Here is a 57,530-nt window from a genome sequence, read left to right as displayed (position 1 = left end):
TACGGCCGAAGGTGTGGAAACGGACGAGCAGCATCGGCTGCTCGTCAGGATGGGATGCGATGAGGTCCAGGGCTATCTGTTCGCCCGGCCCCGGCCGGTGGAAGATATTCTGCCGAGTCTGCGGGCCTGTGCCTGATCAGCGGGACTGGCAGCAAGGGGCGGCTCGGTGCATCGTCTTCATGGTTAAAATGAAATTTTCTTTCATGATTTGATCGCGTTGTCGTGCGATTTTGCAACACATTCTTATGATGCTATGGCGTGTGCCTCTACACGCTCGCGATGCGCGGGGCTGCAACTGTGCGGTGGGGGAGGCGTTCCCATGCCGTTATGGCCGACCGGATATTATGCATAAGACAATCAAGAACATTCTGACCTATCCTGTCTGGGCGCTTCAGCTTTTCACCGGGGCGAAATCCTTTCGCGACAATCCGCTGATCGGCAGCCGTCGGCTGAACGAGACGGGGCTGCATGTTCTGCGCCAGAGCCTGGCCCATCGGGCCGCATCCTGGCGGCGGCGGCGGCTGAAACGTGCGATTCCGCCGCATCTCGTGACCGAGTTCGACCGTGACGGGTTTGTCGTCATCCGCGACTTTCTGCCGGCCGCGACGTTCAGCCGGCTTCTCGATGATGTTCGGCAATATCGGGGAGAGGCGCGCGAGACCATTCAGGGCGATACGGTGACCCGCCGTATCGCGCTGGAGCCCCGGCTTCTGGCTCGCATGCCCGGTGTCCGGCAGTTGCTGGCCGTGCCTCTTCTGGGCCGGTTGATCCGGCTGGCCGGCAGCCGCGACTGCGAACCGCTTTATTATATCCAGACGATCCTGCCGCACGCCGTCACCGGCGTTCCCGATCCGCAGCTTCAGCTTCATGCCGATACGTTTCATCCTACCGTCAAGGCCTGGTTCACGCTGACCGAGACGGCGGAGAATAGCGGCCCGTTCGTGTACGTTCCCGGTTCGCACAGGCTGAATCCGGCACGGCAGACATGGGAAAAGCGGATGAGCCTGGAGGCGGCCGGTTCCGCCGATCGTCTGAGCGGACGTGGGTCCTTCCGTGTCGACGAGGAGGCGCTTGCCGCCATGGGCTATCCGGCGCCGCGCGCCGTTGCCGTGCCCGCCAATACGCTGATCGTCGCCGACACCGGCGGCTTTCATGCGCGCGGGGTCAGCGAGCAGCCTGGTATCCGGGTGGAAATCTGGGCGTACGAACGGGGCAATCCGTTCTTTGCGCCCCTGGTCGATCTGTGGCGCATCCATGCGGTCGGACGGCGCCGCGCGCCCGCCTTATGGGCATTCCACGACTGGCTGGAGGAAGGCGGGGTGGGTGTCCATGTCTGGCGGAAGCGCGGAGATGTCGGCGCCTTCGACCAGGATGTCGGTGGACATGCCAGCGTGCATGTTCCCCCCGGCCTGTCCGGCCGGTTCGGGCAGATGACCTCTCGCATGCTTCGGCGGTTCATGCGTCGGTAGGCTGGTCACCCCGGCAGGCTCTTCCAGGTCGGGCCGCCCATGCCTGGGGGGAGGGTTGCCTCGTAGACGCCGCGCGCCACGGCGCGGGCCAGCACGTCGGCCGCCAGTGCGCCCAGCCGTGCGACATGGAGCGGGGGCGGCCCGGCGGGCAGGGGGCGGCGGCCCGTGGACAGGGCGAAGATGACGTCTCCGTCGAAGGGCGAGTGAACCGGGCGAATGGCGCGGGCAAGCCCGTCCTGCGCCATCATCGCCACGCGCTTGAGGTCGTCGGCGTCGATATCGGCATCGGTGGCGATGCAGGCGATGGTGGTGTTGGCGCGGGCCGCCGGGTTGAATTTCGCCCGGCCCCAATCCTCGGGATCGACATGGGCGGCGCTGGCGCCCAGCCCGCCGAATTCGCGGCCCATTTCGAAGGCGCCGGCCCAGAAATGGCGCGTGCCCGGCACGACCACCGAGCCGAGGCTGTTGACCGCCACCAGCGCGCCGACGGTCAGCCCGTCGGCGGTGACGAAGGAGGCCGAGCCAAGCCCGCCCTTGAGGGCGCCGGCCTGGGCCCCGTAGCCCGCGCCCGCCGTGCCGAGATCGACAGTGCGGGAGGGATGGTCCATGGCCCGCAATGCCAGGTCGCGATAGGGCGGGTTGAGGCCCCAGTTCTTGTCGCCGCCATTGGCCAGGTCGAACAGGATCGCGGTGGGCACGATGGGCGAGGGCGGGACGCCGGGCTGCTTCGTCATGGAAAAGCCGCGCCCGCGCGCGCCCAGCCACGCGGCGACGCCGTCGGCCGAGCCAAGCCCGTAAACCGAGCCGCCGGACAGCACGATGGCGTCGACACTGCGCACGAGATTGCCGGCCGTGAGGGCATCGGTCTCGCGCGTGCCGGGGCCGCCGCCGCGCACATCGACCGCGCAGGCCGCCCGCTGGTCGGGCAGGATGACCGTGACCCCGGTGCGGGCCTTCGCGTCATGCGCCTCGCCGATGGTGAGGCCCGCGACATCGGTGATGAGGTTGGTGGGGCCCACATGGCCGGGGCCGGGATGCAGCGGATCGCCCTCTGCCGCGCGGGCCTGCGTCGCGCGGGCCGCCAGCATCGGCAGGGCGGCCGTGAGGCCGAGAAGCATGCGTCTTTTCATCGGGAAAGCGGACCTTGTGCGACGGAGCGTTTGGGGGAGGAGGGCGTTCAGGGGAAGGGCGGGGGCTGGGGGGATTCGCCCGGCCAGTGGGGCACGCGTCCATATTCCCGTTCGAACCACCGGCCCAGGCGGATGGCCTGGAGGTCGGCGAAACGCCTTGTGACGATCTGCAACCCGATGGGCGTGCCGGCGTGCGAGAAGCCGCAATTGAGGGTGAGGGCCGGCTGTTCGGACATGTTCCACGGCAGGGTGAAGGCGCAATGTTCGAACGGGAGGGCCGGATCGTTGGTGGGCGAGGCCCAGTCGGCCGGGAAGGAGAGGTTGGGCGTGGTGGGGGACAGGACCACATCCACCGTGTCGAACAGGGTGGCGCACGCCTGGCGCAGGGTGAAGGTGCCGCCGAAGCCGCGTGCGGCCTCCACGCCCGTGACATGTGCGCCCGCGCTGACCCATTCCAGGATATAGGGCAGGATGCGCGCGCGCCGCGCTTGTGGCAGCCGGCTGACCTCGTCCCAGAATTTGGCGCGCCAGAACAGGTCGATGCCGTCGAGGATGTCCCGCGTGAGGACGGGCGGCGCGGCGACTATGGTGGCGCCCGCGCGCGCGAACAGGCTGGCGGCGTTTTCGATGGCGGCGGCGATTTCCGCGTCGACCGCGAGGCCGCAGCCGGCATCCAGCATCACGCCCACGCGCAGCCCGGCCGGGGAAAGGGGAGCGGACGACCAGGCGATGGCCTCGTAGGGCAGGGAGGTGGCATCGCGCGAGTCGGGCAGGGTGAGCGGCCCCATGGCCAGGGCGGCGTCTTCCATGCCGCGTGTCATGGGGCCGGCGCAGCGGCCGGTATAGTACGGGTCGATGGGGATGCGGCCCAGCGTGGGCTTGAAGCCCACCGTGCCGCACCATGCGGCGGGCAGGCGTACCGAGCCGCCGATATCGGTGCCGACATGGATGGGCCCGTAGCAGGAAGCCGCCGCCGCCGAGGCGCCGGCGGACGAGCCGCCCGGATTGGTGGCGAGGTTCCACGGGTTGCGCGCCAGCGTATGGAAGCTGGAGAGGCCGGAGGAGAGCATGCCGTAATCGGGGATGGTCGTCTTGGCGAAGATGATGGCGCCGGCCTCGCGCAGGCGGGCGGCGCAGGGGGCGTCGGCCGGGGCGGGGGACAGGTCCACCGCCGCCGTGCCCAGGGGTACGGGGTCGCCGGCCGTGGCGATCAGTTCCTTGACCGTGACGGGCACGCCGTCCAGCGCGCCCATGGGCTGGCCCTGCTGCCAGCGCGCGGTGGCGGCGGCGGCCTGGGCCTCGGCCTGTTCGGGCCGCCAGAGATAGAGCGCGCCGAGTGTCGGTTCCCAACGGGCGATATGGGCGTTGAGCGCGCGCATTACCTCGGTGGGCGTGAACGCGCCCGTGGCATAGCCGGCGAGCATTTCCGTCGCGTCGAGCGCGAAGAGGGGTTTCGTCATGACTGGCGCCCTGCCTGTATCAATAGGAAATGGCGGCACGGACGCCCCAGGTCGCGGGCATGCCCGCAAGGGCCACCGTATCGCCGTTGACGAAATAATTGCGCTCAACGTCGTAGCGTTTGTTGAAGATATTGTTGCCGAAAGCCGCGACCGTCCAGCGGTTGTTCTTCGGCCCGAAGGAGAGGTTGGCCCCCCAGAGCGTGTAGCCCGCCACATTGTAGAGCGGCCCGAACAGCGAGCGGTAGGTGGAGCGCAGCGAATAGTTCATGCTCGTGGTCAGCGTATAATCGCCCATGGACCAGCGATAGGCGGCCGAACCGTTGAGCGTGAGCTTGGGGGCCGGCAGGCTGTCGCCCTTGCGGCTGGCATAGACGCCGACATAGGTGCCGTTGATGCGGTCGGCCCGCAGGACGGAGTAGAAATTGTCGAACTGGCCGATGGCCCAGCCGCCGGACTGGGTGAGGGTCAGGCCCGGCAGCGGCGACCACTCGGCCTCGAACTCCAGCCCGTAGAGATGGGAGTGGGGGGCGTTGACGATGGAGCCCACCAGGCCGGTCTGCGGGTTGACCACGGCGGACTGAATCTGCTGGCCGTGATAATCGTAATAGAAGGAGGAGAGGTTCAGCCGCAGGTTCAGCCGCGGCAGGTCGAGCTTGTTGCCCAGTTCCCACGCATCGATGGTCTCGGCCTTGAAGGGTTTGGTGGAGATCTGCGGTGCGGCGGTGTTGTAGGTGGTGAAGCCGCCCGACTTGATGCCGTGGCTGTAGGAGGCATAGAGCATGTCGTTGCGGACGGGGGTATACTGGATCGCGAATTTCGCCGAGGGCTTGGTGTAGTCGTAATGCTGGCGCGGGCCGAACGGCGCGTTGCCGGGGTCGGACCCGGAGAGCATGTAGGACTGGAAACCATAGAGGCTGCGGGCCTCGTGCTCGATCCGCAGGCCGCCGGTGATGGAGAGTCTGTCCAGCAGCCTGTAGGTGGCCTGGCCGAAGCCGCTGATGGTGTTGACCATCTGCGAATATTTCACCACGCGGTCGAAATGGTAGGAATCCATGAAGCCGGAATGGTACTGATCGGACAGGTACTGGTTGGAATAATAGATGCCGCCCACCCAGGACAGGCGTGACGGGCCGCGCGAGGTGAGGCGCAACTCGTTGGAGAACACGTTGGCGCGGGACTGGTAATAGACGTCGGCGATGGCGAGCGACGAGGCATCGTAATTATCGTATTCCTGGCGGGCGGCGGCATCGTAGCTGGCCAGCTCGGTCAGGCGGAAGGCGGCGAAATCCTGGTCGATGCGCAGGGACAGGCCGCCGGTGTCGATATGCGAGAACGGCTTGGCGCTGGGGCTGATGCCGATCTCGCGCGCGAATTGCGGGGAGGTGCCCCAATGCGCGATGTCGCGGTCGGTATCCGCCGGATAGATGGGATAGGCGCTGCCATACAGGATGTTGAGCGACCGGAGCGGCGAATAGAGATGCAGGCCGTTGGCATCCGAGCGGTCGCGGCTGCCATGGATGTTCAGCGTCACCTTCATGCTGTCGGTCGGGGTGGCCTCGACGAGCAGGCGGGCGGCGCCGCGATCCACATTGCCCAGATGCGCGCCCTGGTCGTCATGCTGCCAGGCGCCGCCCTGCTGGGTCTGCCCCGACAGGCGGACCTTGACGTATCGCCCCAGCGGGCCGGAGAGATAGCCCTCGACCTTGCCGGCATCGAAGCGGCCGTACTGGCCGCTCAGCCCGGCGTGGAAACTGTCGGTCGGGTGGTTGAGGATATAGTTGATGGCGCCGCCGGTGGTGTTGCGGCCGTAGAGCGTGCCCTGCGGGCCGCGCAGCACCTCGACCCGGCTGATGTCGAACATCATGCCGTTGCTGGCGAAGGGCACCGGGTTGGCGACTTCGTCGAGATAGATGCCCACGGTGGGCGCGTTGTTGCTGGCATAATCGTTGAAGCCCACGCCGCGAATGGTGAAGGCCGGCTGGCCGCTGCCGAACTGGGGCGTCACCTGCAGGGACGGCGTGAGATATTGCAGGTCGAACACGGTGTTGACGTTGCGGGCCGCGAGGTCCCTGCCGGTGATGACGGCGATGGAGCTTGGCACGTTCTGCGCGTTCTGGCTGCGGCGGTCGGCGGTGACGGTGATGGCCTCCAGCCGGCTGGTGCTTTCGGCGGGCCGGGGCGGCGTCGCCGCCGGTGGATGGATGGTGGCCGTGTTGGGCGCCTTGGCGGGATGGGCGGGCCGGGAGGCAGCCGTTCCATCGGGCGCGGGGGTGGTGGCGGCAGCGGCCACGCCGGGCGCGCCCATGCAGAGGATGGTGGACAGGGCGGCACGCAACGGCAGGCGGACAGTGCGGGCGGGCAGGGCGCCGCCGGGTGCGATCAGGTTCACGGGAGGCATGCGCGGTGTCTCCGGGCTGAGCCATGTCAGCATATGGGTGAGGCGATGGGGCATGGTTGCATGGTCGAAATAAAATGCGTGAGTTCGAAAAGCGGAGCAGAGTAGAACGGTTTCCGTAACACCCCGGCGACGTGCGGTGGTGTATGGTCTGGCGTGCCGACGGTGGCGTATATGACGGGATGCGGGGCGGGGTGCAATAACGGTTGCCTCGGCGGGCGGTCTGCTTCACATTGTTGTTGAATCATAATGATATGTGGCGCGCCACGCGTCAGACTGTTTCCGGGTGGCTGTCATGGATCTGAAAGCCCTGCGTGTTTTCATCGAGGTTTCGCGGACAGGCTCGTTGCGGCAGGCAGCACAGCTTCTGGGCATGTCGCCGGCTGCCGTGGCGCGGAAGCTGGATCATCTGGAATATCATTTTCGCACCCCGTTGCTCGACCGCTCGCCCAGCGGCATGGCCCTGACCGAAGCGGGCGAATTGCTGGCCGCGCGCGCGCGCCTGACCCTGGGCGACATGGATACCACGCGCCAGCTGATCGACGATCTGCGCGGCCTGCGGCGCGGCAGCGTGTGCATCTACGCGGGCGGTGCGCTGGTTTCCGAACTTCTGGTGCCGATCCTGACCGAGATTCATGACCGCTATCCCGGCCTGCGTTTCCGGGTGAGCGAGGGGCGTACCAAGGAGCTGTTCGAGGCCCTGCGCCATGGCGAGGCGGATCTGGGCGTGGCCATTTTCTCGCCCGCGAGCGCCAGGCCCTATGTGCAGGCGAGCACATCGCTGGAGCATGCCGCGATCGTGGGGGCGGACCATCCGCTGGCGACGATGCGGGGCGTTACCCTGCGCGATGTCGTGCGCCATCCGCTGGCGGTGCCCGATGCATCCTATTCGGTGCGGCAGGAGGTGGAGCGGGTGGCCCGGAGCAACGGCCTGAGCATCGACCCCGTTTTCGTCACCGGATCGTTGATCGTGCAGAAGGAACTCGCCCTGCGGGGGCGGGCGGTGCTGATCCTGCCGCCGGAATGTTTTCGCCGCGAGATCGAAGCCGGGTCGCTCAGGAGCGTGCCCCTGCTGGGCGAGGACCGCATCGGCACCAGTCTGGACGTATGCCGCCATCCCGACCGCGCCCTGACCTATGCCGCGCGTGCCCTCAATACGGCCCTGCTGGAGCATATGCGCCGGCGTGAGAAGGGGGTGGGCGGCCCGGATGCATGCTGGCAGACTATGGGCGTCTCCGACCCGACCGGTGGGGGCGGGACCGATATGGCCGGGCTGCGGTATCGGGCATGAACCCGCATGATACAGCCGCAATCCGAACGGGAACGGCACGGACCAGCATGGTGGCCGGATCTTCGTCCGGCACAATTCCGCATGGGAGGGCAGCGCACTGAAGCCGCGATCGACAGAGGGACGCATGAGAGACGTGTGGCGTGTCGGCCTGGGGGTTGGCGTGCCGCTCGGCGCGATCGTGCTGTTGCTGCCCATCCTGAGTTCAAGCCGCCTGCTGGTCTTCGGGGTGCCGCTGGTGGTGTGCTGGCTGTTCGGCTGGTTCTTCCTGACGTCGCTGTGCATGGTCGTCGTCTGGCTGGCGTTCGATCGCGGAGGGGATGATGGCTAGCATCGTCTTTTTCCTGGTCATTCTGCTGTCGATCCTGGTGGCGCTGTTCTCGCGGCGTGGCCATGGCCACCAGGACAGCCGCGATTTCTTCGTGGCGTCGGGGCAGTTCGGCGGCATCCTGGTCTTCATGCTGGCGGTGGGGGAAACCTACAGTATCGGCAGCATCATGGGGTTTCCGTCGGCGGCCTACAGCACCGGAACGTCCTTCATCATCTGGTTCCTGGGCTATATCGTGCTGGCCTATCCGGTCGGTTATTTCATCAATCCGCTGATCTGGCGGGCGGGGCGGGACTATCAGGCCCTGACCATGGCCGATCTGTTCCGTGCCCGTTTCGGCAGCATCGGGCTGGAACGGCTGGTGGTGCTGACGGCGATCCTGTGTCTGCTGCCGATGGGCGAATTGCAGATCGTCGGCCTGCTGCGCGTCATCGACCAGTTCCATTGGGCGTTGCCCCAGCAATGGACGACCAGCGCCGCTGCCGCCCTGACCTTTGCCTGGATCATGCTCTCGGGCATCCGTGCGCCGGCCTATGTCTCGGTGATCAAGGACAGTCTGGTGCTGATCGCGGTGACGGTGGTGGGGCTGGCCGCGTTGCGGGCGGGGGGCATGGCGCACCTGCCGCCCGTGGACTGGAGCGGGCAGCCGGTGGCGCTGCGGGACCAGATCTATGCGCTTTCCACCATTCCGCTCCAGGCCGTGGCGTTCTGTGTGGCGCCGCAGACGGTCGCCTTCGTGTTCACCGCGCGCTCGGCGCGGACGGTGCGCCGCAACCAGATCGTCATGCCGCTCTATATGGTGATGTTTCCGTTTCTCTATCTGGTGGCGCTGTATGCGCGCTCGGCGGCGCTGCCGGTGCCGTCGCCCAATGCGGTGTTCATGGTGGCGGCCGGGGCGCTGCTGCCGGACTGGATGGTGGGGTTGGCCGCCGGTGCCTGTGCGTTGTCGGGGTTGGTGATCCTGGCCGGTACCTGTCTGGCCATCGGCCCGCTGGTGTCGCGCAACCTGCTGCATGGGCTTTCCGACGCCGGGCAGCGGCGGGGGGCGCAGGCGGTGATCGCGTTCTATCTGCTGTTCTCGATCCTCGCGGCGGGGCATCTGTCCGGCCTGATGGTCACGCTGACCAGCTTCTATTATCTGGGTGTGTCGCAATTCATTCCCGGCATTGCCGCGATCATCTGGCGCTGGCCGCTCTCGGCCCGGGCGCTGGGCGCCGGGCTGGTCGTCGGCGATGTCGTGGCCATGGGCGGTGCGCTTGCGGGCTTGCAGCCGGCCGGGCTCAATACCGGCATGATCGGGCTGGTGGCCAATCTGCTGGTCGCGGGCGCGATCTGGTGGATGGAACGCCGGAAGCGTATCGCGGGACCGGTTTCGGAGACCGTCTGACGAAGGGAGACGCGCATGTATACCAGCCGCGAAGAGGTCACCGAGGCGATCGTGATCGCCCGGGTTCGCAAGGGCCTGAACTGGGCCGATATCGCCCGGCAGGTGGGGCGCAGCAAGGAATGGACGACCTGCGCCTGTCTGGGCCAGATGGTGTTTTCGGAGGATGAGGCGCGGACGGTGATCGGCCTGTTCGACCTGGACCAGACGGCGCTGCCCTGGCTGTGCGCGGTGCCGTACAAGGGGAGTTTTGACGGTGGGGCGCCCGGCGATCCTCTCCTGTATCGCTGGTATGAGATGCTCAGCGTCTACGGGCCGGCGCTGAAGGAACTGATCCATGAGGAATTCGGCGACGGAATCATGAGCGCGATCGATTTTCGCATGCAGGTCGGGCGCGAGGCCGATCCGGCGGGCGATCGGGTTCGGGTCACGATTTCCGGCAAGTTCCTGCCCTACAGGCCGTACTGAGGCCGAGGCGCGCTGGACTTTTTGGTGGCGGCCCGCGGGCCGTGCCGGGGCGCTGAGGGCACGCGTCCGCCATGGCCATCCTGATGACAGATAAAAGAAATTTGTGACGTTTGACTTCGGTCAAACGGCTCCCAGCCTGTTCGATGTTATGACAAATCCGGCGAATCCTTGAGCGGGTGTCCGATCCTGGGGCGAGGGTTTATCTGGATCGGTATCGAAACGATGATCTCGTGATATCGATCGTGCGGCAGGAGGCCTGTCACGCGCTCATAATGCGCGGGCGGCCCCGACGGGCTGGGGGTGGGGATGGCTTTGAAACGCGATGACATGACGCAGGTGCTGCAGGAGACGACGCGGCGCGGGGTCGGCAGCCGACGCTGGCAGAAGCCCGTCTACAGGCATTTCCTGCCGCCCTGTAACCATGCCTGCCCGGCCGGCGAGGACATTCAGGGCTGGCTGGCCCTGGCCCAGGCGGGCGAGTACGAAAAGGCCTGGCGGGCGCTGGTGGCCAACAACCCGATGCCCGCCATCCATGGCCGGGCCTGCTATCATCCGTGCGAAGGCGGGTGCAATCGGGGTGAGCTGGATTCGCCGGTTGCCATCCATGCGGTCGAGCGGTTTCTGGGCGATCTGGCGGCCGAGAAGGGCTGGCAGGTGTCGGTGGCGCCCGCCACCGGCAAGAAGGTTCTGGTCGTGGGCGCGGGGCCGGCCGGTCTGTCCTGTGCGTGGCATCTGGCCCGGATGGGGCATCAGGTGGAAATCCGGGACGCGGCCGAGCAGCCGGGTGGGATGATGATGTATGGCATCCCGGCCTATCGCCTGCCGCGCGACCCGATGAACAAGGACATTGCGCGCATCACCGGCCTGCCGGGTGTGACGCTGCGCTGCGGGCAGCGGGTGGATGACGTGGTGCGGGCGAAGCAGGAGGGGGGCTTCGACGCGGTGTTCGTGGGGGTTGGCGCGCAACTGGCCAACCGACTGAACATCCCGGCCATGGATGGCCGGAAGATGACCGATGCGATCGGCCTGCTGGGCGATGTCAGTCGTGGCGGGCGGCCGGCGCTGGGGCGCGTGGTGGCCGTGGTCGGCGGCGGCAATGTGGCGATGGATGCCGCGCGCACCGCGCGGCGGCTGGGTGCCACCGATACGGTCATCATCTTCCGCTATGATCCGCAGCATATGGAGGCCCTGCCGGCCGAGGCGGCCGAGGCCGTCGCCGAGGGGGCGAAGGTGCGCTGGCTGAGCGTGGTCGATCATTTCGGCGCCGATGGGCTGGTGGTCGAGAAGGTGACCATGAACCCTGACGGCAGCGTGACGCCGACCGGCGAGACGGAGCGGCTGGCGGCCGATGCGGTGGTGCTGGCGGTGGGGCAGCATAGCGACCTCGGCCTGCTGGCCGATGCCGTGGGGGTGAAGGTGCAGAAGGACGGCACCGTTGCCGTGGATGCCGGGCTGATGACCGGGCAGGCGGGCATCTTTGCCGGTGGCGACTGTATTGGCGGTGCGCGGACCATGACCACGGCGACGGGACATGGCAAGCTGGCGGCGCGGGCGATCGATGCGTGGCTGGGCGGCGGGACGTATGAGCATCCGGCGTCGCATCCGCTGGTCCGTTTCGACATGCTGCATCTGCCGGATTATCGCGATGCGCCGCGCAGCGTGCAGGCCGAGCGACCGGTGGCCGAGCGCATGGGCTTCGACGAGGTCGATGCCGGGCTGGACGCGCGCCATGCCCGCTATGAGGCGCAGCGCTGTCTTTCGTGTGGCAATTGCTTCGAATGCGACAATTGCTATGCCGCCTGTCCTGAACAGGCGATTACCCGGTTGGGGCCGGGGCAGGGCTATGCGGTGTCGATGGATCTATGCACCGGCTGTGCCACCTGTTTCGAGCAATGTCCCTGCCATGCGATCGAAATGGAGCCGGAGCCGGCCGGCCAGGATGCCGCCCCGGCGCCGTCGGGATTCAAGGTGCGGGCATGAGCGACATGACAGGAACGGAGAAGGTCGGCATGACCGAACAGACCGCCACGATGGACGGCAATACGGCCGTTGCGCATGTGGCCTATCGGGTCAACGAGATCTGCGCCATCTATCCCATCACGCCGTCCTCGCCGATGGCGGAACTGGCCGATGCCTGGTCGGACCAGGGGCTGCGCAATATCTGGGGCGATATCCCCGAAGTGCAGGAAATGCAGGCCGAGGGCGGTGCCGCGGGCTGCGTGCATGGGTCGTTGCAGAGCGGCGCGCTGACGACGACCTTTACGGCGTCGCAGGGGCTGATGCTGATGCTGCCCAACATGTACAAGATCGCGGGCGAGCTGACGGCGACGGTCTTCCATGTCGCGGCGCGGGCGCTGGCGGCGGGCGGGTCGTCGATCTTCGGCGACCATCAGGATATCATGGCGGCGCGGCCGACGGGTTTCGCGATCCTGGGCGCGGCCTCGGTGCAGGAAGGGCATGATCTGGCGCTGATCGCGCAGGCGGCGACGCTGGCGGCGCGGGTGCCCTTTATCCATTTTACCGACGGGTTCCGTACGTCGCACGAATACAACATGCTGAAGATCATGCCCGACAGTGTGATCCGGGCCATGATCGACGACGATCTGGTGCATGCCCATCGCGGCCGCGCGCTGACGCCGAACAATCCGTTCATTCGCGGTACCTGGCAGAATCCCGATACCTATTTCCAGACGCGCGAGGCGGTGAACCCGTACTATGCGAAGGTGCCGGGTATCGTGCAGGAGGTGATGGACAGGTTCGCTGCCCAGACCGGCCGTGACTATCGCCTGTTCCGCTATGACGGGCCGGCGGATGCCGAGCGTGTGATCATCAGCATGGGATCGGGCGCGGAAGTGGTGCGGGAAACCGCGCTGTGGATGAACCGCCAAGGAGCGAACCGGCCCGGCGAGAAGGTGGGGGCGTTGCAGGTGCTGCTCTATCGCCCGTTCTCGGCCGAGCATTTCCTGGCAGCCCTGCCGCCGGGCGTGAAGTCGATCGCGGTACTGGACCGCACCAAGGAGCCGGGCGCGCCGATGGAGCCGCTTTATGCCGACGTGCTGGGGGTGTTGGCGCAGGCGTTCGGCACCGGGCGGATTGCCGCGATGCCGCGCGTGATCGGGGGACGCTACGGCTTGTCGTCGCGCGATTTCAATCCGGGCATGGTCAAGGCGGTCTTCGACGAGCTGGCGAAGGCGACGCCGAAGAACAATTTCACGCTCGGCATCGATGACGACGTGACGCATACCAATCTGGAGTATGACCAGAACCTGGATATCGAGCCGAAGGACACCGTGCGCTGCCTGTTCTACGGGCTGGGTGCCGACGGCACGGTGGGCGCGAACAAGAACAGCGTGAAGATCCTCAGCGAACAGCCGGGACGGTTCGCGCAGGCCTATTTCGACTATGATTCGCACAAATCGGGCGGCGAGACGATTTCGCACCTGCGGTTCGGCACGGCGCAGATCGCAGCACCCTATCTGATCCGGCATGCGGATTTCGTGGCCTGTCACAAGTTCGAATTCCTGTTCAAGCGCGATATCCTCGGGCCGGCCATCGATGGCGCGACGTTCCTGCTGAACAGCCCCTATGGGCCGGACGCGGTGTGGGACAAGCTGCCGCGCCGGGTGCAGGACCAGATCGTGGCCAAGAAGCTGCGTTTCTTCGTGATCGATGCCTCCGACGTGGCCTTGAAGATCGGGCTGGGGCCGCGTGTGAACACGGTGTTGCAGACCTGCTTCTTCCATCTGTCCAAGGTGCTGCCGCCCGAGGAGGCGGTGGCGCAGATCAAGCATTTCATCACCAAGAGCTATGGCGCCAAGGGCGACGCGGTGGTGAAGCTGAATTTTGCCGCCGTGGACGCGGCGGTGGCGGCACTGCATGAAGTGACGGTGCCGCAGGTGGCTGCCGGCACCGTGGCCATGCCGCCGATCGTGCCTGCCTCGGCACCGCTGTTCGTGCGCGAGGTCACGGGTGAGATCATGGCCAGCCGGGGCGAGGCGATTCCGGTCAGCAAGATCCCGGCCGATGGGACGTTTCCCGGTGGGACCACGCAATATGAAAAGCGCAATATCGCGGTCGAGGTGCCGATCTGGGACCAGGATGCGTGCATCCAGTGCGGCCAGTGCAGCATCGTCTGTCCGCATAGCGTGATCCGCGCCAAGATCTATGACGAGGATGCGCTGGAGGGGGCGCCGGAGCATTTCCGCTCGGCGCCGGTCAATGCGCGTGGCTATCCGGATTCCCGTTTCTCGCTGCAATTCTATGTCGAGGATTGCACCGGTTGCGGCGTGTGCGTGGAAAACTGCCCCGCCATCGCCGAGGATGGCGTGCATCGGGCGATCAATATGGGCGAGAAGCTGCCGATCCTGGAGCAGGAGCGGAAGAATATCAGCTTCTTCGAAACTCTGCCGACGCCGGACCGGACCTTTGTGAACCAGGCCAATGTGCGGGGCGTGCAGTTGCTGGAACCGCTGTTCGAGTTCAGCGGGGCCTGCGCGGGCTGTGGCGAGACGCCGTATCTGAAGCTGATCTCGCAGCTTTTCGGCGACCGGATGCAGATCGCCAACGCCACGGGCTGTTCGGCGATCTATGCCGCCAATATGCCGGCCCATGCGTGGAAGGCGAACGCCGAAGGGCGCGGGGTGGCGTGGGCGAATTCGCTGTTCGAGGATAATGCCGAATTCGGACTGGGTTTCCGCCTGGCGGTGGACAAGCAGACCGGGCTGGCGCGCGACCTGCTGACCCGGCTGGCGCCGAAGGTGGGGCAGGATCTGGCGAATGAGATTCTGGCGAAGACCCAGCACACCGAACGCGATTATGCCGAGCAGCGTGAGCGTGTGGCAGCCCTGAAGCAGCGCCTGGCGCCGCTGGACGGGCCGGATGCGAAAAACCTGCTGATCCTGGCTGATTTCCTGGTCCGGCGTTCGATCTGGATCGTTGGTGGCGATGGCTGGGCCTACGATATCGACTATGGCGGGCTGGACCATGTGCTGGCGCAGGGCCGCAATGTGAATGTGCTGGTGCTGGATACCGAGGTCTATTCGAACACCGGTGGCCAATCCTCCAAGGCGACGCCGCTGGGGGCGAGTGCCAAGTTCGCGGCGGCCGGCAAGCGGGTGCCGCGCAAGGATCTGGCCTTGCAGGCCATTTCCTACGGCACGGTCTATGTGGCGCAGATCGCGCTGGGGGCGAATTCGGAACAGGCGCTGATCGCGATGCGCGAGGCCGAGGCCTATGACGGGCCGTCGCTGATCCTGGCTTATTCGCAGTGCATCGCGCACGGCATCGACATGCGCACCGGCATGAAGCAGCAGGCGCGGGCGGTGGCATCGGGATACTGGCCGCTGTTCCGCTTCGACCCCACGATGCGCAAGAGCGGGTTGAATCCGTTCCGGCTGGATTCGCCGCGTCCGCGTATTCCGCTGAAGGAATATGCCTATCGCGAGCTGCGGTACAAGACCCTGCTGCGCACGCATCCGGAATCGGCCGGGCATCTTCTGCAGCAGGCCGAGGCGGCGGCGCAGGAGCGTTATCGCATCTATGAGGATATGGCCGCCCGTGACGGCAGCCGGTTTCTGCCCCACTGGGAAGACATCCCCTGAGTTTTGGGCCGTAAACGCGCGCTGGTGGCGATCCGGCGCGCGTCCGCTGTGCTCCGGTGCTCACGGCCATCAAGGCCGCTCCGCTCCGGTGCTCGCGGACACACGACGGGCGCGGCCCTTTGGGCCGCTCTCGCTCACCAGCCCACGTTTCCGGCCCAAAACTGCGCGTGCGTTTCGCGGGGTTCCAGGAATCCGCTAGCGGAGAGAGTTAAAGATATGGATTTGAGCACGACTTATCTCGGTCTTGAGCTGAAGCATCCGATTGTCGCTTCGGCGTCGCCGCTCAGTGCCGAGCTGGATGGCATTTTGCGGCTGGCGGATGCGGGGGCGGCGGCGATTGTCCTGTCGTCGATCTTCGAGGAACAGATCATCGCCGAGGAACTGGCCGAGGCGGCCATGATGGATCTGGGCACCGATTGCCAGCCGGAAGCGGCGGGCTATCTGCCGCCGGCCCCCGGCGGCAATGTGCTGGACGGGCGGTTGGAGACGCTGCGGCGGGCCGCCGAGCGGGCGGGGGTGCCGATCATCGCCAGCCTGAATGGCTGTTCGGCCAGCGGGTGGGTCGATTTCGCCCGCAAGCTGGAGCAGGCGGGGGCGTCGGCGATCGAACTGAATATCTATCGCGTGCCGGCCGACCCGATGGAAAGCGGCCCCTCGGTCGAGGCGGCGGCGCTGGAGATCCTGCGCCGGGTGAAGGCGGCGGTGGGTGTGCCGGTGAGCGTGAAGATGGCGCCCTTCTTCAGCGCGCCCGGTCATATGGCGGCGCGGTTTGCCGAAGAAGGTGCGGACGGGCTGGTGCTGTTCAACCGGTTCTATGGTCCCGACGTCGATCTGGCGGCGCTGACGGCGCGTGATGATCTGCATCTGAGCAATCCGTACGACATCCGCTTGCCGCTGATGTGGGTCGGGCTGCTGGCGCGGCGCATCCCGACATCGATCGCGGCTTCGACCGGGGTCTGGAGCGGTGGGGACGTGGTGAAATACCTGCTGGCGGGCGCGGATGCGGTCATGACCACTTCCGCGCTGCTGCGCCATGGGCCGGGGCACCTGGCCACGCTGCTGGGGGCGCTGCGGGGCTGGATGGAGCGCCGGGGCCATGAGTCGGTCGCGTCCTTCAAGGGGCAGCTTGCGGCCGGAGGGCAGCCTGACGAGGCGGCGCAGTTCCTGCGTGCCCAGTACCGGACGATCCTGACCAGCTATGACGCGCAGGCGGCGTCTCAATTATAAAAGCGAGATGGGCGGGATCGATTTGACCGGGATCAACGCGGCCCATCTGTTCACCGGTATCATGACGGGGAATTGATCGTTCGGCCCTTCTGTCCAAAGGAATAAAGCTGGTGGATGAGACTCAGGAACTTGTGACCAACCGGTTGTTCAAGGATATCGCGGTCGGCGAGAAATCCGATCTGACCGAGATCCTGACACGCGACAATGCGGACCTGCTGGGCGGATGGCAGCCCGATGGGGCCGGGGTGGAGACGGCCTCGGTCAGCCAGTCGGTGGCGAGCGTGTGGATCGGCATTCTGGTCATGCGGCTGGTCAGCACGCGTTTTCCGGGGGTCGGCAGTGTGGTGCGCAGCTATGCGCTGACGCTGGAAGGCGGATTGTCGGTCGGCGACCAGGTCGTCGTCACCTGCCAGGTGATGGCGAAGCACGAGACGGATGCGCTGCTCGACCTGTCATTCGTCTGCGTGCGGCAGGATGGGGGCGAGGTTGCGCGGGGCACGATGCAGATCGTGGCGCCCGAGGCGCCGCAATCGGTGATGATGGCCTGTTCGTCGTTCGAGCATATCGTCACGCATCGCCGCTTTCGCGCCCTGTGCGAGAAGGCGGCCCAGTTGCCGGTCCTGCCGATCGCGGTGGCCTATCCGTGCGACGATCTGTCGCTGCGCTCGGCCTGCGATGCCGCCAAGCGCTGCCTGGGGCAGCCGATCCTGGTCGGGCCGAAGGCGCTGATCGAGTCCGTCGCCAAGGAATCCGGCCTGTCGATCGAGGGGCTGGAGATCGTCGAGGCCGAGGACCCGCATACGGCCTCGGCCCAGGCTGTCGCACTGGTGCGGTCGGGTCGGGCACGGATGCTGATGAAGGGGGCGGTGCATACCGACGTGCTGCTGCATGAGGTCGTGGCGCGCCCGACCGGTCTGTGCGGCGAGCGGCGGCTGAGCCATGTCTTTGTCATGGATGTGCCGTTCTACGACCGGCTGCTGATGATCAGCGATGCGGTCGTGAACATCGCGCCCGATGTGCGGGCCAAGCATGACATCGTGCAGAACGTGATCGATTTCGCGCATGTGCTGGGGCTGGCGGAACCGCGCGTTGCCATCCTGTCGGCGGTGGAGACCGTCAACCCGGCGATCCAGTCGACGCTGGATGCGGCCGTGCTGTCGAAGATGGCGGACCGCAAGCAGATTACCGGCGGGATTGTGGATGGCCCGCTGGCCTTCGACAATGCGGTGAACCTGAATGCCGCCAAGATCAAGCATATCGAATCTCCTGTGGCCGGGCAGGCGGATATCGTGATCGTCCCGACCCTGGAGGCGGGGAATATGCTGGCCAAGGAATTGTCCTTCCTGGCCGGTGCGGACGCCGCCGGCGTGGTGCTGGGCGCGAAGGTGCCGGTGATCCTGACCAGCCGCGCGGATTCCGAGCAGGCCCGGCTGACTTCCTGCGCCATCGCCCTGATCATGGCCCATGGCATGACGTGATTCCGGCCTCCCTGCGTGGAGGAGTCCTTTTCGATTCGGTACAATAACAAAAACCCGCCATCGCCTGGCGAGGGGAGGATACGCCGATGAATATGGTTTCCACGTTGCCGCCATCCGCGCCGCCATCGGGCGGCGTGCAGGCGAAAGGGGCCTTTCAGCCCGGCTATATCCTTGCCTGGGCGTTCTGCCTGCTGTTCTATTTCCTGCAATATTCCGTCCGCTCGGCGCCCAGCGTCATGATGGACGAGCTGACCGCCACCATGGGGCTGACGACGGCGGGTCTGGGGTCGTTGCTGGGGCTGTATTACTATACTTATTCGGCCTGCTCGCTGATCTCCGGCGCGTCGATGGACCGGTGGGGTGCCAAGCTGGCGATCCCGGTCGGCACGCTGGTGCTGGCCGTGGGGATCGCCATGTTCGGCGCCGGGCCGGTCTGGATGGCGGAGCTGGGGCGCCTGTTGCAGGGCGCCGGGGCGGCCTTTGCCTTCGTGGGCGCGGTCTATCTGGCCTCGCACGGTTTTCCGGCGCGTTATCTGGCGACCGCGATCGGCGTGACCCAGTGTGTGGGCATGCTCGGCGGGGCGATGGGGCAGTCCACCGTGGCGTGGCTGATCCATGGCGTCGTGACCTGGCGGTCGTTCTGGGTCTATGCCGGGGTGGCGACGGCGATTGTGGCGGTGGCCATCTTCCTGGGCACGCCGCGTCAGGAAAAGAGCGCGTCGGGCGGGCAGGGGTCGATGATGGCGCCCTACAGGGTCGTGCTGGGCAACCCGCAATCCTGGCTGTGCGGCCTGTGTTCGGGCCTGCTGTTCCTGCCGACCACGGTGGGCAGCATGACGTGGGGCGTGTCCTTCATGACGCATGGGTGGCACATGAGCTACCACGAGGCCGTCAGCCGGGCGGCGATGGTGCCGATCGGCTGGGTCTTCGGCTGCCCTATTTTGGGGTATCTGGCCGATCATCTGGGGCGCCGGAAGCCGGTGCTGTTCGGCGGCATCGTGGCGATGCTGCTGTCCTCGGCCGCGATCATCTATCCGCCGCCCGGATTTTTCCCGCCTTACATCCTGGCCTTCATCCTCGGCTTTGCGTCGGGTGCGGCGATGATCCCCTATAGCGTCATCAAGGAGGTCAATCCCGACAGTGTGAAGGGCAGCGCCACGGGGGCGATCAATTTCCTGGTGTTCGTCATGAGTGCGGTGGCGTCGCCGCTGTTCGGATGGTTCCTGCAGAGGCTGGCCGGCGCCGGGGGACTGACGGAGACGGTCTTTCGTGAGGGATTTTCGGTCGGCGTAGTGGGGATCGTGCTGGCCGGCGTGGTGGCCCTGTTTCTCCGCGAGACCGGAGCGGCGGTGCGGGCGGGGTAGTGTCGGATCGGGATGAACAGGGATCGGGCGGAGATGGCGCGGAGAATCCTCATTGCCGCCGGCGTGGCCGGTCTGGTGATCATCGCCGGTGCCATCGGGTGGCTGTGGGTTGCGCATGCGGACCAGTCCGTGCCGGGTCTGTATCATTCCAACGGGCGGCTTGAGCTGACGCGGATCGACGTTGCGGTGAAATATCCGGGGCGGGTCGGTGCGCTGGACGCACAGGAAGGCGATATGGTTGTGCGGGGCCAGGTACTGGCCCGCGAAGACGATGAAGAGGCGCGGGCCCAGCTTGCGGCGGCCATGGCCCGGCAGGGGCAGGCCGAGGCGGCGACGGGCCGGGCGCTGGCGGAACTGGCGGCGCGGACCCGGGCCGCCCTGCTGGCGGGCGACGAGCTGGCCCATGCCCGGACCATGCGGCGCCAGATGCTGGTCTCGGACATGGAAGTGACGCAGCGGCAGACGGCGTTCGACGTTGCCGAGCGCGCGCGCGACGGCGCGGCGCAGGCAGTGCAGGAAGCCGGTCGCGCGGTGGACGCGGCGGCGGCGATGGTGGCGCAGGCGCGGGTGGTGGTGGAGGATATGGTGATCCATGCCCCGGTCGCGGGGCAGATCGAATATCGCGTGGTCGAGGCCGGCAGTGTGCTGCCGGCGGGCGGGCGGCTCTATGCGCTGCTGGACCCGGTCGATCCGTATCTGACGGTCTTCTTCCCGGCGCGGGTTGCCCGGCAGCTCCGCGTGGGGGATGAGGCGCGGATCGTGTTCGATGACCTGGAGACCGGGCCGGTCGCGGCCCGGATTTCCTATGTCTCGCCCGAGGCGCAGTTCACGCCGAAATATGTGGAGACGGCGACCGAGCGCGAGCAACTGGTCTATCGCGTTCGCCTGCGGGTGGAGCGGGCGGCCCAGAAGGCGCTGGGCGGGGTGCTGAAGGCCGGCATGACGGGGGAGGGTTATGTGCGGACCGAGGTCACGGCGCCCTGGCCGGCATCTCCCGCCGGAGCGCATCGGGCCGCGCCGTGAGCGACGCCCCGCCCCCGACCGGCGTGCCGCCTGCCGCGCCGTACGAGGCGGGGATACGGGTTGCCGGTGTGCGGCATCGCTATGGGCGGGCCGAGGCGCTGCGTGAGGTGTCGATCGACCTGCCGGCGGGCACGACCATCGGCGTCATCGGGCCGGACGGGGTCGGCAAATCCACGCTGCTGGGGCTGATCGCCGGGGTGCGGCGCCTGCAGGCGGGACGGGTGGTGACGCTGGGGTGCGACATGGCCGACCGGCGGGCGCGGGAGGCTTTTCTGGGCCGTGTCGCCTTCATGCCGCAGGGATTGGGGAAGAATCTCTATCCGACGCTGTCGGTGCGGGAGAATATCGATTTCTTCGCCCGTCTGTTCGGGCTGGATGCGGCGACGCGGCAGGCGCGGATTGCGCAGTTGCTGGACGCGACGGGGCTGGCGCCCTTTCCGGATCGTCCGGCGGCCCAGCTTTCGGGCGGGATGAAGCAGAAGGTCAGCCTGTGCTGTGCGCTAGTACATGACCCGGACCTGCTGATCCTGGACGAGCCGACCACCGGCGTCGATCCGCTGTCGCGCCGCCAGTTCTGGACCCTGGTGGACCAGTTGCGCGCCCGGCGGCCGGGCATGAGCGTGATCGTCTCCACGGCCTATATGGAGGAGGCCGAGCGGTTCGACTGGCTGGTGGCGATGAATGACGGAAGGGTGCTGGCCTGCGACCGGACCGCGTCCATCCTGCGCCGTACCGGGCGCGCCACGCTGGAAGAAGCCTATGTGTCGCTGCTGCCGGAGGCCGAGCGGGCGGGAGCGTCCGCGCTGTCGATCCCGCCCTATCGCGACCCCGGTGGGGGGCCGGCGATCGAGGCGGATGGGCTGACCAAGCGGTTCGGGCGCTTCGTTGCCGTCGATCATGTCAGTTTTCATATCGGACGGGGCGAGATCTTCGGGTTTCTCGGCTCCAATGGCTGCGGCAAATCGACCACGATGAAGATGCTGACCGGGCTGCTGGATGTGAGCGAGGGCAGTGCCAGGGTCTTCGGCCGGCCGGTGCGGGCCGGCGATCTGGAGAGCCGGATGCGCATCGGTTACATGTCGCAGGCGTTCTCGTTGTACGAGGAGCTGACGGTTCGGCAGAATCTGGTGTTGCAGGCGCGGCTTTTCCGTTTTTTGGCCGGTGAGGCGGAGCGGCGGACGCAGGCGGCGCTGGCGGATTTTGCGCTGGAGGGGGTGGCGGACCTGCGGCCGGGGGGATTGCCGCTGGGCATTCGCCAGCGTCTGCAACTGGCGGCGGCGTGCATCAACGACCCGTCGATCCTGATTCTGGACGAGCCGACATCGGGCGTGGACCCCGCCGCGCGGGAGATGTTCTGGAAACATCTGGTCGCGCTGTCGCGCGGGAAGCAGGTGACGATCTTTGTCTCCACTCATTTCATGAACGAGGCCGCGCGCTGCGACCGGATCTCGTTCATGCATCGTGGCCGGGTGCTGGCGGTGGGCGCGCCGGAGGCGCTGGTGCAGGCGCGGCATGCGGCGACGCTGGAGGATGCCTTTGTCGCCTGCCTGGAAGAGGCCATGGCAGGGGACAAGGACAGCGTGCCGGTGGGGGAGGCATCCGCCCCCGCCATGGCCGCGACCGGTCGGCACGTGCCGGCGACGGGGATCGGTGGCTGGGTGGCGCGGGCCTATGCGTTCGGTCGGCGCGAGGCGGTGGAATTGCTGCGCGACCGGCTGCGGCTGCTGTTTGCCGTGGGTGGGCCGGTCGTGCTGTTGCTGATTGCGGTCTTCAGCATTTCATTCGACGTGAACACGATCCGTTTCACGGTCTGCGATCATGACCACACGCAGGCCAGCCGGGAGCTGGTGGAGCAGTTCCAGGGATCGCCCTATTTCGTGCAGCAGGCTTCGTCGCCGGATCGTGACGCGCTGGAGGCGCGGCTGCGGCGTGGGGAGGTGGATATCGGGATCGATATTCCCGCCGCCTTCGGCCGCGATGTGGCGGCCGGGCGGGACCCGGCGGTGGGGCTTGCGATCGACGGGGCGGTGCCGTTCCTCGGCGCGAATATCCGCGCGTATGCCGAAGGGGTGGTCATGCAGTACGAGCAGGCCATGATGCGCGAGAAGGGGGTGATCCGGCTGGACCCATTGCCGGTCCAGGTACTGCCGCGCTTTGTCTATAATCAGGAATTCCGCAGTGTTTACGCCATAACGCCCGGAATCATCATGCTGGCGCTGATCCTGATTCCGACCATGCTGACGGCGCTGGGCGTGGTCCGGGAGAAGGAAATCGGCTCGATCATGAATCTCTACGCCTCGCCGGCCACGGTTGGGCAGTATCTGCTGGGCAAGCAGATGCCCTATGTGCTGGTGGCGCTGGTGGCCTATGCGGCGCTGGTGCTGCTGTCGGTGACGTGCCTGGGCGTGCCGCTGAAAGGGTCGCTGCTCGCGCTGTCGGTGGGGGCGTTGCTGTATCTGTTCGCGGCGACCGGGCTGGGGCTGCTGGTTTCGGCCTTTACGACGTCGCAGGTGGCGGCGATCTTCGGAGCCGCGCTGATCTGCCTGATTCCCGGTGTCAATTTCTCGGGCCTGCTCTATCCGGTCTCGACCCTGTCGGGCCTGGGTTATGGGGTCGGCGTGGTCTTTCCCGCCGGGTGGTTTCAGATCATCAGCCTGGGCAGTTTCACCAAGGGGGTGGGGGCTGCGACGTTCACCACCGCCTATCTGGTGCTGGCGGCCTCGGCGATGGGCTGCATGCTGGGTGCGCGGCTGCTGATCCGGAAGCAGGAGCCATGAGGCGCTGGGGGATCACCGTCTGGCTGCTGTGCCGCAAGGAGGCGCTGAGCCTGCGCCGCGATGGCGTGCTGCTGGGGCTGATCGTCTTTGCCTTTACCGCCGCGATCCTGATCGTTGCCTATGGGGTGAAGGCGGAAGTGTCGCACGCCACCATCGCCTTCATCGACGAGGATGGGTCCACGCTCTCGCGCCAATTGCGCGAAGGGGTGCAGGAACCTTATTTCCAGGCGCCGGTCCTGGTGGACCGCAGGACGGCGCGGGAGCGGCTGGACCGGGGGACGCTGATCTTCGTCGTCGATGTGCCGCCGCGTTTCGAGGCCGATCTGCTGGCCGGGCGGACGCCGTCGCTGGATATCCAGGTCGATGCCACCGCCATGACCCAGGCGGGGCTGGGGGTAGTCTATCTGCAGGATATCTTCCTGCACCGGATTGCCGATGCGATGCCGCGCCCGGTTGCGGGACCCGCGCCGCCCTTTCATCTGGTGCCGCGCATCCGCTTCAACCCGAATTCGGAATCCGCGTGGTTTACCTCCGTCATGCAGATCGTGACCGATGTGACCGTGCTGTCGATCATCCTGGTCGGCGCGGCCGTGATCCGCGAGCGGGAGCATGGCACGATCGAACATCTGCTGGTGCTGCCGGTATCGGCCGGCGAGATCGCGGTGGCCAAGATCATTGCCAATGCGCTGGTGATCTTCGTGGCCGCCCTGCTGTCCCTGCTGCTGGTGGTGCATGTCTGGCTGGGGGTGCCGCTGGCCGGATCGCTCGGCCTGTTCGCCGTGTGCCTGTTCGCCTACGTGATCGCGGTTTCGGCGCTGGGGATGATGCTGGCCACCATCGCGCCGGCGATGCCGCAGTTCGGGCTGCTGGCGGTGCCGGTTTATGCCGTGGCGTATCTGCTGTCGGGCGCCGCGACGCCGGTGGCGAACATGCCCACCCTGTTGCAGAAGACCATCAGCGTGCTGCCGACGACGCAGTTCGTCAGCCTGACGCAATCCATCCTGTATCGGGGCGCGGGGCTGGAAACGGTGTGGCTGCCGCTGCTGGTGATCCTGATATCGGCCGCTTTGTTCCTGCTGGTCGCGCTGGTTCGGTTCCGGTCCATGCTGGCCCGGCAGGGGTGAGGAGAGTTGGCGTGACACGATTTCGACCCGTCCGCCTGTGGCCGGCGATCCTGGCGCTGGGCGTGGTTCTTGCCGGTGGCTGTACCGTAAAGGACAGTGCCGCGCCGCCATCGCGGGTTGTACTGCCTGCACGGTTTGCCGAGGCCCCGGTCACGGGTGGGATGCATGCGGATCTGGGCCGCTGGTGGACGCAGTGGCACGATCCGGTGCTGGATCGGCTGGTCGACGACGCGCTGGCGGCCAATCCGGACCTGGCCGTGGCGCGCGATCATGTTCGGCAGGCGCGCGCCTATGTGGCGGTGGCGCGTTCGGCGCTGTACCCGACCGTGGGGGCGACCGGCGATATCGCGGGTGGCGGGCTGGGCTGGAGCAATCCGGCCGTGCCGACGGCGCTGGCGCCCAATCTGGGCGATCCGGCGACGGATGGGCATCTGGCCGGGCTGGCGGCGGCGTGGGAGCCCGATATCTTTGGCGGTCGTGCCGCCGATCTGCGGGCCGCGCGGGCCGTCGCCCAGTCGGTGGAGGAGCAGCTTCACGGCACGCGCATGCTGGTGGCCGCCGATGTGGTGGAAAATTATGTCGCGTCGGTGGACGATCTGCGCCGTGTGGCGCTGATCGATCGCGCGGCGGCGGTGCTGGATCGCATGGAGGCCTATGCCGGGGCGCGGATGGCGGCGGGGCAGGCGACGCGGGCCGATATCGACGCCATCCGTGCGCGCCGCCGGACGGTGCTGGCGGCGCGGCCGTTGCTGGTGGCCGATGTGGATACGCGGCGGCGGCGGATGGCCGTGCTTTCGGGCCGGCTGCCGGAGCAGGCGCCCGCCATTCCCCAGCCGGCTTTGTTCGTGATCCCGCCCGTGCCTGCCGGCATTGTGCCCGTTGGGGTGATGGAGCGGCGGCCCGATATCCGGGCGCGGCGCGATCTGGTCCAGGCCGCGCTGGAGCGGTTGCGCAGCGCTCGGACCGATCTGCTGCCGCGTTTCGGTCTGGAATTCTTCGGGGGCAACGGGCGGTTGCGTTTTGACGGATTGCCCGGCCTGTCGGGCAGTGGCGGGCTGATGGCGCTGACGACTTATCTGCCGATCTTCACGGCCGGGCGGATTCACGCGCAGATCGATGTCGCCGATGCGCGGCTGGACGAAGCCGTCACGCTGTATGAGCAGGCGTTGCTGACGGCGTTGTCCGAGGTCGAGAGCGCCTATGAAAGTCGTGCGGCCCTGGATGTGCAGGGGCAGGGGTTGGCGGCGGCGCTGGCGGTGGCGCTGCGTGCGGCCGAGGATCGGCTGGGCCTGTTCGACGGTGGGCGATCGACGCTGCTGGATGCGTTGCAGGCGCGGCTGGATGCCGTTGCGATCGAGGATGCGGGGGTGCGGTCGGAGGACGGGCGGGCCATGGCGACGATCAGGCTGGCGGTGTCGTTGGGTGGGGGGACTCTTTGACAAAATAATTGGGGTGCAGGGCCTCAGGCCCTGCCGGGTCCAGGGCAGAGCCCTGGTTAGGGTGCGTCGGTGTGGCTCGGGTGAGCGGCCCGCGCCAGGCCGTGGGCGATCAGGCGTTCGATGATGTCCGCGTAGCTTACGCCGCTGGCCGCCATGGCCCTGGAATACATGCTGATATCGGTGAAGCCGGGGATTGTGTTCACCTCGTTCACGATGATCGTCATGTCCGTCGTCAGGAAGAAATCGACGCGCGCCATGCCGTCGCAGCCGAGGGCCCTGAACGCCTCGGCGGCCATCTTGCGCATTCTGGCTTCGACGTCCGGTGGCAATTCGGCGGGGACCTTCAATGCCGCGCCGTGCTGGTCGATATATTTCGCGTCGTAGCTGTAGAAGCCGTGGCTGGCGGAGGGGGTGATCTCGCCGGGTCGGGAGACGAACACTTCGCCCGTGCTGTCTTCCAGGACGCTGAATTCGATTTCGCGTCCCTGAATGAATTCCTCGGCCAGCAGGCGGCGGTCGTGCCGGAAACCCTCGGCCAGCGCCGGCAGGAATTCCTGGCTGCCGGAGATCTTGCGCACGCCGACGGATGAGCCCTGGCGGGCCGGCTTGAGGAAAAGCGGGAGCCCGATTGCGTTTTCCAGCATCGCAAGATCGGGAATCGCGTCCTCGCCGATGGTGACCGCGCGGGCGACCGGAAGGCCGCTGGCGCGGAGGAGCTGCTTGGCGATCACCTTGTCCAGCGCGGTTGCGGAGCCGAGGATGCCGCAGCCCGCGAGCGGCACCCGCGCCACGTCCGCCATGCCCTGTACGGAGCCGTCCTCGCCATGGAGGCCGTGCAGCACCGGGAACAGGATGTCGATCTTCCCGGCCTCGGCCGCGCGGCCATCGGTCCCGATTGCGATCATGCGCCCGCGACCGCCGGGGACGAGGCAGAGTTCCGTGCCGCTTTCGGGAGTGGAGAGCGTGCCGGCTTCGAACCGGCTCATCAGCCATCGCCCGTCGCGCGTGACGAAAATCGGGACCGCGTCGTATTTCGCGGGCTCCAGGGCCTTCAGGACATTGGTGGCCGACAGCACGGAGACCTCGTGCTCGGTGGAGCGGCCGCCGAAAAGCACGGCGATCCGCAATCTGGTCGGGGGGATTGGCATGAGACCTCCTGAGGCCGGCGTTGAAAGGATGTTGTGAAAACGAACGCGATCAAGCGATGGCATGTTGAAAGTGGATCATTAAAAAGACAGGATCGATTCGATTGAAAGATCCACTTTGGAGGCGGGTCGTGAGCCACTTGGATGACGGACCGATGACTTTGAAGCGGCGGCGGGAAACGCCGTCGGCGGTCTTTCGGCCCGAGATTGATCCGTCCCGGCCGGCGTCCCTGGCGCGGCAGCTCTATGTCGCGTTGCGCGAGGCGGTGGCCGATGGCCGGCTGGAGGCTGGGCAAAGGTTGCCCTCCACGCGTCTGGCCGCGAAGGAATGGACGCTGTCCCGTGGGACGATTGCCGAGGCCTATGACATCCTGATCGCGGAGGGCTATGCCGTCGCCCGCCACGGGTCCGGCACCTACATTACGCCGGAGGTGCCGGAGAGCGTTCCGAAGGGGGGTGGGGGGCAGGCGGTGGCGGCCCCTGTGACCAGCCGCGTGCTGTCGGATGCGGCGAGACGGGTCTGCACCGCCGGGCCCAGTCTGGAACCGCAGAAGCTCCTGCCGTTCGTGACGGGGCGGATGGCCCATGATGAGCGGACGGCGGGGCTGCTGAACCGTATCGCCGGCCGGCACATGAACTACGCTTTCGAAGGCTATGGAGATATCCAGGGAGAACCCGGATTGCGGTCCGCGATCGCCGCCCATCTGGCGGTTTCGCGCGGGGTGCGGTGTGCGGCCGATCAGATCCTGATCACCGCCGGCACGCAGCAGGCGCTTGATCTGGCGTTTCGCATCCTGGCGTCCCCCGGTGATACCGTGATCGTCGAAGACCCCTGTTATCCGCCTGCCAGGCAGTGCCTGGCGCTCAATGGCGCGACGATTGTCGGCCTGCCGGTGGATCAGGAGGGGATCATGACGGAGAGGCTGGCGGAGGGCGCGTTGCGGCCGCCGGCCTTCATCTATGTCACGCCGTCCAATCAATATCCGGTCGGCTCCGTCCTGTCCCTGCCGCGACGGCTGGAATTGCTGTCCTATGCCCGGGACCATGGCTGCTGGATTGTCGAGGACGATTATGACAGCGAATTCCGCTATGACGGGCACCCGATCGCATCGCTCCAGGGGCTCGATCAGGCAGGGCGCGTCCTCTATACGGGGACGTTCAGCAAGGCGCTGCTGCCCAGCCTGCGCATCGGCTATCTTGTGGTGCCGGCCGATCTCGTGCCTGTGTTCAGGGCCGTTCGTCCCGCGCTCGATCGCTGCCCGCCCACGTTTCAGCAGCGTGTGATCGCCGATTTTCTCAATGAGGGATATTTTCCGGCGCATCTGCGCCGCCTCAGGGAGCGTCTGCGCGTGTCGCGGGATCTGCTCGCGGCCATGCTGAGGGCGCGTGTCGCCGAGCATCTTGCGGTCATCCTGCCGGATCAGGGCATCAATCTGACCGTACGCAGTACCGGGACCTGGAGCAGCGATAGCGCCGTTTCGGAAGCCGCGTTGAAGCGTGGCGTCGTTGTCATGCCGCTTTCGCGGATGAATGTCGCCTCTCGCGATACGTCACGATTGATGCTCGGGTTTTCGGGACTGTCGGAGCAGGAGGCGGACATGGGGACGCGGATTCTGGCCGATGTTTTCAGGCGCGGGGCGTTTGTCGGCGGTGCGGCCCGAGCGTGAAGGAAGGCGCGTCAGAGGCTGCGCCAGATCATGTAGGCGGCGACGCAGAAGATGACACCGGAGAAGAAGATGGTCAGCGCGCCGGTGGTGCCGGCCATGGCCCTTGCCGCGCGCATGCCGCCGAAACTGCCGGCGATTCCGCCCAGGATGAACAGCAGGGCGAGATTCCAGTCGATCAGGCCGGAGACCATGTAGCTGATGGCCGTGCTGGCGCCGAAGGCGGCGACGGCGACCAGCGAGGTGCCGATGGCGTTGAGGATCGGCATGCCGGTGGAGGCGACCAGGGCCGGCACGATCAGGAACCCGCCGCCGATGCCGAAAAAGCCCGACAGCAGGCCGGTGCCCAGGCCGGAGGACATGACGCGGGTGATGTTGTGGCGGTTGCAGGCGGCGCCAGGGCAGCCGAGATTGCGGCGCCCGCGCAGCATCAGCGCGCCGACCACCACCATCAGCAGCGCGAAGCACAGCAGCAGCCGGCGCCCGTCCATGGCCTTGCCCAGCGTGGCGCCGGCCAGGGCGCCGATGACGCCGCAACCGGCGAAGATCGCGGCGCAACGCCATTTGACGGTGCCCGCGCGCGCATGCTGCGCCACGCCGGCCAGGGCATTGACCGCGACGGCCAGCGCGCTGGTGCCGATGGCGACGTGCGGGTTCGCGACGCCGACCACATAGACCATCAGCGGCACGGCCAGGATCGACCCGCCGCCGCCGATCAGGCCCAGCGTGAAGCCGACCAGGGCGCCGGAGAGGATATCCAGCGCCAGATGGGCCAGGTCGGCTTGCATGTCAGGCGCCCTGTGTGATCCGGGGGGCGACCATCAGCTCATGCCCGCGCAGCATGGCGTGCCAGTAGAGCGGGGGCATGATCTTTTCCTTGAGGAACCATGCCAGGCGCGTCGGCTGCGTGCCGCGCAGCAGCCACAGGGGCAGGGTCGGCTCCAGCTTTCCGCCGTAGCCGAATTCGGCCAGCACGATCCGCCCGCGTTCGACCGTCAGCGGGCAGGCGCCGTATCCGTCATAGGTCGCGACGGGGGCCTTGCCGTCCAGCGCCGCCAGGACGTTGACCGCCACCACCGGGGCCTGCTTGCGCACGGCGGCGGCGGTCTTGGCGTTGGACGTGCCGGCGACGTCGCCCAGGGCGAAGACATCGGCGAAGCTGGTATGGCGCAGCGTCGCGGGGTCGACGGCCACGAAGCCGTCGGCGCCGGCAAGGGCGCTGCCGCTGACGATGGCGGGGGCGATCTGGGGTGGGACGGCGTGCAGCATGTCGAAGCCGCGTTCGATGCGCGTCGTGCCCTCCGTGGTCGTGCGTTCGAAGGTTGCCACGCGCCGGTCGCCATCGACCGCCACCAGTTTCGAGCGCAGATGGAGGTCGATGCCGTAGCGTTCGATATAGGCCATCAGCGCGGGCACGAAGGCCGGCACGCCGAACAGGGCGGGGGTGGCGGTGTCGAACGCGACGGAGATATCCGTCAGCACGCCGCGCCGGCGCCAGGCGTCGCAGGCCAGGTACATCGCCTTCTGCGGTGCGCCGGCGCATTTGATCGGCATGGGCGGCTGGGTGAACAGGGCGGTGCCGCGCGTCAGGCCCTGTATCAGTTGCCAGGTATAGGGTGCGAGGTCGTAGCGGTAGTTGGAGGTGACGCCGTTGCGCCCCAGGGTTTCGGCCAGGCCGGGAATGGCCGACCAGTCCAGCACCAGCCCCGTGGCCACGACCAGGATGTCGTAGGACAGCGTGGTGCCGTCATCCAGTGCGACCTCGCGCTGCTCGGGCAGGAAACTGGCCACCGCCTGGCGCACCCATGTCGCGCCGGCCGGGATCAGGCCTTCTTCCGGGCGCTTCGTCTGTTCCGGTGTGAACACGCCGCCGCCGACCAGGGTCCAGCCCGGCTGGTAGAAATGGGTCGGGGAGGGCTCGACGATGGCGACGGAGAGTCCGGGCCGGCGGCGCAGGATGCTGGCGGCGGTGGCCAGGCCTGCCGCGCCGCCGCCCGCGATCACGACGTTGAAGCGCCTGGGTGCTTTCTGCCCGCCGGTCGGCTGTGCCTCCGCCGGGGCGGTCAGGCGGGCCGAGAGCGGGGACAGGTCGATCCCGGCATTCCGGCCTGCCGCGAGGATGGCTTCGGCCGGCATTGTGCCGGCCTGTGCCAGCGCCCAGAGCCGTGCGGCCCGGCCGCCGCCCTGGCAATAGGCCAGGACCGGGCCGGGCATGGCGTCGAGCGCCGAACGCATGGCCGCCACCGCCGCCTCATCGGGCGTGCTGCCCGATGGGACGGGAATGGCGGCGAAGGCCAGCCCCCTTTCATGTGCCGCCTGCTCGATGGTGCCGGCCGGGATCTGGCCGGGCCCTTCGCCATCCGGACGGGCGCAGACGATGGCCTTGAACCCGTCGGCGGCAGCCTGGTCCACGTCGGTGATCGACAGTTGCGGAGACACGGAGAAAAGGGGCGTCAGGGAACGGAAAGGCATCGGTGGGGGACCTCTGGAAGGGGAAGAAGGGGTAGTGGGTCGGAGAGGCTGTTTCAAAAGTTCCGATGGTGAGTGGAAGCGTGGCGCCAGCCACGCGTCTGGCGGTGGTTTTTGAGCATCGGAGCGGAGCGGCCTTGTGGGCCGTGAGCACCGAAGCGCAGGAAACCGCCGTCAGGCCGCCGCCAGCGGGGCTTTTGAAACAGCCTCGCTCAGAGTGTGTCGATGGGGATTTTGATGTATCGGGTGCCGTTGGATTCGGGTTCGGGCAGGCGGCCGCCGCGCATGTTGACCTGTACGGACGGCATGATGAGGTTGGGCAGCGAGAGGGTGGCGTCGCGCGCGGTGCGCATGGCGGCGAACGCGTCCTCGGTCACGCCGTCATGCACGTGGACATTGGTCTGGCGCTCGGCGCCGATGGTGGTCTGCCACGCGAAATGGTCGCGGCCGGGGGCCTTGTAGTCGTGGCAGAGGAACAGGCGGGTTTCGTCCGGCAGGGAGAGCAGGCGCCGGATGGAGCGGTAGAGCTGGCGGGCATCGCCGCCGGGGAAGTCGGCCCGCGCGGTTCCGTAATCGGGCATGAACAGCGTGTCGCCGATAAAGGCCGCATTGCCGATGATGAAGGCCATGTCGGCCGGTGTATGGCCGGGAACATGGAGGGCGATGGCCTCGATCCGCCCCACGGTGAAGCGGTCGCCGTCATGGAACAGATGGTCGAACTGCGAGCCGTCGCGCGCGAAATCGGTGCCGGCGTTGAAGATCTTGCCGAACACGTCCTGGACGCGGACGATTTCGGCACCGATGCCCAGCCTGCCGCCGAGCTGCTGCTGGAGCCAGGGTGCCGCGGACAGATGGTCGGCGTGGGCGTGGGTTTCGAGCTGCCAGCGTACATGCAGGCCTTCGGCCCGGACGTAATCGACGATCCGCTGGGCCTCGCTATGGCGGGTCCGGCCCGAGGCGGCTTCGTACTCCAGCACGCTGTCGATGATTGCGGCCTCCCGGGTCTCGGGATCATGCACCACGTGGCTGGCGGTGAAGGTCTGTTCGTCGAAGAAGGTGCGCACCACCGGCGCGGGGATGCGTCCCTGTTCAACATCATGGATCTGCGCGGCGGCTGCCGCCAGCACGGGGTCGGACATCGGGGTCCTCCTGATAATTAATGAAAATCATTAATTAATGCTTCGTAGTTTATTTAATAATGAAACTGTCTTGCGTCAAGCCGGATGGGCGCCTTATGAAATGGGTCATGAGCGATCCTGTTTCTCCGTCCCGTGCCGGTTTGCCGGGCGTTGCACCCAAGATTGGGGATGTGGCGCCGGATTTCAGTGCCCGGACCACGCAGGGCCGTCTGCGCCTGAGCGATCTGCGTGGACGGTGGGTGCTGCTGTTTTCGCACCCGGCGGATTTCACGCCGGTCTGCACCAGTGAGTTCCTGGCCTTCGCGGCGGCTTCCGACCGGTTCCGGGCGATGAACTGCGCCCTGCTGGGCCTGTCGGTGGACAGCCTGTCCGCGCATCTGGCGTGGGTCGAGGCCATTCGCGCCCAGTTCGGGGTGACGATCCCTTTTCCGATCATCGAGGACCCGTCGATGGCGATCGCCCGGGCCTATGGCATGCTGGACGAGACGGCGGAGAGCAGTGCCACGGTGCGGGCTGTGCATGCGATCGACCCTGAGGGGGTGATCCGTGCCGTCGTCTGGTATCCGATGTCGGTGGGTCGCTCGGTGGCGGAATTGCTGCGGCTGGTGACGGCGTTGCAGAGGGTGACGGCGGACGACGTGCTGACACCCGAGGGGTGGATGCCCGGAGACGATACCGTGCTGCCCGCAGTGCAGACGCAGCAGGACGCGGCGGCGGCCGGCCCGGCCTGGTTTATGCGGATGCGGCCGGATGATGCCGCGTGAGTGGGTCCGCATGGGCGGGCTGACGCCGGACGAGGCGCGGCGGGTGGCCGATCGGCTGAAACTGTTCGCCCAGCCGCAGCGGCTGCTGATCCTGTCGCGGTTGCTGGACGGCCCGCGCGCCGTCAGTGTGCTGGAGGATGAAACCGGCATCGGCCAGCCGGTCCTGAGTCAGCAACTGGGCGCGCTGCGTCGTGCGGGAATTATCCGGGCCGAGCGGGAATCGCGCGCCATTTTCTACAGTTTTTCGGACGATGGAGAGGCGGGGTGGGCACGGATGCTGCTTGGCGTGCTGGATGGGCCTCGCGGCCCGGCCGCCATTGCGCAACCCGGACGCCCGCCCGCCCCGCGCGAAGGGCGGGAGGAGGCCGGCGCGGTGTTCGCCCGCGTCGGGATGTCGGCGGATCGGGGATAGACGCGATGGTTCGCGTCTCCGTTTCTGCCTTCATGCCCTCGGAGCCCATGTTCCGCCCCGGCCGGCGGGGGGCTTGTAAATGGCCTCTACAGGATATGGCCGCCGGGGGAGGCGGTCGGGCGTGGGGGAACGGTGCTGGTCCATCCGCCGCCGAGCGCCTTGTAGAGGGTCACGCTGTTGGCCAAGGTCTGGAGTTGCGTCGTGATGCCGCCGAGACGGGCCGTGTACAGGTCGCGCTGGGCGACCAGGGTGGTCAGGTAGGGGTCGTAGCCGGCCTGGAAGCGTGTGATCGCCAGATGGTATTGCCGGTCGTTCGACGCGATCAGGGCGTCCTGCGCGTGAAGCTGCTTAAGATAGGTGTCGCGTCCGGCCAGGGCGTCGGCGACTTCGCGGAAGGCGGTCTGGATCGTCTTTTCGTAGCGGGCGATTTCCTCCTTCCTGCGGGCTTTCGCCACCCGAAGCTGGGCCGTCAGGCGGCCGGCGTCGAAGAGCGGCACCGTGATCTGGGGGGCGACGTTCCAGGCGCCCATGCCGCTCTGGAACAGGCGGGTGATGTTGTTGCTGGCGGTGCCGTTGGCCGCCGTGATCTGGATCTTGGGGAAGAATTCGGCGCGGGCGGCGCCGATATCGTCGTTGGCCGCGCGCAGCACGTCTTCGGCCGACAGGATATCCGGGCGGCGGGCGATCATGTCCGACGGCAGGCCGGCGGGGACGTCCGGAAAACCGGTGACGGAATCAAGGGACGTGATGCCATGCAATGCCCGCATGGTGGCGTCGTCCAGTGGCGTGCCGACCAGCAGCGTCAACTGGTCCAGGGCCTGGGCGCGCTGGCGCGTATAGATTTGCAGGCTGGTTTCGGCATCGTGCAGGGCGGATTCCGCCTGGGCCATGTCCAGCGCCGTGACCGTGCCGGTCTGGTTTGCCTGCCGGACCAGGTCGTAGGTGCGCTGGCGGCTGTCCAGCACCTGTTGCGTCACCAGCACCGCCTGGTTGTCCGCCACCCAGGTCAGCATGCCCGATGCCACGCTGGCGATCAGGCTGAGTTGCATGTTCTCGCGGTTCAGCGCGTCGGCCATGTAGCGGTCGAACGCGGCCTGCGAGGCGCTGCGGATACGGCCCCACAAATCGACCTCGTAGGCCGAGACGCCGAAGCCCACGGCATACTGGCGCATGTAGAACGGGCCGTTCGTCTGCGACAGGCTCCAGATCCTGGCATATTCCTTCTGGACGTTCGCCATGGCGCCGCCGTTCAGGGTGGGGAACAGCGAGGCATTTTCGATGTCGAACTGCGCGCTGGCGGCCTCGACCTGATGCTGGGCGATCCGCAGGTCCTGGTTGTTCGCCAGCGCCAGGGCGATCAGGCGTTGCATGACCGGATCGCGGTAGAAATGCTGCCAGTCGGGCAGGGTGGCGGTGGTCTCGTTGCCGCCGGGCCACGCCGTGGCGATGGCGGGGGCGGGGCGGTGCCAGGCCGGGATCATGGTGCAGCCGGACAGCAGCAGTGCGAGGCCGGCGGCGAGTGAGGCGAGGGGTCTGGTGGGCCGCACCGTCAGGCTCCCTTCGTCTGGGAATCGGGATGGGGCGTGACGGGGCTGCCGTCATGCAGGGCGGAGGGTGGGTGGACGATCAACTGGCTGCCGTCCGGCAGGCCGCCGAGGATTTCGATCCGGTCGCCATAATCACGCCCGACCGTGACGGGATGGATCGTGACGCGGTGGTCGGGCGAGACCGTTTCGACCGACAGCCCGTCGGCTTCGTAATTCAGGGCCTCCGCCGGGATGAGCGTGTTGCCGCCGGCGCGTGGCAGGTCGAAATGGATGGTGGCGTAGAGGCCGGCCGCCAGCCTGCCATCCTTATTATCCAGTTCGATTTCCACCGGCAGCATGCGGCTGTCGCGTTCCAGCGCGTGGCCGGTGCGGGTGATGGTGCCGCTGACATGCACGTCCGGCCGCGCGGGCAGCGAGAGGGTGGCCTGCGTGCCCACCGCGAGTCCGGCGGCCTGGTCCTGCGGCACGTGGACCCGCACGCGCAGCCGGTCGGTACGCGCCACCACGAACAAGGGTGCCGCCTGGATGTTGTCGGCGTTGACCAGGTCGCCGGCCTCGACCGTGCGGGCGGTCACGACGCCGTCGAAGGGCGCGGTGATGGTCGTATAGGCCTGGCGCTGGGCGATGTCGGCCAGGGCGGCGCGGGCAGCGTCCTGTTCGGCCAGCCTTGCCTGCTGGGTGATGCGGTCGACGTCGAAATTCTGCCGGCTGACGGCGCCGCCGCCGACGAGTCCCGCCGACCGCCGCGCCGTGACGCGCGCCAGGTCGAGGTCGGCCTGGGCCTGGGCCAGGGCGGCCTGGGCGCGGGCGACCTGCCGGTCCAGTTCCGGGGCGCGGATCAGCGCCAGGACCTGCCCGGCCTTGACCGGGGTGCCGATATCGACGAACCGCTTTTCGATATAGCCCGACGCCCTTGCGCCGATTGCCGCCGTCTCCAGCGGGGCGGTTTCGCCCGGCAGGTCCAGCGCGATCGGTGTCGTGTCCGCGTGGACGACCGTCGTGAGCACTTCGGGCACCTGGTCGCGGCGGGTATCGGCCAGGGCGCGGACGGCGCGGGCGCGTTCGACATGCGTTACCGCGCCGTAGCCCAGCAGGGCCACCAGGCCCAGGCCGATCGCGGCGCCGGTGGCGCGGCCGCCGCGCGAGGATGGAGCAGGCGGGGAAGGGAGGTCAGACATCGCGATAATCCTCGAGAAGGCGGCTCTCGCGCCGCCGCAGGCGGCTGTAGAGCCAGGGCACCACGAACAATGTGGCGCAGGTTCCCACCATCAGGCCGCCGATGACGGCGCGGCCCAGCGGCGCGTTCTGTTCGCCGCCGTCGCCCAGGCCCAGCGACATCGGCAGCATGCCGATCACCATGGCCAGCGACGTCATCAGGATCGGGCGCAGGCGCGCCTGCCCGGCGGCGATGGCGGCCTCGGCCGCCGAGTGGCCGTCGGCGCGGCGTTCCTTGGCGAAGGTGACGAGCAGGATCGAATTGGCGCTGGCGACGCCGACGCTCATGATCGCGCCCATCAGCGACGGGACGGAAAAGGTCGTGCCCGTGACGAACAGCATGAACACGATGCCGCACATTGCCCCCGGCAGGCCCAGCACCACCACGAACGGGTCCATGAAGGACTGGAAGTTCACGACCATCAGCAGGTAGACGGCCAGTGCGGCGACCATCAGGCCGATACCCAGCCGGGTGAAGGCCGAGCGCATGCTGTCGATCTGGCCCTGCACCGTGATGGTGTTGCCGGGCGATAGCTGGCCGCTGTGGCGGGCGACGATCCGGTCGATGGCGCGTGCGATGCCGCCCAGGTCGCGCCCTTCGACGCTGGCGTCGATATCCAGGACCGGCTGGATGTTGCTGTGGGAGATCACGTTCTGCGCCATGCCGCGCCTGATCGTGGCCACGTTGCTGAGCAATGAGGGCGTGCCGGTTGCGCCGTTGGCCGGCGAGATGACCGTATCCAGCAGGTCGCCCATCCCGTTGACGCGGTATTGCGGCGTCTGCACCGCCAGCGGGTACTGGATGCCGGTGAGGGGATCGACCCAGAAATTGGGCGTGACGGTATTGGACGAAGCCATCGACACCATGACGTTGCGCGCGACGTCGTTCAGCGTCAGGCCCAGATCCTGGGCGCGGACCCGGTCGATGGCGATCAGCAGTTCGGGGGCCGCGATCTGCTGGTGCAGATGCACGTCCACCAGGCCCGGAATCTGCGCGGCCTCGCGCAGGATGTCGCGCATCACCTTGCGGTTGTTGGCCTGGTCGTAGCCGGCGATGCGGATATCGACCTGGGCGGGAATGCCGAAATTCAGGATCTGGGTGACGATGTCCGCCGGCTGGAAATAGAACACGCAGTCGGGGAAGCGCCGGGCCAGTTCGGTACGCAGCGTGCGGATATAATCGGCGGTGGGGTGGTGATGTTCCTTGAGCGCCACCATGATCTGTCCGTCATTGGGACCGATCGTGGTGCCGTCGTCGAACGGCATGGAGTAGCGGAACGGGATGCCGATATTGTCCAGCACCAGGTCGCGCTCGCTGTCCGGCACGACCTGCCGGATCGTGTCCTCGACGCGGTCGAAGATTTTCTCCGTGCTTTCGATCCTTGTGCCGGCGGGGGCGCGGACATGCAGGCGGAATTCGCCGGCATCGATGGCGGGAAAGAAATCCTGGCCGACCTGGGTGGCCACGAGTCCGGCGACGACCAGCATCGCGCCAGCCAGCGCGGGCACTTTCCACGCACTGGCGATCAGCCGGCCCAGCAGGGCGACATAGCGGTCGCGCAGCCGTTCGAAATGATGGTCGAAACGCTGCCCGAAGCGGGCGATGGGGCCTGGCGGCAGCCCGGCGTCTCGGCGTCGCCGGGCCTGCTCTTCCTCGGCGCCCAGCAGCAGGGCGGCCAGGATCGGCACCAGGGTCCGGCTGATGGCGTAGGAGGCCAGCATGGCATAGACCACGGCCAGCGCCATCGGCGTGAACAGGAAGCGCGACGGGCCGGTCAGGAATTCCACAGAGACGAACACGCAGGAAATCGCCAGCGTGGAGACCAGGGTCGGCAGTGCGATGCCGGCGGCGCCGTCCAGCACGGCAAGCCGCAGGTCGGCGCCGTCGTGGCGGAGGCGGTGGATGTTCTCGATCGTGACCGTGGCGTCATCGACCAGGATGCCGACCGCCAGCGCCAGGCCGCCCAATGTCATCAGGTTCAGCGTCTGGCCCGTCATCGACAGGATGGCGATCGAGGACAGGATGGCCAGCGGGATCGATGCCGCGACGATGAGCGTCGAGCGCCAGCTGGCCAGGAAGGCCAGGATCATTGCCGCCGTCAGCAGGCCGGCGATGACGGCTTCCGACGCCACGCCGGAAATGGCGGCCTTGACGAAGACGGACTGGTCGAACAATTCGTCGATCTTCATGCCCGGCGGAGCGGCGGCGCGGGTGACCGGCAATACCCGGTCGCGGATGGCATTCACTACGTCGAGCGTCGAGGCATTGCCGGCCTTCATGATCGACAGCAGGACCGAGCGCCGCCCTTCGCGCCGCACGACATTCTGCTGGACCGCCGTGCCGTCGCGCACCTGGGCCACGTCGGCGATCCGCACGATGGCGCCGGTCTTCGGGTCGCGCTTCAGGGGTACCTGGTTCAACTGGGCCGCGATGTCGGGCATGCCGTTCATGCGCAGGTCGTATTGGGTCGGGCCGAACTTCGTCGTGCCGGCGGGCAGGGTCAGGTTCTGCACGTTGATGGCGTTGGACACGTCCAGCGGCGTCAATCCCAGGCCTGCCAGCCTCGTGCTGTCGATATCCACCATGACCTGTCGGATCTTGCCGCCATAGGGGGGCGGCAGCATGGTGCCGGGGATGGGCGCCAGCTGCTGGCGCACGCGATAGATGCCGTAATCGTAAAGCTCGCTCTCGGTCAGCCTGTCGGACGACAGGGAGAGTTGCAGCACCGGCACGGACGAGGCGCTGTACTGCATGATGATCGGCGGCTGCACGCCTGGCGGCAGGAAGGCGCGGATCGAATTCGTGGCCGAGACGGTCTGGGCCACCGCCAGGTCGACATTCACGCCGGGCTGGAAATAGAGCTTCTGCAGCACCAGGCCGGGCGTGGTCTGGCTTTCGATGGTGCGCAGATTGTTGACGAAGAAGCTTTCGGAAAACTCGGTATAGGTGCTGAGGCGTTTTTCCGTCTCGGCCGCGTCCAGCCCGTCATAGTACCAGACGATCGTCACCACCGGGATATCGATGGCGGGAAAGACATCTGTGGGCGTGCGAAAGAGTGCCGTGATCCCCATGAGCAGGATCAGGACGCCCGTGACGAGGAACGTGTATGGCCGTCGGAGCGCGAATGCGACGATACCCATGGGTCTCTCTATGTGATGGATGGACCGGGCGCCCTGGCGCTCCGGAGGCAATGGCGAGGGCGGCCTGCCGAAGATGTCCGTTCATGACGGAGATAAACCGAACAGCTTCGTTGAGGCGCCCTTGTGGTCGGATCATGCAACCTGTGCCGGTTGGAGCGGTAGAGCGATCCGCTCTCGTTCTTGCATGATTCGCGCCTGCCGGTCGGTTTCGGGGGGGCGTGATGGCGAGGGGTGTCGTCATATCATTATGTATAATATGGAACTTTTTCCGAATTTTCTCTTCTCGTGAGGGGGCGATGGCATGATCCGATCAAATGATTGCACGATCCTCCTGAACTGCCCGCAAGGACGGTGTGATCGGATCGGACATGCGCTACGATCGCATGGACCTGGAGCATCGTTACCCGTCCGGATGATCCTGGCCGGACGGGATGGGATATGTGGTTTCGGAGGGTTGGATGCGCGATCTGCTCGACCGCCTGCGCGATACGATCGAACGACACTGCGTCGCGCCCACCACGCGAACAGCCTTGCCGGGCCTGCTGCTGTTTCGGGCCGAGGCGCCGACCACGCCGATGAATGTGGTGTACGAACCGCGTTTCTGCGTGATCGTGCAGGGCAGCAAGCAGGTCATGCTGTGTGACCAGGTCTTCGATTACGATGCCAGCAAATATCTGGTGACGGCGGTGGATCTGCCGGTGAGCGGCCATATTACCCATGCCAGCCCTGAGGAGCCCTATCTGGCTCTGTGTCTGACGCTGGACCCGGCCGATATCGCGGATGTGCTGCTCGAACTGCGCGATCGGCCGGAGGATCTTTCCCACCAGTGCCCGCGTTGCCTGACGGTCAGCGCGCTGACGCGAAATATCCTCGATCCGGTGATGCGGCTGGTGGGGCTGCTCGATACACCCGAGGATATCATCTTTCTGCGCCATCTGGCGGTCAGGGAATTGCTCTATCGCCTGTTGCAGGGGCCACAGGGTGGGGTCCTGCGCCAGATCGCCACTGCCGGCAGCAACCTGTCGCATCTGAACCGGGCGATCGCCTGGATCAGGGACCATTATGCCCAGGCCTTCGACATCGCGGATGTCGCCCGGCTGGCGGGGATGAGCCCGTCATCCTTCCATCGGCATTTCCGGGCCGCGACCATGATGAGTCCGCTGCAATATCGCACGCGTCTGCGCTTGCAGGAGGCGCGGCGGCAATTGATGAGCAATGCGGTCGATGCGGCGGAGGTGGGTTTCGCGGTCGGGTATGACAGCCCGTCGCAGTTCAGCCGCGAATATCGGCGCATGTTCGGGAATCCGCCGGCGCGGGACGCGCAGCGGATTCGGGCGGAGAATGCCGTGGAGGCGCGGACGCTGGAGGCGGTTTGATTGATGGCGGAGGAGAGGCCTGTTTTTTGATTCTTTTTTCAAAAAAAGAATAGTAACCAGAACGAATCTGTTCAACGCCGCCTACCCGGCGGTACCGAGCTTGTCCTGTGTCTTCGTCTCGAAATCACTTGCCTCGTGGCGTTCGCGCAACTGGCTTGAGGGTTCGCCGCTCGTGCGGTTGACCATGCGGCCGCGCTGGACGGCCGGGCGTTCCAGCAGGCGGTCGGCCCAGGCCTGGAGATGCTTGTAGTCCTGCACGCTCAGGAACTCGGCGCCGCCATAGAGCCAGCCTTTGGCCAGTCCGCCATACCAGGGGAAGATCGCCATGTCGGCGATGGTGTAGGTGTCGCCCGCGATATAGGGGCTTTCCGCCAGCCGGCGGTCCAGCACGTCGAGCTGGCGCTTGACCTCCATGGCGAAACGGTCGATCGCATATTCGATCTTGTGCGGTGCGTAGGCATAGAAATGCCCGAACCCGCCGCCCAGATAAGGGGCGCTGCCGACCTGCCAGAACAGCCAGTTGAGGCATTCCGTGCGTCCGGCGAGGTCCTTTGGCAGGAAGGCGCCGAATTTCTCGGCCAGGTAGAGCAGGATCGAGCCGGTTTCGAACACCCGGATGGGGTCGGGCCCGCCATGGTCGACCAGGGCGGGGATCTTGGAGTTCGGGTTGACGGCGACGAAGCCGCTGCCGAACTGGTCGCCCGCGCCGATATTGATCAGCCATGCATCATATTCGGCCCCGGTGTGACCGGCCGCCAGCAGCTCTTCCAGCAAGATCGTCACCTTCACGCCGTTGGGCGTGCCGAGCGAATAGAGCTGGAGCGGGTGGCGGCCGACGGGGAGGGGCCTGTCATGCGTCGGGCCTGCGATCGGACGGTTGATGCTGGCGAACTGGCCGCCGCCCGATTTGTTCCAGGTCCAGACCTTGGGTGGGGTGTAGTCGGTGGGTTCGGCCATCGTGGATCTCCGATATCAGGATGCGGGCGGATAATTCGAGGGGAACAACGCGCGGAGGGCTTGTTCGTCGGTGGTGGTCTTGAAGGCATGATCCTGCCCGACGGCGCGCGCGCGCGCCACGGCGGGGCGGCTGTCGATGGTGTGGAAGAAGCGTTTCAGATGCGGCCAGGGGGCCAGCGGATCTTCCGCGCCCTTCATCACCCGGGCCGCGCGATCGATCCAGCCCCAGGCCGACATGTCGGCGATCGTGTAGCTGTCGCCGGCGATATACTCCCGGCCAGCCAGGTGATCGTTCAGCACCTGGTAATGCCGCTCGGCCTCGCGCCGGTAGCGGTTGATGGCATAGGCCTGATCTTCGGGCGCGAAATACTGGAAATGGACCGCCTGGCCCGAATAGGGACCGAGACCTGTGGCGATGAACATCAGCCAGGACAGCAATTCCGGCCGGTCGGCCGGGGTGCCGAGAAAGCGGCCGGTCTTTTCGGCAAGGTAGAGCAGGATGGCGGTGGAATCGAAAACGCGCGCCGGCGCGCCGCCTGGCCCGTCCGGGTCGATGATCGCCGGGACCTTGCCGTTGGGGTTGATGGCGCGGAATGCCGGGTCATGCTGCTCGCCCTTGCGGGTGTCGACGGGAATGACCGTGTAGTCCAGGCCGCTTTCCTCGAGGAAGAGGGCCACCTTCGCGGGATTGGGGGTGGGGTGGAAGTAGAAGCGGATCATGGTGCCTCCGTTCGTTCCGGCGCATGGCGCGGTGCGTTTTAGTATGATCGTTCTAGAATGACGCGTCGTATCTCATGTGGCAAGATGGGATCGTAACGCCTGCATGGATGAGGGAATGGCCCGGCCGCGAGAATTTGACGAAGATGCTGTGCTGGATGCGGCGGTTGCGTGTTTCTGGCGACACGGGTTCGATGCGACGTCCATCAGGGATCTGGTCGGGCAGACCGGGTTGACGGCCGCGAGCCTGTACAACGCCTTCGGCGACAAGAGGTCGCTGTTCCGGCTGGCGCTCGAACGGTATATCGCGGGGGGGATCGGCCCGCGCCTCGCGCGGTATGAGGCCGTGCCGCCGCTGGATGGTGTGCGGGGCTATCTGGACGATGTGGTGGCGCGTTCGCTGGATGATCCGGCCAGCAAGGGCTGCATGCTGGTGAATGCCGCGCTGGAATTCGCGGCGCAGGACGCGGAGTTCCGGCCGCTGATCGTCGGGACGTTCGGCCGGATCGAGGCATTTTTCCTCGACTGCGTCCGGCGGGGGCAGGGCGATGGCAGCGTCACGCGTGCGATGGCGGCCGAGGATCTGGCCCTGCACTGCCTGGCGGTGCTGATGGGGGTGCGGGTGCTGGCGCGTATCCGCCCGGAACGGGCGGTGCTGAACGGAGTCGTGGCGGCGCTTCTGGGCTCGCTGGTCGCGCGGCCGGAAGAGGGGCAGGACGGGACTGCGGATCGTTCGGAACGTGGTATGACATGAAAGCCTGGCCGGAAATGTGACTGGCGAGCGGTGGCGCGCGGGGAAGCGCGTCGGATCGTCGTCGGCGCGTGTGCCCGGTCGGGCCACAGGAGACAGACAATGATCTTGCCCGTTACCCATCTTGCCGCGTTTGCGTTGGTCGCGCTGGGCATGGCGCTGACGCCCGGCCCGAACATGATCTACCTGATTTCCCGTTCCATCTGTCAGGGGCCGCGTGCGGGGCTGGTCTCGCTTGGCGGTGTGGCGCTTGGATTTGTCTTTTACATGCTGTGCGCCGCGTTCGGGATTACCGCGCTGGTGATGGCGGTGCCCTATGCCTATGACGCGCTGCGGCTGGGTGGGGCGGTGTACCTGCTTTATCTCGCATGGCAGGCGATCCGGCCCGGCGGGCGGTCGCCGTTCCAGGTGCGCAAGCTGGCGGCGGATGGCAATCGCCGGCTGTTTCTCATGGGTTTCATGACCAATCTGCTGAATCCCAAGATCGCCGTGATGTATCTGTCGCTTCTGCCCCAGTTTGCCGTGCCGGGCACGTCGATGCTGGCGCAGATCCTGATCCTGGGAACCATGCAGATCGTCATCAGCGTGCTGGTGAATGCCGTCATTGCGCTTTCCGCCGGCAATATGGCGAAATTCCTTGAATCCAACCCCCGTTTTGCCATGGCCCAGCGCTGGGTGATGGCAACGGTGCTCGGCGGTCTGGCAGCGCGGATGCTGACCGAGCAGCGGGGGGCCTGAGGGAGGCGCATCCCCGATCAGACGGATGGTCTGATCGGGGGCGTGTGCCGGAAGGCGCGGCTAGCTGCCGTGCCGTGCCAGTTCCCGGCTGGCGGCGTTCCGGGAGCCGGGAAGCCTGAAATGCGTGACGAGTTGCGTGAGCTTCTGCGTTTCTCCGGCCAGGCTGCGGGCCGAAGAGCGGGACGTGTCGGCGATGGATGCGTTCTTCTGGGTGCTCTGGTCCATGACGGTCACCGCGGCGCTGACTTCCTTGAGGCTGGTGGCCTGGTCGCGCGCGCTGTGAACGATCGCGTTCAGCTTTTCCCCCATTGTCGAGACCAGCCCGGAAATGGTCTGCAAAGCCTTTTCGGTATCGCGCACGCAGGTGGCGCCGGTGTGGATTTCCTCGACCGTCTTGCGCACGAGGTCGCCGATATCGCGGGCGGCGTCGGTGCAGCGCTGGGCAAGGACGCGGACTTCGTTGGCCACGACGGCGAAGCCTTTTCCGGCGTCGCCGGCGCGTGCGGCCTCGATGCTGGCATTCAGGGCCAGCACGTTGGTCTGGAACGCGACACCGTCGATGACTTCGACGATGGCGACGACCTGCGCCGAGCTGGTTTCGATGCGCTGCATGGCCTGGCGGGTGCGGCTCATGATTTCGGAAGACGATTCGGCTGAATCGCAGGCCTGCACGCCGATGGCCTGCGTGTTGTTGATGACATCCTCGGCATGCGAGACGTTTCGGGTGAACTGATTGATCGCGGCTGTCGTTTCCTCGAGGGCGGCGGCCTGCTGTTCCGTTCGGTCGGCGAGTTCCTCGGCGCCGGTGGAGACGGTCTGGCTGCCTTTCCTGATCGTATCGACCGCGTTGGAAATGCCTGTGATGGCTGTGGCGAGCTGCTGGATGGAACGGTTGAAATTGGTCCGCAGCGGTTCGAATTCCTGCGGCAGGGGCTGCTGGATCTGCGACGAGAGGTCGCCGGTCGACAGGGCGTTGAGGGCCGTGCCGATCGTGTCGATGACCCTGTTGACGTCCTTGAGCCGCTGCTCGTCCTCCTGGCGGCGCCTGGCCTGCTGCGCCTCGTTCTGGCGGCGCTCCTGCTCGGCTTCGGCGTCGGCCTGTCGGGCCCGGAGAAGGGAGCCGCGGAAATTCTCCAGCCCGCGGGCCGTGGCGCCGAGTTCGTCGGATCGCTGCACGCCGTAGACGGTGACGTCGTAATCGCCATGTTCCAGCGCCGAGACGGACTGCAGCAGGTTGCGCAGCGGTGTGCTCAGCAGCTTGTTGAAGATGAACCACATCAGCGCGACCGACAGGATGATCAGCGTCACGCCGGGAATGACGAGGGAGAAGATGTTGTCCCAGACCGGCTTGGTGATGGCCTCGGACGGCACATCGACGATCAGGGTCCAGTACACATTGAAATTGTCGATCTTGAGCGGAACGACGATGCGGTCCACCGTGCCGTTATTGAAATTGCGAATGATGGAAAGCTTGTGTTCCGCAATGGATTTTTCGACGAGCGTGTCGAGTGCGTCGTTATAGTGCTTCATCACCAGGGCGGGATCGGGATTGACGATCCAGAACCCCTGGCTGGACAGCAGGGAGATGGTCGACCCTTCGGCGATCCTGACGTTCTTCAGCAGCGGCGCCAGCCAGCCGAGCGGGACATCGGCCCCGATGACGGCGATTCTCTTGCCGTCGAAGGTGATGGGATAGGTGGGGGACACCATCGGAACCTTCGTATCCGCGTCGATATAGGGTTCCAGCCCATCGAGGTCGCCGGTCTTGATGATGTTCTTGTAAACGTCGCTGTAATGTTCGGGTGGTGTGTTGATCGTGACCTTGCCGTCGGCGCCGCGCAGGACATACGGAAAGAAGATGCCGTGACTGTTGGTGCCCGGGCCGCCGGGAACCTGGGTGCCGTCAAATCCGCGCGGAACTTCCTTGAAGTCCATGCCGTAAATGTCGGGAAAACGCTGCATGTCTTCATACAGGAGGTCGACGATGAACTGCTTGGTCAGCACGCCGGACCGGTGGGCGGTTTCAATCGTGCTTTGAATGCCGCGGACGACGGTGTTCTGCGCGGTCAGGGCCAGGGTGATCTTCTGTGCCAGGATCTGGCTGTTCGAAATCGCCTCGGAATAGATGTTCTTTTCGACCTGGGCCTTCATCTGCCTGCTGGACAGGGCCACGGCGACAAGCTGGATGATGATGAAGGACAGCCCGCATATCATTATGATCTTTGTGGATAGATATGCGCGGGGGCGCGCATGCGACGATGCGACCATCAAAGGGATACTCCGGGAGAAAGGTGAAGCAAAGTCATGAGGTAAAACCAGTTGCGGATACTCTGACATCTTCGTTTCTTCCACACAAGCGAAGTCTGTCTTTCAGTAAAGATGGATCGTTCAATGATATTATGCGACTCAATAATGAATATATCCGCCGCTATGTCTTGTTTTGTGTTTTTTATAGTATTCATTTATAAAGATCGTGGAGTTCAATAATTTTCTGGCCCTGCGTTGGAATAGGGTGATTGTATTGGTTCCAGGATGGATTTCGGCCGGATGGAGTTCTTTGCTTGGGTGAGGCGCCTGTCAAAACAACGCGATAGCGCGTTTTTCGTGACCCGTTGAGATAAAAACCGCATAAGCGTTTGATGGAATTTGTTTTTATTTCCCCGGGCATCCGTGTTCGGACGAGAAACGCCCGTGCAGGCCGGGGCGGTCTGTGTGCTGCCGGGCCTCGGCCATGTGTCGGATCGGGGAAGCGGGGGCGGAGAAGGCAGGGGCTTCGACCCGCTGGGGCGTGTGGTGCCGGGTATTGCGCGCGGCTTTAACCGCTCTGTGTGCGCCATGTGCGCCTGCATTGCCCGGACCGGGCGCAGGGCGGTCTTTCTTTAGTCTTTGAAGAAGTAAGGAAGATTTGGCTCCCGAAGTAGGACTCGAACCTACGACCCAGCGATTAACAGTCGCTTGCTCTACCAACTGAGCTATTCGGGATCAGCGCCGGGGCACCGTATAGCGGAGGTTCGGGACGGAGGTAAACCCCCTCGATACGTTTTTTTTTGACGGCTAGGAGAGGAGGCTCCAACCATGCGAAGACGTCTCATGCGCGACGGGCTGAATCGCGCCGGATAAGGGCTGAAGGGGGCCTAAGACACGGATGGATCAGAAGGCCGGTCATCCATGCGTGACCTGACGCGGCGGCGCCTGCTGGTTGCCGCCGGTGGAGTGGCAGGTGGGGCGGCGGTCGTGGGGGCCGTTGTGACGCGCAATCGGAGGCCCCATCCGGTGGTGCGGCACAAGATTGTGCCCGATGGCCGGGCTCGGCGGCTGGTCCTGTCCTGGCCGTCGTCGAATCGTCTGTTGTTCACCGTCGCGCGGGCCCGGTTTTTCGGCACCTACAATCTGGACGTGACATTGGTGGATGGGTCGCGCACCGGCCGCACGACCATTGCCGATGTGGCGGAGGGGCGGGCCGTCGGAGCGGCGGCGCCGATTCTGACCTGGCTGGACCGTTTTCGTCTTGGGCCGATTCCGGCCCATCTGGTCAGCGGCCTGCAATCGGGGAGTTTCCGCCTGCTGGTGCGGCGCGGGGTCAAGGGCTCGCGGCTGGATAATGTCGCCGGGATGAGAATCGCGGTGACGGACCAGGACATGGCCGACCGGCTGTTCTTCTCGGTCATGATGCGGCGCAAGGGCATTGACCCGGAAAGCGCGGTGCATTGGGTGACGCTGGCGCCGACACAGGTGGAGCAGGCCGCGCGGGCGGGCGAGATCGATGCCGTGGCGGCCCATGATCCGCAGGCGTGGCAGTGGCTGCACTTGCCGGACCCGCTCTTCTTCGAGTTGGAGAACAGCACGACCGGCCATTACAGGGAGCGGACCAACCTGGCTCTGGGCCTGTCCGACGCCCTGTTGCGGTCCGACCCGGTGGCGGCGGCAACGCTGGTGATGGCGCTGCGTGCCGCGTCGGACTGGATTCGCGCGCATCCGGACCAGGCGGCGGGCCTGATGGCCGAAGCGGCAGGGGGCATGGATACCGGTCAGATCCTGGCCATGCTGCGGCATGAGAGCCTGGGCATCAGCCCTGTGGGCGCCGACCTGCGGGTACAGGTGTCGCAATATGTGGACGAGATGAAGCTGCTGGGACGGGTGTCCGATACGGTCGGCTCGGCGGCTTATGCACGGCGGCTGTGCGTCAACGTGCTGGACGCGGACGAATCCGGTGCGCTGTCGATTCCGGAGAGCGGGCCGGCCTGACGCCGGCCCGATTGCGCTGCGATATTCGGGCGCGTGCCGGTTCGGTCAGCCGATGGACGAGCAGAGATATTTGATTTCCAGATATTCCTCGATGCCGTGGCGTGAACCCTCGCGGCCCAGGCCCGATTGCTTGATGCCGCCGAAGGGGGCGACCTCGTTGGAGATCAGGCCGGTATTGTGGCCGACCATGCCGTATTCCAGGGCCTCGGCGACGCGCCAGACCCGGCGGACGTTCTCGGTGTAGAAATAGGCTGCCAGGCCGAACTCGGTATCGTTGGCCATGGCGATGACCTCTTCCTCCGTCTCGAAGCGGAACAGGGGGGCGACGGGGCCGAATGTTTCCTCGCGTGCCACCTTCATCTTCCGGGTTACGCCGGTCAGGATCGTCGGTTCGTAGAAATTGCCGCCGGCCGGGGGCTGCCTGCCGCCGATGAGCAGGGTGGCGCCGTGGGCCAGCGCGTCGGCGACGTGGGATTCGACCTTTTCGACCGCCGCGGAATCGATCAGCGGGCCGATGGTCACGCCGGGTTCGGTGCCCTGGCCCAGTTTCATGGCCCGCACCGCCTCGGCCAGGCGGGCCGCGAAGGCGTCATAGATGCCGGACTGGATATAGAGCCGGTTGGCGCAGACGCAGGTCTGGCCCGCATTGCGGTATTTCGAGGCCAGGGCGCCTTCGATCGCCGCGTCCAGATCCGCGTCGTCGAAAACGATGAACGGTGCGTTGCCGCCCAGTTCCAGGCTGAGTTTCTTGATGGTGGGCGCGCACTGGCTCATCAGGATGCGTCCGACCTCGGTCGAGCCGGTGAAGGACAGTTTGCGCACCACGTCCGACCCCGTCAGCACGCCGCCGATGGCGCGGGCGTCGCCGGTGATGACCTGGAACACGCCGGCGGGCACGCCCGCCCGCTCGGCCAGCACGGCCAGGGCCAGTGCGGTCAGCGGCGTCTGTTCGGCGGGTTTGACGATCATGGTGCAGCCGGCGGCCAGCGCGGGGGCGGCCTTGCGGGTGATCATGGCGGCAGGGAAGTTCCATGGCGTGATCGCGGCGCACACGCCGACCGGCTGCCTGATGACCAGCAGCCGCTTGTCGGTGGTGGGGGCGGGGATCGTCTCGCCGTAGATGCGCTTGGCTTCCTCGGCGAACCATTCGAGGAACGAGGCGGCATAGAGGGCCTCGCCCTTCGCCTCGGCCAGGGGCTTGCCCTGTTCGGCCGTCATCAGCGCCGCCAGGTCGTCGGCGTTGGCGACCACCAGGTCGAACCAGCGGCGCAGGATGGCGCCGCGATCCCTGGCGGTGCGGGCCGACCAGGCGGGCAGCGCGCGGGCGGCCGCGGCGATGGCGGCTTCGGCTTCGGCCGCGCCCAGGTCGGGCACCAGGCCGACGACGCGCCCGGTCGCGGGGTCGGTCACGGGGGATGTCCGCTCGGGCGCGGTCACCCATTTTCCGTCGATCAGGCAGTCCGATCGCAACAGGGTCGGGTCTTTCAGCGTCACCATTGCTACCTCCATATCGTTCAGTATATTGAACGCGTGGTCATCATAATGAACTGTGGGGGCATTGATCTCCTTCGGTCAAGGCGGGAGAGGGGAATGCGGGCTCACGATGAGATCAGGTCTGGCGGGGCGCATGTGCCGGCGCTGCGGCGGGCGGTGGCGATTCTCGATCATATTTCGGCCTCCTGTGACGCGCCGACGCTCTCCGGACTGGCGCGCGCGCTGGGATTGCCCAAGAGCACGGCACATGGGCTGGTGCAGGCGATGGAGGAACTGGGGCTGCTGGTGCGTGCGGCCGACGGCACGCTGCGGACGGGGCCGCATCCGTTGCGCTGGGCGGGGGATTTCCTGGCCCGGACCGATCTGGTTTCGGTCTTCCGGCAGTCCATCGCCGAGGCGCGGCGCTTCGAACGGTTTACCGTGACGATGACGGTGCTGGACGGGGGCGAGGTCGTTTATATCGCCTGTTCGGATGCCAATCGGCCGCTGGATGTGGCCTTTCGTATCGGCATGCGACTGCCCGCCCCCTTTACCGCCACGGGCAAGGCGCTGCTGGCCGCCCGGCCCGATGGGGCGCTGGAGGCGCTGTTCGGGCAGGGATTTCCGGCGCCGCTGACGCGCTACAGCGTCGCCTCACTGTCCGATCTTCGGCGGGAGCTTGTGGAGACGCGGCAGCGGGGTTTTTCGATTGATGACGGGCAGATCCGCGAGGGGTTGTTCTGCCTGGGGGCGACGGTGGGCGACCATACCGGCCAGGCCGTGGCCGCTCTGGCGCTGTCGCTGACGCGCAGCGAGGCGACGCCGGATATGATCGCCACGCTGGGGGACGCCCTGGTCGAGGCCGCCGCCGACCTGTCGTGCCGGCTGGGGGGCGGCTGACCAGAGGGCTCGGCTTATGCCGCCACGCGGCGCTTGCGGGGCGCTTGTGTCTTTGGGGCGGCCTTCGTTCCGCTTTTCTTTTCGCTCTTCGCACGGGTGGCGGAGGCTTCGTGGCGGAAGATCGTGAGGATCTGGGCTGCGATCTCGGCGGGGGAGAGGCGGCCCTCGTGATACCAGGTATCCGCCGTGTTGAGCAGGCGCAGCAGCAGGATGCGATAGATCTGGCGGTCCAGCCCGGGCGGCAGGGGGAGGGCGTCGACGATCGTGCGGAAGATGGTCTCGAACTCGTCGCGCTTCCTGACGAGGATGGCTTTCACCTCCTCGGGCACCGAGCGGAAATTGTTCATGATCGGCAGCGTGAGGGATTCGGGATTGAGCTGGATTTCCAGCATCTCGGTACACGCGGCCTCGAGCCGTGCCCATGGTGCGGTATGCGGTGCCATGGCGGCGCGTATGCGCCGCGCCGCCGCGTCCAGCGCCCGGTCGTGGATTTCGATGAACAGCGCCTCTTTCGAGCGGATATGGTAGTACAGGGACCCGCCCATCATGCCCGCCCGCTCGGCGATCTCGCGGATCGAGGTCGCCTTGTAGCCATATTCGGCGAACAGCTTGGCCGCGATTTCCAGAATTTCCTGGCGGCGTTCCAGGTTGGGGGCGGCTTCGGCCGCTGAGACTGCCTGTGCGCGGCCACGCCTGACCGGGCGGGCCGGGGGCTCATCATGCGTCCTGCCGGGACCGGTGGTCTTCTGTCTTTGCCTCGCGCTCACGCCGTCCTGTGCTCCTGCTACCTGATTCCAGATAATTCTTAATGCATGGCCGGTTCATGTTCCATGGCCTGATGCGCGGTCTGTCCCGGAAATGCGTGCGGGCGGCGGGGCGGCGCTCAATCATGTGTGATGAGGCGGGGCTGTTTTCGGCCTCGACAGGGGTGGGCGCGCGCCATAGAAAGTTAACTAACAAATGTTAGGCATATTTGGGCCGTCGTGCGAATGAAGGGTGCGACATCATGAACATGGATGATCCTGTCGTCATTGTTTCGGCGGCCCGTACGCCGGTCGGCTGGTTCCAGGGCGTGCTGTCGGATGTGCCGGCGACCGAACTGGGGGCCGTGGCGATCCGGGGGGCGCTGGAGCGGAGCGGTCTGGCGCCTGATTCCGTCGATACGGTGCTGATGGGGTGCGTGTTGAGTGCCGGGCTGGGGCAGAACCCCGCGCGGCAGGCCGCGCATGGCGCGGGCCTGCCGTTTGGCGCCGCGACGGCGACCGTCAACAAGCTGTGCGGATCGGGGATGATGGCGATCGCGATGGGGCACGATGCGCTGAAGGCGGGATCGGCCCAGGCGGTCGTGGCCGGCGGCCTGGAGTCGATGTCGAACGCGCCCTACCTGCTGACCAGGGCGCGGCAGGGCTATCGTCTGGGGCACGGCCAGATGATCGACCATATGTTCCACGACGGGCTGGAGGATGCGTACGAACCCGGGCAATTGATGGGGCATTTCGCGGAACAGACCGCGCGCGATTATGATTTCAGCCGGTTGGAGCAGGATGAGTATGCCGCGATGACGCTGGCGCGTGCCCGTGTCGCGGTGGAAGGCGGGGCCTTCGCGGCCGAGATTTCGCCCGTTTCCGTCAGGACCCGCAAGGGAGCGGTGGAGGTCACGCAGGACGAGAATCCCCTCAAGGCGCAGCCGGACAAGATCCCGACGCTGCGTCCGGCCTTTGGCAGGGATGGCACGATCACGGCGGCCAGTTCGTCGGGCATTGCCGATGGTGCGGCGGCGGTGGTCCTGGCGCGCCGGTCCTGGGCCGAACGGCAGGGATTGCCGGTATTTGCCGCCATCCGGGCGCTGGCGGTTCATTCGCAGGCGCCGCGCGATTTCACGCAGGCGCCGGTGCCCGCCATCCGCAAGCTGCTGGATCGGGCGGGGTGGCGCGTGGGCGATGTCGATCTGTTCGAGATCAACGAGGCTTTCGCGGTCACGGCCATGGTGGCGCAACGCGATCTGGACATTCCGTCGGACAGATTGAACGTGAATGGGGGTGCCTGCGCGCTGGGGCATCCGATCGGGGCGACGGGGGCGCGGCTGGTGACGACCCTGCTGCATGCATTGCGCGCGCGGGGATTGCGGCGCGGGGTGGCGGCTGCCTGCATCGGCGGTGGCGAGGCGATTGCGATCGCGGTGGAGCTGCCCTGACGACCGGGGCGTCGATCGACTGGAAGATGGCTGGCAGCTTCCCTATCGTCTGACATGCCCGATGTTCGTGGCGGTTGTGACGAGGTTCTGCATGTGCTGCCGCGCAGGGAATGTGCTGGAGGGACTGTCGCGATTTCTGCTGCTGGCCGCCATGGGGGGTCTGCTGGCCTGCTGTGCCGGCGGGAGCGGGCCGTCGGCCTGCCGGCCCGGGGAGCTGAATTCGGTCTATCTGGTCGATCGGGGGTGGCATACTGAAATCGGGGTGCCGGTGGCGGCGCTGTCGGGGAAACTGGCGGTTTATCGGGAGATCTTCCCCGGCGCGCGGACCATTCTGTTCGGCTATGGCAAGAAGACGTTCTTCACCGCCCCGGCGAGCAGTCTGGAAGAGTATCTGATCGGGCCTTTTCCCGGTCCGGCGGTGGTGCAGGTCTTTGCCATGACCACCACGCCTGACCTGGCCTATGACCCGGGTGCCGTGGTGGTACTGCCGGTGAGCCGTGAGGGGATGGGTCGTCTGTCGTACTTTATCGGGGGTGACCTGGAGACGGGCCGTGATGGCCGGCCACGGCTCGTTGCGGCCGGTCATGGGCCGGAAAGCCTGTTCTATGCGGCGCGCAGCCGTTACACGCTGTTCCATACCTGCAACGGATGGGTGGTGCAGGCGCTGCGGCAGGCGGGGCTGCCGGTCTCGGCCGACGGTGTGGTGTTCGCCGGCCAGGTCATGGCGCGCGGCGCGCGTGCGGCGGCGATGTTGTGTCGCAAGGCAGCGCCGTGAGGGATCTCAGAGCCTGACCGAAAATGCGGGCTGGTGAGCGAGAGCGGCCCGGGACGGGCCGCGCCCGGCGTGTGTTTCCGAGCATCGGAGCGGGGTGGCCTTGATGGCCATGAGCACCGAAGCGCAGGAAACGCGCGTCGGATCGCCGCCAGCGTGCATTTTTGGTCAGGCTCTCAGGGGCAGGGTGGGTGGTTGCCGTCGGGGCAGACCACGTCCGTGCCGCGCGGTACGACGATGACCTTGTGGTCGCGGGGCGGGTGGTCGTCGCCGTCGCCGCTGGCTGAACTGCATGCGGCCAGCGGGAGAAGGATCAGGCACAGGGCGGCGGAAAGACGGAGCGGGTGGCGCGGCAATGGAACGTCGGTCATGGAAGACGCCTTGCAGGAGGAACGAGGTGGCGAGGTACCCAATCGCGCGGCTTTCGGTCCGGTTGCCGGTCGGCCGTAATTTTTCCCCTGATGTTCGGCGGTTACGCGGCCCGAGACGCAATTTCAGGTCAGGTCGCGTCGTCCTGCCGGTCTTCATTCACACGGATGCCGCGCCTGGTCAGGGCCTCGCGCAGGAGGATCTCGATCTGTGCGTTTGCGCTGCGCAGTTCGGCGTCCGCGCAGCGTCTGATGGCCGCCAGCAGGGCCGGGTCGAGACGCAGGGCGAAGGCCGCCTTGTCCGGTCCGCGCGGCCTTCCCCTGCTTCTCTCGTGGGTCACGAATAGAGCGTGCCCGTGTTGACCACCGGCGTCACGTCGCGATCGCCGACCAGGACGACCAGCAGGTTGGAAATCATCGCGGCCTTGCGCTCGGCGTCCAGGACGCCGCCCAGGCGGTCTTCGAGTTCGTTCAGGGCCTGTTCGACGATGGAAACGGCGCCGGAGGTGATGGTGCGCCGGGCGGCGATGACGGCGCTGGCCGCCTGTTTGCGCAGCATGGTCGCCGCGATTTCGGGTGCATAGGCCAGGTGCGAAAGGCGGGCCTCCTTCACCACCAGGCCGGCCAGTTCCATCCGTTCCCGAAGGTCGGCGGCCAGGGTGGCCGTCAGCCGGTCTCCGCCGTCGCGCAGGGACAGCACGCCGCCATCCTGGCGGATCGTCTCCCCGGCCTGCTGTGTGGCCAGCGCCTGCCGATATTCCTCTTCGTCATAGGGGTGGCGGCTGGCCAGGCTGCGCAGGGCGGTTTCGCCCTGGGCGGTGACATAGGCCTGATAATTCTCCACGTCGAAGACCGCGCGTGCGGCTTCTGCCACGCGCCATGTCAGGACCATGCCGATCTCGACCGGGTTGCCGGCTGCGTCATTGACCTTCAGCGGGCCGATTTCCTGCGTGACCAGCCTGCGGGTGAGCCGCTTGCGGGCGGCGAAGGGATTCACGAGCCAGAAGCCGTCCTGGCTCAACGTGCCCGAATATTTTCCGAGGAAGGTCAGCACCACGGATTCGTTGGGTTGCAGGGTGAGGAGACCCCGCAGCAGGACCATGGCCGCGATGCCGCACAGGACTGCGGCGACCCCGCACGAAGCTTTCGCCATGTCGCCGGGGACGAATCCGGCGGACAGTGCGCTGAACAATCCTGCCAGGACCAGCAGCATGACGATGCCGATCCCTGCGAAACCCGAAATGGCCCGTGCCTTGATTTCCTGCGTTCCCATGCGCGCTGCTCCCTGCTTCTTATCTTATATATTTATGATATCATAAAACAAGCAAGGAGAAGGTGCGCGCCGCCTGTCAGGACGTGCCGCCGGAATGCAGCAGGCGATGCAGGGCCAGTGCGGCGTCGGGGCGGTTCAGCGTGTAGACATGCAGGTCGGTCACGCCGTGATCGCGCAATTGGCGGCACAGTTCCGCCGTGACGGCGGTGGTGACCATGGCGCGCGCGCCGGGATGGTCGTCCAGCCCGTCGAACAGGCGGCGCATCCAGTCGGGCACGTGGGCGCCGCACATCTCGGCGAAGCGATAGGCCTGGGCGATGTTGGCGACCGGCAGGATGCCCGGCACGATCTCGGTCGTGATGCCGGCGGCCGTGGCACGGTCGCGGAAGCGCAGGAAGGTTTCGGCCTCGAAGAAGAACTGGGTGAGGGCGCGGGTGGCGCCGGCGTCGATCTTGGCCTTGAGATGGTCCAGATCGGCGGCCGGGCTGATGGCGGCGGGGTGGGTTTCCGGATAGGCGGCGACCGAGATTTCGAACGGCGCGATGCGACGCAGGCCCGCGACCAGTTCCACCGCCCCGGCATAGCCGTCGGGATGGGCGACGAAGGGGGCGCCGGGTTCGGACGGGTCGCCCCGCAGGGCCACGATATGGCGCACGCCTGCGTCCCAATAGGCGCGGGCGACGGCGTCGACCTCGGCGCGGGTGGCGTCGACGCAGGTCAGGTGGCCCGCGACCGGCACGTTGGTCTCGCGCACCAGTTCGGCGACCGTCTGCAGCGTGCGGTCGCGGGTCGAGCCGCCGGCGCCGTAGGTGACGGAGATGAAGCGCGGGCCGAGCGGGGCCAGGACCGATGCGGTCTGCCGCAGCGCCTCGGCCATCTTCGGCGTCTTGGGCGGGAAGAATTCGAACGAGAGCCCGGGGCCGGGGGGCTGGGGCAGGGACATGAGGCCGGTTCCTTGGAAGCGGAAAAAGGAAAGAGGCGGATCAGGCGGCCGAGGTGGCCATGCGGCGGCCCAGCCACAATTTGACGGTGAGTTCGCCATCCAGATGGATCGGGGGTGCGCTGGCCAGGCCGGCGGCGGCGAACCAGTCCGCCATCTGCTGGTCCGTGAAGCCGAGGCGGACATGGGCGTCGCGCTCGCGCAGATCCTCACGATCGTGCGGTGCGAAATCCACGATCAGCAGGCGGCCGTCCGGTGCCAGCACGCGCGCGGCCTCGGCAATCGCGGCGGCGGGATGCTGCGCGTAATGCAGGACCTGGTGCATGATCGCGAAATCGGCCGCGCCATCGGGTAGGGGCAGGGCATACATGTCGCCCTGCCGCAATTCGGCGTGGTCCGATCCCGGTTGTGCCAGCTTGGTGCGTGCCAGGCGCAGCATGGCCGGACTGCGGTCGAAGCCGATGGCGCTGGCGGCCTGCCGGCCCAGCAATTCCATCATCCGGCCGGTGCCGGTGCCGATATCGACCATGCGCCCGATCGGTTCGGGCGCCAGCAGGCGTTCGATCGCGGCCTCGACATCGCGTTCGGCCACGTGGAGCGAGCGCAGCGCGTCCCAGTTGGCGGCGTGGGTTTCGAAATAATCCTCGGCGGCCGTGGCGCGGACGGCGCGCACCGCCTTCAGCCGGGCGAGGTCGGCCTGCTGTTCGCCGTCACCCTGGGGGCACCAGCAATCGATCGCCTTCAGCGCCGGGGCCACGATGCCGGGCGCGCCGAGGGTCAGGAAGACCCAGCTCCCTTCCTTGCGGCGGTCTGCCAGCCCGGCGCTGACCAGGATCTTCACATGGCGCGAGACGCGGGGTTGGCTCTGGCCCAGCACCTGCGCGATTTCGCCGATCGAGAGTTCCATGGCGCGCAGCAGTGCCAGGATGCGCAGGCGCGTCGGGTCGGCCAGGGCCTGGAACAGGGTGAGGGGGCTGGTCATGAAGACCAAATATAATGATATCTTTATATATGCAAATTATATCGCTTCATGAACATGGTCGTTCGTGATCTCCAATAGCGACGCGGCCGCCGGACGGTATGTCCGGCGGCCGCGTGTCTGGAGTCGTGGTGCATGATGAGGTGAGGGCACCTCATCATGTCAGGATGTTGAACAGACTCAGCCGTGCTTGAGATCGGCGAGGATCGCGTCGCCGGCACGCAGCGACAGCGCGGCCATGGTCAGGGTGGAGTTGACCGTGCCGGAAGCCGCCATCGTCGCACCTGTTGCCAGGAACAGGTTGGGATGGTCGTGGGTGCGCAGCCAGCTGTCGACGACGGAATCCTTGGGATCATGCCCCATGATCGTCCCGCCGGTGATGTGGTTGTTCGGCGTG

General features: G+C 66.6%; 46 protein-coding genes and 1 tRNA gene (2 of these 47 only partly in view). 25 read left to right on the top strand and 22 right to left on the bottom strand.

What is annotated here, in order from left to right; translation table 11 throughout:
* Both HLH29_RS01260 and HLH29_RS01255 read left to right on the top strand, forming a co-directional pair.
* Window positions 1–136: the end of a putative bifunctional diguanylate cyclase/phosphodiesterase gene (locus HLH29_RS01260; RefSeq protein WP_246373558.1), read on the top strand. Its footprint begins 1,967 nt before the window's first position; only the last 136 of its 2,103 coding nucleotides appear in the window; the start codon falls outside the window, past its left edge; the stop codon is at window positions 134–136.
* A 208-nt stretch (window positions 137–344) separates the two neighbouring features.
* Window positions 345–1,469, top strand: a complete 1,125-nt coding sequence (locus HLH29_RS01255; protein ID WP_182964175.1) for a phytanoyl-CoA dioxygenase family protein — start codon at window positions 345–347, stop codon at window positions 1,467–1,469.
* Between the two features lie 5 nt (window positions 1,470–1,474).
* Here HLH29_RS01255 and HLH29_RS01250 read toward each other — a convergent pair whose 3' ends face one another.
* The 3 genes from HLH29_RS01250 to HLH29_RS01240 are packed head-to-tail and all read right to left on the bottom strand — an operon-like array spanning window position 1,475 to window position 6,457.
* Complete coding sequence (locus HLH29_RS01250) at window positions 1,475–2,587, bottom strand: P1 family peptidase (RefSeq protein WP_182964174.1); 1,113 nt, start codon at window positions 2,585–2,587, stop codon at window positions 1,475–1,477.
* 59 nt (window positions 2,588–2,646) lie between these two features.
* On the bottom strand, window positions 2,647–4,059 hold the full coding sequence (locus HLH29_RS01245) for an amidase (RefSeq protein WP_182964173.1): 1,413 nt from the start codon (window positions 4,057–4,059) through the stop codon (window positions 2,647–2,649).
* A 19-nt stretch (window positions 4,060–4,078) separates the two neighbouring features.
* Window positions 4,079–6,457, bottom strand: coding sequence for a TonB-dependent receptor (locus tag HLH29_RS01240; RefSeq protein WP_246373556.1), 2,379 nt, complete (start codon window positions 6,455–6,457; stop codon window positions 4,079–4,081).
* A 292-nt stretch (window positions 6,458–6,749) separates the two neighbouring features.
* Between HLH29_RS01240 and HLH29_RS01235 the strand changes: the two genes are divergently transcribed.
* The 13 genes from HLH29_RS01235 (at window position 6,750) to HLH29_RS01175 (ending at window position 25,954) form a co-directional block, all read left to right on the top strand.
* Complete coding sequence (locus HLH29_RS01235; protein WP_182964172.1) at window positions 6,750–7,745, top strand: LysR family transcriptional regulator; 996 nt, start codon at window positions 6,750–6,752, stop codon at window positions 7,743–7,745.
* A gap of 124 nt (window positions 7,746–7,869) precedes the next feature.
* Window positions 7,870–8,073 carry a DUF3311 domain-containing protein gene (locus HLH29_RS01230; RefSeq protein WP_220791310.1) on the top strand — a complete coding sequence of 68 codons (204 nt, stop codon included), beginning with the start codon at window positions 7,870–7,872 and terminating at the stop codon, window positions 8,071–8,073.
* Entirely contained in the window at window positions 8,063–9,457 is a 1,395-nt protein-coding gene (locus tag HLH29_RS01225) for a sodium:solute symporter family protein (protein WP_246373554.1), read from the top strand. The genes HLH29_RS01230 and HLH29_RS01225 overlap by 11 nt, the downstream gene beginning before the upstream one ends.
* A gap of 15 nt (window positions 9,458–9,472) precedes the next feature.
* Window positions 9,473–9,922, top strand: a complete 450-nt coding sequence (gene cynS, locus HLH29_RS01220; RefSeq protein WP_182964171.1) for a cyanase — start codon at window positions 9,473–9,475, stop codon at window positions 9,920–9,922.
* A 306-nt stretch (window positions 9,923–10,228) separates the two neighbouring features.
* Window positions 10,229–11,902, top strand: a complete 1,674-nt coding sequence (locus HLH29_RS01215) for an NAD(P)-binding protein (RefSeq protein ID WP_182964170.1) — start codon at window positions 10,229–10,231, stop codon at window positions 11,900–11,902.
* Entirely contained in the window at window positions 11,899–15,522 is a 3,624-nt protein-coding gene (gene nifJ, locus HLH29_RS01210; RefSeq protein WP_246373552.1) for a pyruvate:ferredoxin (flavodoxin) oxidoreductase, read from the top strand. The genes HLH29_RS01215 and nifJ overlap by 4 nt, the downstream gene beginning before the upstream one ends.
* 216 nt (window positions 15,523–15,738) lie before the next feature.
* A complete protein-coding gene (locus tag HLH29_RS01205) occupies window positions 15,739–16,749 on the top strand; it encodes a dihydroorotate dehydrogenase-like protein (RefSeq protein ID WP_182964169.1) in 1,011 nt (336 codons plus the stop codon).
* A 110-nt stretch (window positions 16,750–16,859) separates the two neighbouring features.
* Window positions 16,860–18,227 (top strand): bifunctional enoyl-CoA hydratase/phosphate acetyltransferase, encoded by a 1,368-nt coding sequence (locus HLH29_RS01200; protein ID WP_182964168.1) that lies wholly within the window; start codon window positions 16,860–16,862, stop codon window positions 18,225–18,227.
* Window positions 18,228–18,313: 86 nt separating this feature from the next.
* Window positions 18,314–19,591, top strand: coding sequence for an MFS transporter (locus HLH29_RS01195; RefSeq protein ID WP_182964167.1), 1,278 nt, complete (start codon window positions 18,314–18,316; stop codon window positions 19,589–19,591).
* Between the two features lie 33 nt (window positions 19,592–19,624).
* Window positions 19,625–20,614, top strand: a complete 990-nt coding sequence (locus HLH29_RS01190; RefSeq protein WP_182964166.1) for an HlyD family secretion protein — start codon at window positions 19,625–19,627, stop codon at window positions 20,612–20,614.
* Window positions 20,611–23,391: a ribosome-associated ATPase/putative transporter RbbA gene (rbbA, locus tag HLH29_RS01185; protein ID WP_338030150.1), complete on the top strand. Its 2,781-nt coding sequence runs from the start codon at window positions 20,611–20,613 to the stop codon at window positions 23,389–23,391. The genes HLH29_RS01190 and rbbA overlap by 4 nt, the downstream gene beginning before the upstream one ends.
* Window positions 23,388–24,515: an ABC transporter permease gene (locus tag HLH29_RS01180; RefSeq protein ID WP_182964165.1), complete on the top strand. Its 1,128-nt coding sequence runs from the start codon at window positions 23,388–23,390 to the stop codon at window positions 24,513–24,515. The genes rbbA and HLH29_RS01180 overlap by 4 nt, the downstream gene beginning before the upstream one ends.
* A gap of 11 nt (window positions 24,516–24,526) precedes the next feature.
* Entirely contained in the window at window positions 24,527–25,954 is a 1,428-nt protein-coding gene (locus HLH29_RS01175) for a TolC family protein (protein ID WP_338030149.1), read from the top strand.
* A 56-nt stretch (window positions 25,955–26,010) separates the two neighbouring features.
* Here HLH29_RS01175 and HLH29_RS01170 read toward each other — a convergent pair whose 3' ends face one another.
* Window positions 26,011–27,102 (bottom strand): D-alanine--D-alanine ligase family protein, encoded by a 1,092-nt coding sequence (locus HLH29_RS01170; protein WP_182964164.1) that lies wholly within the window; start codon window positions 27,100–27,102, stop codon window positions 26,011–26,013.
* Window positions 27,103–27,254: 152 nt separating this feature from the next.
* Between HLH29_RS01170 and pdxR the strand changes: the two genes are divergently transcribed.
* Window positions 27,255–28,766, top strand: coding sequence for a MocR-like pyridoxine biosynthesis transcription factor PdxR (pdxR, locus tag HLH29_RS01165; protein ID WP_182964163.1), 1,512 nt, complete (start codon window positions 27,255–27,257; stop codon window positions 28,764–28,766).
* Window positions 28,767–28,777: 11 nt separating this feature from the next.
* Here pdxR and HLH29_RS01160 read toward each other — a convergent pair whose 3' ends face one another.
* The 3 genes from HLH29_RS01160 to HLH29_RS01150 all read right to left on the bottom strand — a co-directional run bounded on the left by HLH29_RS01160 (window position 28,778) and on the right by HLH29_RS01150 (window position 32,371).
* Complete coding sequence (locus HLH29_RS01160; protein WP_182964162.1) at window positions 28,778–29,551, bottom strand: sulfite exporter TauE/SafE family protein; 774 nt, start codon at window positions 29,549–29,551, stop codon at window positions 28,778–28,780.
* 1 nt (window position 29,552) lies between these two features.
* Window positions 29,553–31,235 (bottom strand): bifunctional protein tyrosine phosphatase family protein/NAD(P)/FAD-dependent oxidoreductase, encoded by a 1,683-nt coding sequence (locus HLH29_RS01155; RefSeq protein ID WP_182964161.1) that lies wholly within the window; start codon window positions 31,233–31,235, stop codon window positions 29,553–29,555.
* Between the two features lie 209 nt (window positions 31,236–31,444).
* Complete coding sequence (locus HLH29_RS01150) at window positions 31,445–32,371, bottom strand: MBL fold metallo-hydrolase (protein WP_182964160.1); 927 nt, start codon at window positions 32,369–32,371, stop codon at window positions 31,445–31,447.
* A gap of 107 nt (window positions 32,372–32,478) precedes the next feature.
* Here HLH29_RS01150 and HLH29_RS01145 point away from each other — a divergent pair, with 107 nt between their 5' ends.
* Together HLH29_RS01145 and HLH29_RS01140 are read left to right on the top strand one after the other, a co-directional pair.
* On the top strand, window positions 32,479–33,135 hold the full coding sequence (locus tag HLH29_RS01145) for a peroxiredoxin (RefSeq protein ID WP_182964159.1): 657 nt from the start codon (window positions 32,479–32,481) through the stop codon (window positions 33,133–33,135).
* The gene (locus tag HLH29_RS01140) at window positions 33,122–33,547 is read left to right on the top strand and encodes an ArsR/SmtB family transcription factor (RefSeq protein WP_246373550.1); all 426 of its coding nucleotides are present in this window, start codon (window positions 33,122–33,124) and stop codon (window positions 33,545–33,547) included. The genes HLH29_RS01145 and HLH29_RS01140 overlap by 14 nt, the downstream gene beginning before the upstream one ends.
* 86 nt (window positions 33,548–33,633) lie before the next feature.
* Here the strand turns inward: HLH29_RS01140 and HLH29_RS01135 are convergent, their stop codons facing one another.
* The 3 genes from HLH29_RS01135 to HLH29_RS01125 are packed head-to-tail and all read right to left on the bottom strand — an operon-like array spanning window position 33,634 to window position 39,450.
* Window positions 33,634–35,094: an efflux transporter outer membrane subunit gene (locus HLH29_RS01135; RefSeq protein WP_338030148.1), complete on the bottom strand. Its 1,461-nt coding sequence runs from the start codon at window positions 35,092–35,094 to the stop codon at window positions 33,634–33,636.
* Between the two features lie 2 nt (window positions 35,095–35,096).
* Entirely contained in the window at window positions 35,097–36,272 is a 1,176-nt protein-coding gene (locus HLH29_RS01130; RefSeq protein ID WP_182964158.1) for an efflux RND transporter periplasmic adaptor subunit, read from the bottom strand.
* Window positions 36,265–39,450, bottom strand: a complete 3,186-nt coding sequence (locus HLH29_RS01125) for an efflux RND transporter permease subunit (RefSeq protein WP_182964157.1) — start codon at window positions 39,448–39,450, stop codon at window positions 36,265–36,267. Before HLH29_RS01125 ends, HLH29_RS01130 begins: the two co-directional genes overlap by 8 nt.
* A gap of 458 nt (window positions 39,451–39,908) precedes the next feature.
* On the opposite strand from HLH29_RS01125, the gene HLH29_RS01120 reads away from it, so the two are divergent.
* Window positions 39,909–40,826 (top strand): AraC family transcriptional regulator, encoded by a 918-nt coding sequence (locus tag HLH29_RS01120; RefSeq protein ID WP_182964156.1) that lies wholly within the window; start codon window positions 39,909–39,911, stop codon window positions 40,824–40,826.
* An 81-nt stretch (window positions 40,827–40,907) separates the two neighbouring features.
* Here HLH29_RS01120 and yghU read toward each other — a convergent pair whose 3' ends face one another.
* Window positions 40,908–41,783, bottom strand: a complete 876-nt coding sequence (yghU, locus tag HLH29_RS01115) for a glutathione-dependent disulfide-bond oxidoreductase (protein ID WP_182964155.1) — start codon at window positions 41,781–41,783, stop codon at window positions 40,908–40,910.
* A 15-nt stretch (window positions 41,784–41,798) separates the two neighbouring features.
* Window positions 41,799–42,503 carry a glutathione S-transferase family protein gene (locus tag HLH29_RS01110; RefSeq protein ID WP_182964154.1) on the bottom strand — a complete coding sequence of 235 codons (705 nt, stop codon included), beginning with the start codon at window positions 42,501–42,503 and terminating at the stop codon, window positions 41,799–41,801.
* Window positions 42,504–42,618: 115 nt separating this feature from the next.
* Between HLH29_RS01110 and HLH29_RS01105 the strand changes: the two genes are divergently transcribed.
* Both HLH29_RS01105 and HLH29_RS01100 read left to right on the top strand, forming a co-directional pair.
* Window positions 42,619–43,254, top strand: coding sequence for a TetR/AcrR family transcriptional regulator (locus HLH29_RS01105; protein ID WP_182964153.1), 636 nt, complete (start codon window positions 42,619–42,621; stop codon window positions 43,252–43,254).
* A 99-nt stretch (window positions 43,255–43,353) separates the two neighbouring features.
* Window positions 43,354–43,989, top strand: a complete 636-nt coding sequence (locus HLH29_RS01100; protein ID WP_182964152.1) for a LysE family translocator — start codon at window positions 43,354–43,356, stop codon at window positions 43,987–43,989.
* 60 nt (window positions 43,990–44,049) lie between these two features.
* On the opposite strand, the gene HLH29_RS01095 is transcribed toward HLH29_RS01100, so the two are convergent.
* Together HLH29_RS01095 and HLH29_RS01090 are read right to left on the bottom strand one after the other, a co-directional pair.
* Window positions 44,050–46,203, bottom strand: a complete 2,154-nt coding sequence (locus HLH29_RS01095; protein ID WP_246373548.1) for a methyl-accepting chemotaxis protein — start codon at window positions 46,201–46,203, stop codon at window positions 44,050–44,052.
* A 692-nt stretch (window positions 46,204–46,895) separates the two neighbouring features.
* Window positions 46,896–46,971: transfer RNA gene (locus HLH29_RS01090), tRNA-Asn, on the bottom strand.
* A gap of 186 nt (window positions 46,972–47,157) precedes the next feature.
* Between HLH29_RS01090 and HLH29_RS01085 the strand changes: the two genes are divergently transcribed.
* Window positions 47,158–48,234: an ABC transporter substrate-binding protein gene (locus HLH29_RS01085; protein WP_182964150.1), complete on the top strand. Its 1,077-nt coding sequence runs from the start codon at window positions 47,158–47,160 to the stop codon at window positions 48,232–48,234.
* Window positions 48,235–48,279: 45 nt separating this feature from the next.
* On the opposite strand, the gene HLH29_RS01080 is transcribed toward HLH29_RS01085, so the two are convergent.
* Window positions 48,280–49,731 carry an NAD-dependent succinate-semialdehyde dehydrogenase gene (locus HLH29_RS01080; RefSeq protein WP_182964149.1) on the bottom strand — a complete coding sequence of 484 codons (1,452 nt, stop codon included), beginning with the start codon at window positions 49,729–49,731 and terminating at the stop codon, window positions 48,280–48,282.
* Between the two features lie 93 nt (window positions 49,732–49,824).
* Here HLH29_RS01080 and HLH29_RS01075 point away from each other — a divergent pair, with 93 nt between their 5' ends.
* The gene (locus HLH29_RS01075; RefSeq protein ID WP_182964148.1) at window positions 49,825–50,607 is read left to right on the top strand and encodes an IclR family transcriptional regulator; all 783 of its coding nucleotides are present in this window, start codon (window positions 49,825–49,827) and stop codon (window positions 50,605–50,607) included.
* A gap of 14 nt (window positions 50,608–50,621) precedes the next feature.
* On the opposite strand, the gene HLH29_RS01070 is transcribed toward HLH29_RS01075, so the two are convergent.
* Complete coding sequence (locus HLH29_RS01070; protein ID WP_338030147.1) at window positions 50,622–51,374, bottom strand: TetR/AcrR family transcriptional regulator; 753 nt, start codon at window positions 51,372–51,374, stop codon at window positions 50,622–50,624.
* Window positions 51,375–51,613: 239 nt separating this feature from the next.
* Here HLH29_RS01070 and HLH29_RS01065 point away from each other — a divergent pair, with 239 nt between their 5' ends.
* Window positions 51,614–52,801 carry a thiolase family protein gene (locus tag HLH29_RS01065; RefSeq protein WP_182964147.1) on the top strand — a complete coding sequence of 396 codons (1,188 nt, stop codon included), beginning with the start codon at window positions 51,614–51,616 and terminating at the stop codon, window positions 52,799–52,801.
* A 91-nt stretch (window positions 52,802–52,892) separates the two neighbouring features.
* Window positions 52,893–53,576: a DUF2459 domain-containing protein gene (locus HLH29_RS01060; protein ID WP_246373546.1), complete on the top strand. Its 684-nt coding sequence runs from the start codon at window positions 52,893–52,895 to the stop codon at window positions 53,574–53,576.
* Between the two features lie 173 nt (window positions 53,577–53,749).
* On the opposite strand, the gene HLH29_RS01055 is transcribed toward HLH29_RS01060, so the two are convergent.
* From HLH29_RS01055 to HLH29_RS01030, 6 genes are all read right to left on the bottom strand, one after another.
* Entirely contained in the window at window positions 53,750–53,944 is a 195-nt protein-coding gene (locus tag HLH29_RS01055; protein ID WP_182964236.1) for a hypothetical protein, read from the bottom strand.
* Between the two features lie 128 nt (window positions 53,945–54,072).
* Window positions 54,073–54,282 (bottom strand): toxin-antitoxin system HicB family antitoxin, encoded by a 210-nt coding sequence (locus tag HLH29_RS01050; protein ID WP_182964146.1) that lies wholly within the window; start codon window positions 54,280–54,282, stop codon window positions 54,073–54,075.
* Complete coding sequence (locus HLH29_RS01045; protein ID WP_182964145.1) at window positions 54,279–55,214, bottom strand: SPFH domain-containing protein; 936 nt, start codon at window positions 55,212–55,214, stop codon at window positions 54,279–54,281. Before HLH29_RS01045 ends, HLH29_RS01050 begins: the two co-directional genes overlap by 4 nt.
* Window positions 55,215–55,290: 76 nt before the next feature.
* Window positions 55,291–56,157 carry a methylenetetrahydrofolate reductase [NAD(P)H] gene (gene metF / locus HLH29_RS01040; protein WP_182964144.1) on the bottom strand — a complete coding sequence of 289 codons (867 nt, stop codon included), beginning with the start codon at window positions 56,155–56,157 and terminating at the stop codon, window positions 55,291–55,293.
* Between the two features lie 40 nt (window positions 56,158–56,197).
* Window positions 56,198–57,136, bottom strand: coding sequence for an ArsR/SmtB family transcription factor (locus tag HLH29_RS01035; protein WP_182964143.1), 939 nt, complete (start codon window positions 57,134–57,136; stop codon window positions 56,198–56,200).
* Window positions 57,137–57,313: 177 nt separating this feature from the next.
* Window positions 57,314–57,530: the 3' end of a GMC family oxidoreductase gene (locus HLH29_RS01030; RefSeq protein ID WP_182964142.1), read on the bottom strand. It continues 1,418 nt past the right edge of the window; the window shows 217 of its 1,635 coding nt (coding positions 1,419–1,635); the start codon falls outside the window, past its right edge; the stop codon is at window positions 57,314–57,316.

The organism is Gluconacetobacter tumulicola, assembly GCF_014174215.1.
Classification (GTDB): Bacteria; Pseudomonadota; Alphaproteobacteria; order Acetobacterales; family Acetobacteraceae; genus Gluconacetobacter; species Gluconacetobacter tumulicola.
Note: the sequence above shows the minus strand (reverse complement) of the source record. Positions and strands in the feature narration are given on the sequence as shown.

Excerpts from the sequence above, each read along its gene's own strand:
- HLH29_RS01255 (WP_182964175.1), top strand. The coding sequence starts at position 345 with ATGCATAAGACAATCAAGAACATTCTGACCTATCCTGTCTGGGCGCTT.
- HLH29_RS01250 (WP_182964174.1), bottom strand. The coding sequence starts at position 2,587 with ATGCTTCTCGGCCTCACGGCCGCCCTGCCGATGCTGGCGGCCCGCGCG.
- HLH29_RS01245 (WP_182964173.1), bottom strand. The coding sequence starts at position 4,059 with ATGACGAAACCCCTCTTCGCGCTCGACGCGACGGAAATGCTCGCCGGC.
- HLH29_RS01240 (WP_246373556.1), bottom strand. The coding sequence starts at position 6,457 with ATGCCTCCCGTGAACCTGATCGCACCCGGCGGCGCCCTGCCCGCCCGC.
- HLH29_RS01235 (WP_182964172.1), top strand. The coding sequence starts at position 6,750 with ATGGATCTGAAAGCCCTGCGTGTTTTCATCGAGGTTTCGCGGACAGGC.
- HLH29_RS01230 (WP_220791310.1), top strand. The coding sequence starts at position 7,870 with ATGAGAGACGTGTGGCGTGTCGGCCTGGGGGTTGGCGTGCCGCTCGGC.
- HLH29_RS01225 (WP_246373554.1), top strand. The coding sequence starts at position 8,063 with ATGATGGCTAGCATCGTCTTTTTCCTGGTCATTCTGCTGTCGATCCTG.
- cynS (WP_182964171.1), top strand. The coding sequence starts at position 9,473 with ATGTATACCAGCCGCGAAGAGGTCACCGAGGCGATCGTGATCGCCCGG.
- HLH29_RS01215 (WP_182964170.1), top strand. The coding sequence starts at position 10,229 with ATGGCTTTGAAACGCGATGACATGACGCAGGTGCTGCAGGAGACGACG.
- nifJ (WP_246373552.1), top strand. The coding sequence starts at position 11,899 with ATGAGCGACATGACAGGAACGGAGAAGGTCGGCATGACCGAACAGACC.
- HLH29_RS01205 (WP_182964169.1), top strand. The coding sequence starts at position 15,739 with ATGGATTTGAGCACGACTTATCTCGGTCTTGAGCTGAAGCATCCGATT.
- HLH29_RS01195 (WP_182964167.1), top strand. The coding sequence starts at position 18,314 with ATGAATATGGTTTCCACGTTGCCGCCATCCGCGCCGCCATCGGGCGGC.
- HLH29_RS01190 (WP_182964166.1), top strand. The coding sequence starts at position 19,625 with ATGGCGCGGAGAATCCTCATTGCCGCCGGCGTGGCCGGTCTGGTGATC.
- HLH29_RS01180 (WP_182964165.1), top strand. The coding sequence starts at position 23,388 with ATGAGGCGCTGGGGGATCACCGTCTGGCTGCTGTGCCGCAAGGAGGCG.
- HLH29_RS01170 (WP_182964164.1), bottom strand. The coding sequence starts at position 27,102 with ATGCCAATCCCCCCGACCAGATTGCGGATCGCCGTGCTTTTCGGCGGC.
- pdxR (WP_182964163.1), top strand. The coding sequence starts at position 27,255 with ATGACTTTGAAGCGGCGGCGGGAAACGCCGTCGGCGGTCTTTCGGCCC.
- HLH29_RS01160 (WP_182964162.1), bottom strand. The coding sequence starts at position 29,551 with ATGCAAGCCGACCTGGCCCATCTGGCGCTGGATATCCTCTCCGGCGCC.
- HLH29_RS01155 (WP_182964161.1), bottom strand. The coding sequence starts at position 31,235 with ATGCCTTTCCGTTCCCTGACGCCCCTTTTCTCCGTGTCTCCGCAACTG.
- HLH29_RS01150 (WP_182964160.1), bottom strand. The coding sequence starts at position 32,371 with ATGTCCGACCCCGTGCTGGCGGCAGCCGCCGCGCAGATCCATGATGTT.
- HLH29_RS01145 (WP_182964159.1), top strand. The coding sequence starts at position 32,479 with ATGAGCGATCCTGTTTCTCCGTCCCGTGCCGGTTTGCCGGGCGTTGCA.
- HLH29_RS01140 (WP_246373550.1), top strand. The coding sequence starts at position 33,122 with ATGATGCCGCGTGAGTGGGTCCGCATGGGCGGGCTGACGCCGGACGAG.
- HLH29_RS01130 (WP_182964158.1), bottom strand. The coding sequence starts at position 36,272 with ATGTCTGACCTCCCTTCCCCGCCTGCTCCATCCTCGCGCGGCGGCCGC.
- HLH29_RS01125 (WP_182964157.1), bottom strand. The coding sequence starts at position 39,450 with ATGGGTATCGTCGCATTCGCGCTCCGACGGCCATACACGTTCCTCGTC.
- HLH29_RS01120 (WP_182964156.1), top strand. The coding sequence starts at position 39,909 with ATGCGCGATCTGCTCGACCGCCTGCGCGATACGATCGAACGACACTGC.
- yghU (WP_182964155.1), bottom strand. The coding sequence starts at position 41,783 with ATGGCCGAACCCACCGACTACACCCCACCCAAGGTCTGGACCTGGAAC.
- HLH29_RS01110 (WP_182964154.1), bottom strand. The coding sequence starts at position 42,503 with ATGATCCGCTTCTACTTCCACCCCACCCCCAATCCCGCGAAGGTGGCC.
- HLH29_RS01105 (WP_182964153.1), top strand. The coding sequence starts at position 42,619 with ATGGCCCGGCCGCGAGAATTTGACGAAGATGCTGTGCTGGATGCGGCG.
- HLH29_RS01100 (WP_182964152.1), top strand. The coding sequence starts at position 43,354 with ATGATCTTGCCCGTTACCCATCTTGCCGCGTTTGCGTTGGTCGCGCTG.
- HLH29_RS01095 (WP_246373548.1), bottom strand. The coding sequence starts at position 46,203 with ATGATATGCGGGCTGTCCTTCATCATCATCCAGCTTGTCGCCGTGGCC.
- HLH29_RS01085 (WP_182964150.1), top strand. The coding sequence starts at position 47,158 with ATGCGTGACCTGACGCGGCGGCGCCTGCTGGTTGCCGCCGGTGGAGTG.
- HLH29_RS01080 (WP_182964149.1), bottom strand. The coding sequence starts at position 49,731 with ATGGTGACGCTGAAAGACCCGACCCTGTTGCGATCGGACTGCCTGATC.
- HLH29_RS01075 (WP_182964148.1), top strand. The coding sequence starts at position 49,825 with ATGCGGGCTCACGATGAGATCAGGTCTGGCGGGGCGCATGTGCCGGCG.
- HLH29_RS01065 (WP_182964147.1), top strand. The coding sequence starts at position 51,614 with ATGAACATGGATGATCCTGTCGTCATTGTTTCGGCGGCCCGTACGCCG.
- HLH29_RS01060 (WP_246373546.1), top strand. The coding sequence starts at position 52,893 with ATGTGCTGCCGCGCAGGGAATGTGCTGGAGGGACTGTCGCGATTTCTG.
- HLH29_RS01055 (WP_182964236.1), bottom strand. The coding sequence starts at position 53,944 with ATGACCGACGTTCCATTGCCGCGCCACCCGCTCCGTCTTTCCGCCGCC.
- HLH29_RS01045 (WP_182964145.1), bottom strand. The coding sequence starts at position 55,214 with ATGGGAACGCAGGAAATCAAGGCACGGGCCATTTCGGGTTTCGCAGGG.
- metF (WP_182964144.1), bottom strand. The coding sequence starts at position 56,157 with ATGTCCCTGCCCCAGCCCCCCGGCCCCGGGCTCTCGTTCGAATTCTTC.
- HLH29_RS01035 (WP_182964143.1), bottom strand. The coding sequence starts at position 57,136 with ATGACCAGCCCCCTCACCCTGTTCCAGGCCCTGGCCGACCCGACGCGC.